This is a genomic window from Pelotomaculum isophthalicicum JI, assembly GCF_029478095.1.
GTDB lineage: Bacteria > Bacillota > Desulfotomaculia > Desulfotomaculales > Pelotomaculaceae > Pelotomaculum_D > Pelotomaculum_D isophthalicicum.
This window is the reverse complement of record NZ_JAKOAV010000018.1, coordinates 1-57,671: the sequence shown is the minus strand read 5'-3', so window position 1 is coordinate 57,671 and position 57,671 is coordinate 1. Positions and strand designations below refer to the sequence as shown.

The following is a 57,671-nucleotide window of genomic DNA, read 5'->3' as shown; positions in this document are numbered from 1 at the left end:
CGCTTGTGGGTAAGTTCAGCCGATTACCGAAGCGACCTGGCGGCTTCACCGAACATCTTGAAGCAAATAACCGAAGCTTACCGGAAAATGAGGAACACTTGCCGCTTCCTTCTGGGGAACTTGTATGACTTTGACCCGGCCAAGGATACGGTAAAATACGAACAGCTGCCGGAAATTGACCGCTGGGCGTTGTTGAAACTGCAAAAGCTGATCCGGCGGGTTATAGCCGGTTATCAGAATTACGAGTACCATGTGGTTCACCACGCTATCCACGGTTTCTGCGCTGTCGACATGAGCGCCCTTTACCTGGATATGATCAAGGACCGGTTATATACGGCGCCAGCCGGTTCGGCGGAGCGTCGCGCGGCTCAGACTGTTTTATATGAAATCTTAACTGTCCTGGTGCGCCTGCTTGTTCCGGTGCTGGCTTTCACTTCGGAGGAGATCTGGCGTTATGTGCCCGGTGACAAGGGTGGCGCTGTCAGTGTCCAGCTTACAGACATGCCGGAAGTTAAGGAAGAATATATGGACGACGATTTGGATCAGAAGTGGGAACGCCTCCTGGCGGTACGGGGCGAGGTGACAAAAGCACTGGAAGTGGCCAGGCGTGATAAAGTGATCGGGAACTCATTGGAAGCGTCCGTCAACCTGTATGCGGATGATGAGCTTTTTAGCTTCCTGGAGCCTGAGTTGCTTGAACTGCCTATTATTTTCATCGTTTCAGGGGTTGCCCTAAACCGCTTGAACGAAGCGCCGGAAAATGCCAAGCGTCCGGAAAACCTGCCTGAGTTGGCGATTTCCATCCAGCCGGCCGGCGGACAAAAATGCGAACGATGCTGGATGTACCACGAAGGCGTAGGGGAGGATGCTGACCATCCGACTATCTGCCCGCGGTGTGCGGAAGTTGTAAAGTCAAATGATTCAGTAGTCAGTAGTCTGTAGCCAGGAGTCAGAATGAGATAACAGTAATAAAAATAAGAAACCTTCCTCACCAAGAGGAAGGTTTCTATGTTAAGAACCCGCAGTGCCCATTTGCTTATTATCATGAATTTCTGATATTCATAATAATTTTGCTAACCGGCAGATAGAAATAGCATACTGCGATTATCAACTTTGATTAAAAGCAAAGCTTTTGAGATCTACCGGTTTGTTAAGGCCTTTAATACCAGGCGCTATGACCTGATCCTAAATCCTTTACAACTGGCCCGGCCATTACGGGTCCTTGTAAAAATATTTTTTCCCCAAAAACAGATATTATTATTAAAATTTATTGTTAATAATATCCATAGCTATTTGTGATAATATTATATGTATGGTGATGTTTATGTTTTTTGTTGTTATAATTTTGACTCTTTTACTGGACCAGGTTTCTAAAGCCATGGTACAGATGTTGATGTACCATGGGGAGTCGATCACGTTAGTACCGCATGTTTTTAATCTTACCTACATACTTAATCCGGGGGCCGCGTTTGGATTGCTGGCCTACCAGACATCATTATTTGTTGCGGTTACGGTCATCCTGACGGCGGGAGTGTTATTCGGGTATAAAAAGCTGCCCATGGAGCGGTACTTATTGCGTTATGGTTTGGGATTAATTGTAGGAGGCGCGTTGGGTAACCTGGTGGACCGTTTGAGGTATGGTTTCGTGGTGGATTTCCTGGACTTTCGTATGTGGCCGGTCTTTAATCTGGCAGATATGGCTATTGTCACGGGAGCCTGCCTCCTGGTTTGGGATTTGCTCAATGGCAACGATCAGAGACCAAAAAAGGAAAGAGGAATTTGATGCCGGGATTTAGTTGCTTCGAGGTGGACATGTCGGGTGACGGCAAGCGCCTGGATGTTTTCCTGGCCGGTGCCGCGGCAGAGTTAAGCCGTTCTTTTACCCAAAAGTTGATAACGGACGGCATGGTCATGGTCAACGGTGAAATAGCGGCGCGGGCGAGTTGCAAGGTGAAGACAGGCGACCTGGTATCATTGAATATTCCCCCTCCGGATGACCTGGAGGTAAACCCGGAACCCATACCACTGGACATATATTACGAGGACAGCGACATCATCGTGGTAAACAAGCCGCGCGGGATGGTGGTGCACCCGGCCGCGGGCAATTACACAGGCACGCTGGTAAACGCTCTTCTTTATCACTGCCGTGATTTATCGGGGATTAACGGCGTGATGCGGCCCGGCATCGTGCACCGGCTTGATAAAGACACCTCCGGACTAATTATGGCTGCAAAAAATGACGCCGCGCATAACAATCTGGCCGGGCAATTAAAGGACAGGCTGGTCAAACGCCGGTATCTGGCGTTGGCACATGGGCGGATCAACGAGGAGTCTGGTATGATTGATGCCCCAATCGGGCGCGACCCCAGGAACAGGCAGAAGATGGCCGTGCTTGACAGGAACTCAAAACAGGCGGTTACGCGTTATCGTGTGCTTGACCGCTTTGCCGGCTATACCTATCTCAGGCTCAAGCTGGAAACCGGGCGTACCCACCAGATCAGGGTGCACCTGGCTTATATCGGCCATCCGGTTGTGGGTGACCCCAAGTACGGTCCCGCCCGGCCTCATTTCGGCCTGGACGGGCAATTTCTCCACGCCGCGGTGCTTGGCTTTAAGCATCCGCGCACCGGGTCACACCTGGAATTTGAAGCGCCGTTGCCTGATGAACTGAAAGCGATCCTGGAGAAATTAATGATGGATAAAGGCAAAGATGTTGTTATCAGATAAACTTCGGCAGTTTTGACGATTTAGTTAAATACACTCTAAGTTAAAAGAGAATTTACATTCTTTCTCTTTGAATCATAGTATTGACACAAAAAGCCAATCATGTTATAAATAATATAAAATATTTGGACTAGTTGCAAAAGTTAGAAAAATTTAAAAAGGCCTTGTTGGAAAAGGTTAGGTTAGTACCTTTAAAAATAATTTAGACAAAAGGGTCGCGCTGACTCTATGCACGTTAATTTTAGGTTAATGCTAAGGCCGATGGATACTAAGACAAGGTTAAAAGAAGGTATGCTAAATAACTGTTTCATAAAGAGAAAAAACCGATAACATACTAGCATTGATCAATTCGTCAAAGAATTATTTAAAGACACATTGGTTTTTCCACCAGTATGTTTTTTGCATCTAAGTCCGTATTATAAGCAACAAGAAAAAATGGATTTGAAAGGAGGAGTAAAGTCGTATGTACAAAAAAGAAGTTATTGCCATGTTATTAGCCGGCGGACAGGGAAGTCGCTTGGGGTGTTTAACCCGTAATATTCCCAAACCAGCCTTATCATTTGGAGCAAAATACCGAATCATCGACTTTAGCTTAAGTAATTGTGTCAATTCCAATATTGATACGGTTGGAGTCTTGACCCAATACAAGCATTTCCTGCTCAATTCCTATATTGGTACCGGTTTAGCCTGGGACTTAGATAATAATTCGCACGGCGGGGTGCATATCCTTCCTCCGTTTGTGAGAGAATCCGGTGGAAGTTGGTATAAAGGAACTGCCAATGCAATCTACCAGAATATTGACTTTATTAATTTTTATAATCCGGAATATGTTCTGATCATCTCCGGAGATCATGTTTATAAAATGAACTATGAAGCCATGCTGACTTATCACAAAGAGCAAAATGCCGATGTAACCGTCTCGGTTTTGGAGGTGCCCAGCGAAGAGGTCTCGCGCTTTGGAATTGTCACGGCGGATAAACAGGGTCGAATCTTCAAGTTTACGGAGAAACCTAAAGAGTCCGATTCCAATCTGGCTTCGATGGGAATCTATATATTTAACTGGCCGGTGTTGAAAAGAGCCCTGATTGAAGATGAGGAGAATCCCGATTCGAACAATGATTTTGGGCAAAATGTTCTCCCAATGCTGCTAAATAAAGAGAAAAGGCTGTTTGCATACGGCTTCCAAGGCTATTGGAAAGATGTCGGAACCATTGAAAGTTACTATGATGCTAATATGGAATTACTGAAAGAAAAACCGAGTTTTGATATCTTTGAATCTGATATTAGAATTTTTTCCAACGATGAGATATTGCCACCGCACTATATTGGCCCAAAGGCCCGGGTTAACAATTGTCTGATCGGCAACGGTTGCAAAATTCTAGGAGAAATCAAAAATTCAATCGTTGCATCGGGGGTATATGTGGGCGAAAGATGTAGGGTGGAAGATTCCATCTTGCTCCCGAACTCTAAGATAATGAACGACTCTAGGGTTTATAAGGCGATCATTGGAGAACATACTAGTATTTCTGCCTTTAGCTTCATTAGCAGCATAAAAAAAGGAGTAAATACGAGACAAGCAGAAATTACGGTTGTTGAACGTAGCGGGATTATTACGGAAGACTTTCAAGCTTTGGCTTAAGAAAAAGAAATTCTATATTTTTGTTGCAACGTAGGCTAAAGAAATGGAGAAGAGCAGGTATGAGCAAAGCAATCGGAATTATCTTCTGTAATTATCATTTAAATGGCTTGGAGGGATTGACTGTTCTTACCGGAATCGAAGACAATCCGCCGACAAAGTACGCCCATATAGTATGATTAGTTATTCTTTGATAGCAAGTGATTGTAACATTCAGGGAAGTGTATCAGGAAGCATTATTTTTCATGGCGTTAAGGTCGAAGCCGGCTCAAGCATTACTAACTCTATCCTAATTGAGCATTGTGTGATCGGTAGAGGAGTTGTATTAGAAAACGTTGTTGTTGATAAGTATGCCATAATTCACCCTAGAAACGTAATTAAAGGGAAACAAGGACATCCTTTGTTTATCAATAAAAGCAGGGTGATTTAGTCAAAAGGAAGAAAAGAGAGCATGAAGGTTCTGGTGGAAATCCTCCATGAAACCCGCATACCCGGATATTCAAGGGATGCGGGTTATTTATCATAGACACAACTTTTTTATATTTGACGATCTAACAACTCAATAAACGGTATAATAAAGTTAATTTTGAAAATTTATCTTGATTAAGCAGGCGGATCAAGATTAGATTATTATCAGGGATTGTTTAAAATGATTAGTTAAAAAACAAATATTGGCAAATCCATATAAAGGATTCTATAATGAAAGTTAACAGATTGAAAACCATTACGCAACGGGATATATACTTATTCAACCAAGGAGAGCTGTTTCAGAGCTACTTGCATTTTGGAGCTCAGCCGGTGAGTTCACTAGATATAGAAGGAGTGAGTTTTGCCGTTTGGGCGCCCAATGCCCGCAAGGTGTCTGTGGTGGGGGATTTCAATGCCTGGCGGACAGCAGCCCATCCGATGGAAAATTACCTGGACAGTGGAATTTGGGTCAATTTTATCAAGAGTTTAAAAAGTGGCGAACGCTATAAGTATTGTATTGAAACCAAAGAGGGTCAAATAATTTATAAAGCGGATCCCTTTGCTGTCTACGCCGAACTCAGGCCGCATACCGCATCCAGAATTTTCCCCTTGGTAGGATATATCTGGCAGGATGAGGCCTGGCTTGTTTCCCGCCGGCATAAACAGCACAAAAAAGAACCGATGCTTATATACGAAGTGCATCTGGGTACCTGGCAAAAGCGGGAGAATAATGACTTTCTAAACTACCGGGAAATCGCAGACCGTTTGATCCCTTACGTTAAAGAGAAGGGGTTTACTCATCTGGAACTATTGCCTGTTGCTGAACACCCTTTTGACGGATCATGGGGATACCAGGTTACCGGTTTTTTTGCAGCTACAAGCCGTTACGGCAATCCACATGATTTAATGTATCTGATTGATTGTAGCCATCAGGCAGGAATCGGCGTTATCTTGGACTGGGTGCCGGGCCACTTTTGCCGGGATGCTCACGGTTTAGGTCAATTTGACGGCACTCCCTTATATGAGGCAGGGAGTCATGCCCAATGGGGTACTTACCGTTTTAATTTTAAAAAAACAGAGATTTGGAGCTTTTTGATTTCCAATGCGCTATTTTGGTTTGATATATACCATATCGACGGTCTGAGAGTGGATGGAGTCTCCAGTATGCTTTATTTGGACTTCGGCACGGAGAATGGTGACTGGCTTCCCAATGAATACGGTGGACGCGAGAATTTGGCGGCGGTTAAATTCCTTCGTAAGCTCAATGAACAGGTATACAAGTATTTTCCGGACGCCATCATGGTTGCCGAGGAGGCGTCAACCTGGCCGTTTGTAACCAGACCTCCCTACGATGGGGGTTTGGGCTTCAGCTATAAATGGAATATGGGCTGGATGAATGATACTTTGAAATATTTTAGCCTCGGCTTCGAGCAACGCCGGTACAATCACAACCTCTTGACTTTTTCCTTGCTTTATTCTTTTTCCGAAGACTTCATCCTGCCATTTTCACATGATGAGGTGGTGCATGGAAAGAAATCTCTAGTTGATAGGATGCCGGGCGACTACTGGCAGAAATTTGCCGGACTGCGGACGCTCTATTTATATCTTATTTGCCATCCAGGCAAGAAGCTTTTGTTTATGGGCGGGGAATTCGCTCAGTTTATCGAGTGGAAACAAGATGCCCAGCTGGATTGGTTTTTAAAAGATTACGATATGCATAAAATGTTCTCTGACTATGTTATGGAGGTGAACAAACTCTATCTCAGGGAGAAAAGTCTCTGGGAAGAAGATCACTGCTGGCAAGGGTTTGAGTGGATAGACGCCGATAACAGTGCCCAGTCCGTCTTCGTGTTTCAGAGAAGGACAGCCGGATCTAACGAGTTTGTTGTGGTTGCTATAAATCTTTTAACGCAAGCCTATCCGGTATTTCGCATCGGGGTGCCTGAGCCAGGCATTTATACAGTCGTTCTTAATACGGATGCCGCAAAATATGGGGGTTCGGGTTTCATGGAGCAAGAAACCTTGCCGGCAGAGGAAGTTCCCTGGCATAACTGCAATTATTCTGTAGTGTTACAGATGCCCCCCTTGGGAGGCTTAATTTTAAAACTTACGGAAGTTGGAAAAGCCGATACGATATCACTAACTGGTTGAGTAGTATATCAGTTTACCGGCCATAAGGAGGCGCAACATTGTTATTTGTAAACGCAGGTGAATTTAGAGAAGCATATATCCAAAAATTTTCAGCAGTTATCGGTAAAGGCATGGAGGAAGGCACCGCCTGGGATTTCTATAAGACCCTGGTGTATCTATTGAAGGATAGACTCAATGTTGGTTGGGCGAGGACTAATAAACAGTATAAATACGAACGTAAGCAGGTTTATTATTTCTCAATGGAGTTTCTGATTGGCAAACTCCTCGCCTATTACCTGATGAATCTGGGGCTTACGGAAATTGTGACAGAAGGGCTGGGGGAGCTGGGCATTAACCTGCAGGACCTGATTGATGAGGAGAGAGATGCCGGGCTGGGCAATGGCGGCTTGGGACGACTGGCGGCCTGTTTTCTTGATTCGATGGCATATTTGCAGATCCCTGGTCATGGTAATGGGATCCGCTATAAATACGGTTTGTTTGAACAGAAGATTGAGCAGGGCTTTCAGGTGGAGGTGCCTGATCATTGGCTTAAAAACGGGTATCCCTGGGAGATTCGCAAACCTGACAAAGCGGTTATCGTTAAGTTCAAGGGACACCTCAGAGTCGAGTATGACCGCGACCGTATGATTTTTCATCATGAAAATTATGAGCCTGTCCTGGCGGTGCCGTATGATATCCCAATCGTTGCTTACGGCAACAGTCCAAACGTCAATACGCTCCGGCTTTGGGGCGCGGAAGCAGTGAACGAGGAGTTTGATTTAGCTTCCTTTAACCAGGGGGAGTTTGCCAAAGCTCTCAGCAATAAATCGGAAATAGAGGCTATTTCCTATATTCTATATCCCCAGGACACCACTCTGGCCGGGCAGGAGCTGCGGCTTAAACAAGAATACTTTTTTGTGGCGGCCGGGCTGGGCGCTATCGTCAGACGCTACAAGAAGCAAGGGGGACCGATCGAATGCTTTAGTCAGAAAGTATCGGTGCATATCAATGATACTCACCCGGCTATGTGCGTTCCGGAACTCATGCGGCTTTTAATGGACGAGGAAGGTTTGGCCTGGGACGACGCCTGGAACATTACAGTTAATACCCTGTCCTATACGAATCATACCCTCTTGCCTGAAGCCCTGGAGAAGTGGCCTATTGATTTAATGAAATGCACCCTGCCGCGGATCTATCTGATAATTGAAGAAATCAACCGCAGGTTTGAGGAGATGCTCGTGTCCAAATACCCGGGCGAACAGAAACTAAAGGATAACACCATCATATTGCGGGACGGGTATGTGCATATGGCGAACCTGGCTGTGATCGGCTGTCATTCCGTGAACGGGGTGGCCAAACTGCACACTGAAATCGTTAAGAGCCAGGTTTTTCAGGGGTTTAATGTTATTTATCCGGATAAATTCAACAACAAAACGAACGGAGTCAGCCACAGGCGCTTTTTATTGCATGCCAATCCGTCCTTAGCCGGATTTATTACCGAGGCAATCGGTCCCAAATGGATTGAAGACCCGGGAGAATTGCATAAATTGCTTGAACTGCAGAATGACGCTGTTTTTTTACATTACTTAAGCAAAGCTAAGAAACAAAATAAAATTAATTTTGCCGGGGCTGTCAAGGCGAAATTCGGTTTGGAACTCGACCCGTCTTCTATTTTTGATATTCAGGTGAAAAGGTTCCACGCCTATAAACGCCAGTTATTAAATGTCCTAAAAATTATGGATCTGTACAATCGCCTGAAGGAACAGCCGCGGCTCGCCATGTTTCCCCAGACCTTTGTGTTTGCGGGAAAGGCGGCTCCCGGTTACTACTATGCCAAAACGGTGATCAAGCTCATTAATACCCTGGCGCAAAAGATTAACAACGATCCAGAGGTGAATCAGCTCATTAAAGTCGTTTTTCTGGAGAATTTCAATGTGACCTTAGCTGAAAAAATTTACCCTGTAGCCGATATTAGTGAACAAATATCCACCGCCAGCAAGGAGGCTTCCGGTACGGGGAATATGAAATTTATGATGAACGGCGCGATCACGCTCGGCACGCTGGATGGCGCTACCGTGGAAATCAGGGACGCGGTTGGAAAAGAAAACATTTTCATATTCGGCCTCAAGGCAGAACAAGTGATTGATTATCAGAACCGCGGCGCCTATAACTCCTGGGAGGAGTACCAGGCCAATCCAAGACTGAAAAGAGTGGTTGACCAGTTAATCAATAACTTTTTCAAGGATTGCGGCAATGAATTCAGAGTCCTTTATGATTCCTTGCTGACGCATAACGATGAGTTTTTTATCCTAAAGGATTTCAACTCTTATGTCGAGACTGCCGCGCAGATAACCGGGATCTATCTGGACGAGCAAATATGGCATAAAAAGGCTCTCGCCAACATTGCCCAATCAGGCATCTTCTCCAGCGACAGAGCAATCAGGGAATACGCCGGGGCGATCTGGCAGGTTTAAGTTGGGCCTACAGTACTAGCAGGCGGCAGGAGCGTACAAAGCAAGCAAAGGAGGGGTCAATAATGCGTCAGAGAGAATGCATAGCCATGCTTTTGGCGGGCGGTCAAGGCAGCAGGTTGGGATACCTGACAAGAAGAGTTGCCAAACCTGCGCTTTCCTTTGGGGGCAAGTACAGAGTTATTGACTTTAGTTTAAGTAACTGCGCCAATTCCAACATTGATACGGTAGGCGTCCTCACGCAGTATAAGCCCTATGCGCTCCATTCCTATATCGGGAGCGGGGGGGCCTGGGACCTGGATGACAAATTTGGCGGCGGCGTGCATATCTTGCCGCCGTTTGTGGGTGAAGGCGGCGGCAGCTGGTACAAGGGAACGGCCGATGCGATTTACCATAATATAGATTTTATCAATTTCTATAATCCCAAATATGTGCTTATTATTTCCGGCGATCACATCTACAAGATGAATTATGAGCTGTTAATCAGGCAGCACAAAAACACAGGCGCTGATGTTACCGTCTCTGCCATTGAGGTGGCCTGGGAGGAAGCGTCTCGTTTTGGCATTATCACGCCGGATGCCGCGGACAGGATCATCCGGTTTACTGAAAAACCGGCGCAGCCTGACAGCAATCTGGCTTCCATGGGCGTTTATGTGTTTACCTGGCCGGTCTTAAAAAAAGCCTTGCTCGAAGATCAGGAAAACCCGGTTTCAGCTAATGACTTCGGGAAAAATGTATTGCCGTTGCTTTTGGAACAGGGCAAGAAATTATTCGTTTACAGGTTTAAAGATTACTGGGTGGATGTTGGCACTGTGCAGAGCTATTACCAGGCGAGCATGGAATTGCTGCTGCCTGAGCCACCGCTGAATATCTTCAGCCCAGGTTTTAAAATCTTTTCCAATGAAGAAATCCTACCCCCCCACTACGTCGGTCCGGACGCCAGAATTAGCAATAGCTTAATCTGCAACGGCTGTACGGTGCTGGGTGAAGTCATGAATTCCATTCTTGCGCCCGGTGTATATATCGGTGAAGGTGTGTGTGTGGAGGATTCCATTATCCTGTGCAATACCAGGATCGGCAATAAATCGCGGATCCGAAAAGCGATTATCGGTGAAAACGTTGAGATCAAGGCAAATTGTTCCCTGGGGCTAAGTACAGGTGACGATCATACCAAGTCACTAATCACCTGCGTCGAGGATAATCTCACCATACATGACGGCGCTTTAATAAGAGCCGGGGAGAATATCTAGCACTGGTTACAGACAACAAGTTGAGAGAGGACGGGTTAGCATGAGCAGAACTATCGGCATTATTTCCGGCAACCGCCGTTCCGATTATCTGCAAGGTATAGATAGACAACGGCCGCTTGCCGCCGTTCCTTTTGGCGGCAGATACAGGCTTTTAGACTTTGCCCTGTCGAGTATGGTTAATTCAGGCCTGCGCACGGTTGGAATTATTACCCCCTCCAACTACCGGCCTATATTGGATGAGCTGGGTTCAGGCAAAGAATGGCAGCTCGATCGCAAATCGGGCGGGCTGTTCATTCTGCCGGGGGTTAACTGGGGGCTTGCCGTGTGGGATAAAGTATTTCTATTGAAAGACATCGCGAAAAACTTCGAATACCTGGAAAATGATCTTTCAGAATATGTGCTCCTTTGCGGTTGTAATCAAATATTTAATATTGATTTCAATGAAGCCATTGCTTTTCATGAACAGAATCATGCCGATGTGACCTTAATTTATAAAGCAATTAAAAAAGAAGAATGGCAGACGTTAAAGGGCACCATTCTGAAAATGTCACCGGAGGGTCAGGTTGGCGGTTTAATGACCGGTGAGGAAACAGCCGGGGCATATATGGAACTCCCGTTCTTTATTGATATGGTTGTGATCAACAGGACGCTGCTCATGGAAGTCATCCAAGGCTATGAAGCGGTTGAGGATGCCGACCTGCTGGAAGCTATCTTTGAGAATAAGAGAATGCTGAGCATTTTCGGATTTCCTTTTAAAGGTTATTTTGCAAGGATTGAATCTATAAACGATTTTTTTAAGAGCAATATGGATTTGCTCAATTATGATGTGCGCAATGAGTTGTTTTGGGGCGTCAACCGGGTGCATACCAAAAGCAGAGATAACCCGCCGACTCATTACTCAGACAGCGCTTTGATTAGGAATTCACTGGTCGCCAGCGGCTGCAATATTCAGGGGGCTCTGGAAAACTGCATTGTCTCCCGTAACGTCCAGGTTGCCGGAGATACCCACATCAAAAACAGCATTATTATGAGGAGATGTAATATCGACAAAAATGTAATTTTGGAAAATGTGATCCTGGACAACTATGTAGTCATCCATGAGGGGACCATTCTTAAAGGGCAGGGGAATACCCCGGTTGTAATCAATAAAAGAGCTGTGATTTAAAGGAAGTGATGGTGGATGAGAATCCTCTATGTGATTTCGGAAGCAGATCCTTTTATCAAAACAGGCGGCTTAGGGGAGGTGGGGGGTTCTTTTCCTCTCGCGCTTAATAAAAGTGGGATAGAGGTCAGGGTGATCATCCCTAAGTACAGTCAAATCACTCCGGAGTTAACGGAAAAGGCGGCATTCCTGACTAGTTTCGAGGTCCCGTTGGGCTGGCGCCGGCAGTATTGCGGGCTGCAGGAGCTGGTTTATCAGGATGTGCACTATTATTTAATCGACAACGAATATTATTTCAAGCGGTCTCATGTCTATGGGGAATACGACGACGCGGAAAGGTTTAGTTTTTTTTGCCGGGCAGTATTGGAAAGCATCTGCCGGTTCAGCGATTACAAGCCGGATATTATTCACTGCAATGACTGGCATACCGCGCTGATCCCGGTTATGTTAAAAGAATTTTATTTTTCGGATCCGCTGTTTTTCAATATGCGCACGCTCCTCACTATTCATAATCTAAAGTATCAGGGTATTTACCCCTGGCAGGTATATTTTGATGTGCTTGGCTTACCGGAGGGGGGCATGTGTTACCAACGGTTTTCTTTTAAAGATGTAATCAATTTTTTAAAAGCGGGCATTCTTTATGCCGATCGGATCACCACAGTCAGCCCGACCTATGCTGGTGAAATTCTGTACCCTTACTATGGCGAGCAGATGGAAAGCGTCTTAGCTGGTAAAAAAGACCTCCTGACCGGCATTTTAAACGGGATTGATTACGGGAAATACAATCCCCGAAAGGATTCCTATATCTACGCCCAGTACGGGTCTTACGCCCAAAAGTTAAATAATAAGCTCGGGCTGCAGGAAGACCTGGGCCTCCCGGTAAGGCCGGAGGCGCCGCTATTCGGGGTGATCTCCCGTCTGGTGCCGCAAAAAGGGTTCGACTTGCTCCTGCATGTTATGCCACAGATTATGGAAATGGATGTCCAACTGGTCATATTGGGCGACGGGGAAGCGCAATATGAAAATAGTTTTCAATATTACACCCGCCTTAATCCAGATAAAATTGCCTTCATGGATTATTATGATGAGGTCATGGCGCATAAAATCTATGCGGCGGCAGACATGGTGCTAATGCCTTCACGCTTTGAGCCTTGCGGTCTTACTCAGATGATTGCGATGCGCTACGGTGCCATTCCCATTGCGCGGGAAACAGGCGGGCTGAAAGACAGCGTTATCCCTTACAACCAGTTCACCGGCACGGGCAACGGTTTTAGTTTTGCCAACTACAACGCACATGAGCTGCTGGATACCATTCAAAGGGCGGTGGGGGTTTTTCATGAACAAAACGACCGCTGGGAGACACTGGTTAATAACGCGATGCACAGTGATTTCAGCTGGGAACGTTCGGCCAAACAATATACCGCTCTGTACGCGACTCTTCTGGAGCAGCTAAGTTAGGAGTTAATGACAATGGCTTTCGATAATCCTCAGGGCCTATGTTTTTATCATAATTCCCATTTGGCGGAATACCGAAGCCCCTTTGGCGCTGTTCCCTGCGGGCAGGCCATCAAGCTAAGGCTGTCCATCAGCGCGGGGGAGGGAGGCAGCGAGTCCCTGCGGGAGGGACAGGTCAATAATATTTCCGGCTGCAGGTGTTTGCTTCGGGTCTGGGAGCAGGCGACCCAGAAAAAGTTTCCAATGAATGTTAATTTAACGTTATCGGCCAACCCCGGCCAGGTTTTTTTTGAAACGGTTTACCTGGCGCCTCAAACACCGGGTCTAATCTGGTATGACTTTGTGATTACAGATGGATTAAATACCTATCAGTACGGAAATAATGCGGACCTGTCTGGGGGTGCCGGCCGGCTGTGGACGGGGGATTATTCTCCAGGTTATCAGATTACGGTATTTCAGCCCAAATATGAGGTGCCTAAGTGGTTTAAACAAGGTATAGTCTATCAAATTTTCATAGATCGTTTTTGCCGTTCGGGGGTCGGGAAATTACACACAGAAGCTAAGCCGGGTGCGCTCATGCATCTGTGTTGGGAAGACACTCCTTGCTATCTGAAAGACAGCGACGGCAAAGTTGAGCGGTGGAATTTTTTCGGCGGGAATCTGCAGGGCGTTATCTCTAAACTGGACTATCTCGAAGAATTGGGCGTCAGCGTGATTTATTTCAACCCCATCTTTGAAGCCGCCAGCAATCACCGTTATGACACGGCGGATTACTATAAAATTGATCCGCTCATCGGGACGCAAGAAGATTTTCAAAAGCTGATCACCGAGGCAAAGCGGCGAGGCATCAGAATTATTCTGGACGGCGTGTTCAGTCACACCGGCAGTGACAGCCGGTATTTTAATCGCTACGGCCATTATTCCGGTCTGGGCGCTTACCAGTCCAAGGATTCGCCGTACTATGACTGGTACCAGTTTGATGAATACCCGGATCGCTATGCCTGCTGGTGGGGCAATGATGTTTTGCCAGAGGTCAGAGAAATGACGCCCTCTTATCGTGATTTTATTTTTGGCGGGGAGCATAGCGTTGTTCGCTACTGGATGCGGCAGGGCGTCAAAGGCTGGCGCCTGGATGTGGCCGATGAATTACCGGATCAGTTTATTCGTGAACTGCGTGACGTCATGCATGCCGTGGACGATGACGCCGTACTGATTGGTGAAGTCTGGGAGGACGCTTCCAATAAGATTAGCTACGATCAGCAGCGGGAGTATTTCTACGGCGGGGCGTTGGATGCAGTCACCAATTATCCGTTTCGTAAAATTTTACTTGAATTTTTGCTGGGCAAAGTTGATTCCGAGGCTGTGCAACGCCATCTGCTGCAGCTTTATGAAAATTACCCCCGGCATAATTTTTACTCGGCACTCAATATTATTGGCAGCCATGACACCGCAAGAATACTTACCCTGCTGGGTGAGGCGCCGGCTGAAGAACACCTGGCGGAAAAAGCCAGAGAAAAGTACCGGCTGCCGGAGGAACAAAGGCGCCTGGCGGTTGCTAGACTTAAGCTGCTGTCTTTAATCCAGTTCACCTTTCCGGGGGTCCCGTGCATTTACTATGGAGATGAAGCAGGCTTGGAAGGCTATTCTGACCCTTATAACCGGGGGACATTCCCATGGGGGCGCGAGGATGAAGAACTGCTGGGATGGTATAAAAGGCTCTCCTGTCTGCGCCGTGAATATTCTGTCCTGAGTGAAGGCGGCCTGCAAACCCTTGTTCTGGAACCGGACTTGTATGGCTTCGTACGCACGCTGGGGAACGAGTCAATAACGGTAATAGTGAACCGGCATCGCACCAGCAACAAAACGGTTGCGCTGAATGAAAAGGTCCTGGGACTGGCGCCAGGGGAGCCTGTGCCGGGGATTGTTTTAGAACTCCTGACCGGCAGGTTATTGTCCCAGCCGGCAGGTATGCCGGCAACAACCATGAGCATGGAGATTCCGGCACTAGAGGCTGTCGTAATTTACTGTAAACAGGCTGCCCGAAACACCCTGTCAAACCAAACCCTGGTCCGGTCGGCGGGCATCCTATTGCACCCGGGCTGTTTACCCTCTAAATGGGGCATCGGGGATTTGGGGCAGGAGGCTTATGCCTTTGTGGATTTCTTGGCGCAGGCCGGTCAATCCCTCTGGCAGGTACTTCCACTGAATCCTGTAGATAATCATGGATCGCCCTATTTAAGTGAATCAGCTTTTGCCGGTTATCCACTGTTGATTAGCCTGGAACAGCTGAAGGACCTCGGCCTGTTAGCAGAGGCAGAGCTTGTTCATGTGACTGCTTCCATGGCCTCTAAAGAAGACCTGCTCAGAAAAGCCTTTGAGAATTTCAGCCGGCTGCAGGAGAAGCAGGACTACAATGAGTTTGTGGAGTCCGAGAAGTTCTGGCTTGAAGACTATTGCTTATACAAAGCGTTGAAAAAGAAGCATAAAGGCTTGCCCTGGCAAAAGTGGGAACGTGCCCTGGCTGCCAGGGAGAAAAAGGCCTTGACCGAAGCCGGGCAGGCGCTGGCAGTGGAAATTGGGTATCAACGGTTTCTGCAGTATGTTTTCCATCGTCAGTGGCAAAAATTAAAGAGCTACGCAAACCGGATCGGTATCCGCATTATTGGGGATATGCCGATTTATGTCGCCGCGGATAGCTGTGATACCTGGGCTTTTCGCCATTATTTCAAAATGGACAGAGACGGCGCCCAGTTGGCTCAGGCTGGCGTGCCGCCGGATTGCTTCAGCAGTACCGGACAACTCTGGGGTAATCCGCTTTATGATTGGTGCGCCTTGCGTGGAGATGATTATTCCTGGTGGAAGGAGCGGTTCCGGCGCGCTATAAAAAACTATGACACCATCCGCCTCGATCATTTCCGTGCCTTTGAATCTTTCTGGGAGGTTGGGCCTAACGATAAAACCGCGGTAAGCGGCAGGTGGCTCAAAGGCCCGGGCAAGCGGTTGTTTTCCGCACTGGAACAGGAGTTTACCCAGTTGCCGATTATCGCTGAGGACCTTGGCGTGATCACGCCGGAAGTAGAAAATCTGATGCATATATTCCAGTTTCCGGGGATGCAAGTGCTGCAATTTACCCGCGAGGAACCACTTGAGCGGGAAAAGCGCAAAAGCCCTTGTGTATATTATACGGGAACACATGACAACGATACCTTGCTAGGCTGGGTCAAATCCGAATTTGACTCAGCCGGTGTTCGGATGAACGGTACAAAGCTATCACAGATTTGTAAAGATCTGATTGAGACCGTCTATATGAGTGACGCGACGTGGGTAATTGTTCCCTTGCAGGATGTTTTGGGTCTCGACAGCGAAGCTAGAATCAACACACCGGGCACAGCCGGGGGGAATTGGCAATGGGTGATGCCGCCCGGCTGTCTGAGCAGCGAGCTGCAAACCTGGTTGGAGCGGCTTGCCAGGAAACACCGGCGGAACCATCTTGGCAACGACCAATAGGAAATCTTCTACAACGAAGATGATATTAATATTGGGCAACTATTTATCGGCAATACAACGGCAAATTACTAAAATAGATGACTATATAGAATTAAAACATTAATTGTTAATGTCTAATCAAGGAAGCAAAAAGAACGTCCCCTTGCTTCCCCCAAGACAAAAAGTAATATCAAGTCAAGATTTTACCAAACCGATGGTATTAAACGGTATGGTGTTTTTGTGCAATAATCCTGGTAGCCGGGAAGGTTTCGAATTAGAAGCTCCTCCTCGTTTTTTATCCTGAGGACCGTCCACGGTATAAAAAGAAGACCAGGTATGATAGCCCAATAGGAACCCAAAGCCAGGGGAGTTGATAAGACCATCATCAATAACCCGGTGTACATGGGATGACGTATTTTGGCGTAGGGGCCGGTTGCTATAACCTGCTGGTCTTCCTCAACCTTTATATTGGCTGAAGCATAGCTGTTTTCCTTAAAAACCCTAATTATCAAAACATAACCCAGGAAAAACATGAGATTAGCTGCAACCACCACCCAAACAGGTACGTTTGACCAGTGAAAGCGAAAATCAAAGCCAGGGATTATATAAGCGAGATAAAACAACTTAAAGAAAGCAGGTATTTCCCTCACCGTTTCCTGGTCTTTAGCCTGCCACCGACTGGCCAATAATTCGGGGTTTCTTTTGAAGAAATAGACGGTAATGAAAAGGGTGGGGATTAAAAATATCGTCCAATAAATCCAGGCCTGCCAGTATCTAAAGGAGCCGGCGGGAAGAAACAAAACCAGTCCAAGCACAATCATCATGATAGTAGGCATTATATACGCTTTTGACTTTGAGATAGCAGCATTCTCCATCATTCTCCTCCTTATAAGCCCCGGTAGTGGGGGACCTTATCCCAAACGTCAATCAGGTTGTTACATCACTTAATTTTTGTCCTCGTTTTACCACCCGGTTGTTTATCAGATTCGGGATAGAGGTACTGTTGGATAAGCTGATCAAACTTTTTCCGGGCGGGGCGGAGGCTGTCGACAATCATTTCATTACGCAAGTTGTAAAGGGGTTGGGTTAATTCGAATTGCTGGTCGAACTCATCCAACAAACCTATACTTTTGATAAATTTGGCCGTTTCCCGGGCGAGTTGTTCAATTTCAGGATCATCTTCAGACAGGGAGGCCAGCCTGGCACACCTTGCTCCATAGTCCAAAGCTATTTCATACTGCTCGGGGTGTTTTTTCCAGAACTCGGCCAGAATCCGAAAACTATCCTGGTAATGCTCGCTCCATTGGAAATCATCCAGGATGCCATATAATTTTTGGTGCTGGTTATAAATTTCCGGGCAGGTTTGCGCATATTTGTCAATTTGCTCCACGCCCTGGTTCAGCATTTTATCAATCTTCGCTATGCGCTCTTCAATGTTTTTCTTATCAAGCGTGAGCTCACTTCGCAGCAACTGCAACACTTTCTGCAGGGTTGCATTATTGTTAACATTACCCAGTATCTCTTTGATGCGTTTGAGATCCAGCCCCAAAGATTTTAAATGTTTGATTAAGCGCATACGATTCAGCTCTGCCGGTCCGTATAAACGATGTCCCGCGGTGGTGCGCTCCGGTTTAGGCAGCAAACCTATCTTGTAGTAATATCTGACGGTTTTTAGTGTGCTTCCGGTCAATTTAACGAAATCGCCGATCTTCATCCGATTCTCCATTGCCATACCACCTTTTAAGTAATTATAAGCCCGGCCCCAAGGGCCGGGTCAATATGATTTATTGGGGATCAAGGATTGCCCCTACATACTGTAATAACCCCGTGAGCTTTTTGAGATAAGCAAATTCAACAGATATATTGGTGAAAATTGCAGAATACTGTCGAAAAATATTTCCAGGGATACTGTAGGATTTTAGTACTTTGAAATGAAGTAATATAAATAGGTGTTGCCGGCAGGTGAATATCTTGGTAGCAGTGCTGCCACCAACGAAAAGGAGATGCTAATGTTTTGAAAGAGGAAAAAAATAATAGTAATGATAATGCTATATTGAAGCAAAAGTCGCCCAAATTAACTGTCCAAGATGTTGGCACGTTAACTCAGCAGACACACCATTCAAATATTATTCAACGAGTCATGCTTTCTCCTTCCTCGCTTTCCTCAGTAGATATATTACAACTTCAACGCACAATTGGTAATCAGGCTGTTGATAGTCTTTTGAAAGGAATAATTCAACACCGGTCAGCCTTTGAAGAAGATGCTAACATCAAGACGACCCGGCATGCCGCTCATTCGGCAGGCGAAGCTAACGGGGTTGTCCAAAGGTTCATCACTTTCCGAGAGATGGCGGGGTTCCACGCAAAAGACGCTGCTGAGATCCTCAAGGACTTCGTTGCCGGCAAACCGGGACCACACAACTATGGCATTCCAAAACCCGAGGTGCCTTGGTCGAAGCAGTTCCCTAATGTCTTTAGAGCTAGTGTTAAGCAGATTACTACTGTCTTATTGCCATGGGACTCTGAGAAGAAACACAAGGACTTCGGCGACTGGCCCGATCTGGCTCAATTTGCCGAGTCGAAACTTACAGGTGAGTCTGATTCAGATGTTGAGTTTGAGATAGAGGAGAAACAGGATCAAAAAGAGAGCGTCACCAGCACGGGCGTGCTGGATATCATCCGTGGAGCGCTAGGGTTGGCCAAGTCGCTGGAGAATAGCGTTTTTGGCCAGATGCTGGATAAAAATACGCCCTATTTCAAGAGGCTCGCGGCCCAGTTCCCGCATTATGTAAAGCAGCTTGATACAATTATCAACCTGCTGGAGAGCGGCGCTGTTTCCCCGCGATGGCTGACACTGCCGGTTGAGGGCAAGATCGAAGTGGCGCGCCGGATAGCTTTGGCGATGCGCACGCTGGGCGACTACATCCTCAACAAGTGGGCGGAAAAAAAGGTTATCGAGGACGAAACGGAACTGCCGGTTGTTGGCGGACTCTTTAAGGAAGGCGAGATTGCTATCATCCACGGCAGCTATCTGTTCGGGGCGAGCGACCGCCAGCCCGGCGATATTGACACGATTGCGAACCTTTTTGGCAAAAATGAAAAAGTGTCAGCGGACCTGCACCTTGGACCCAGGGATAAATCCGTGGAAAGCAGCGTATTTGCTACTGCCACCCGGACGCCAAAGGATGACAAGCTAAATGTAAGCCCGCTCATATCCACGCTTGACGAGATCGTGGGTGTCCCGCTCTGGGGAGATATCGATAACTTTGCAATGATGGAAGCTGGGGAAGTGTGGGATGAGATTGGAGAAGACGTTGGCAAGCTCATTGATAGTGCCGCAAGTGACGATGACCCGGGCAAGTTCTATCGTAAGGTCATTAATATTGCGACGGTTCTTAACTACCTTTCCGTCCGCATAATAAAGAAAGACGATAAGAAGCTCCTTCAGGCTATATGGGAAGCCAACGCGATGATCACAAGCGGCAGCAAGAAAAATGATAAGAAACTGGCGGAAGAGGCCGCCGGCCTTCTAGGGTACTGCAAAAAGCTTTACGAGGAAATCGCCGTGGTTGCTTCGAAATTATAGAAGCGTGACAAGGCGCCGCCTGCTGTTCCGCCTTGTCACGCTTTATAGGAAAAGGAGGGGGAAAATTGAAAAGAGCGCTATTAGTTATCGATACTTCAAAAAGATGCAAAGACATTCAGGAAGGGCTCCGAAGAATGGAAACTTCACCCGGCAGTCGCGGAGTTGCCGCGCGAACATTTTGTAGAAAAGAACTTGCCTGGCAGTTTCACCGGCACGGACTTGGAATCCTGGTTGAGAGAAAAGAATATAGATACCGTGGTAATTACCGGATATATGACTCAAATGTGTTGTGACACTACAGCCAGGCAAGCCATGCACCCGGGGTTTTCAGTGGAGTTTATTTCAGATGCGACCGGGACGCTTCAGATATCAAATGAAGCCGGGACTGTTACAGCTGAGGAGTTGCATAGGGCAATACTAGTTACTCAAGCCATGCGGTTTAGCAAGGTGCTAACGACTGAACAATGGATAAAGGATTTAGTTTAATTTATTTTGAAAATAAGGGGGACATGGCATCTGTCCCCCTTGTGTTATACAGTCTGATAGTTTTTCATGTTTCTTTGGCGGTCGTGCTTGTTAAGGACTCGCTTCCGTAACCGTAAATTCTTCGGGGTGACCTCCAACAGCTCGTCACTGCCGATATATTCCAGCGCTTCCTCCAGGCTGAACTGTCTTGGTTCGTCCAAACGCATGGCGGCCTCGGCGGTGCTGGACCGGACGTTGGTCAAGTGTTTTTTCTTACAAACGTTAACTTCAAGGTCTTGCTCGCGGGAGTGCTCTCCAACAATCATACCCTCATAAACCTTTATACCGGGAGTGATGAACAAGACGCCGCGATCCTGCGCGGAATGCAGCCCGTAAAGGCTGGCTTCGCCGGATTCAAAAGCGATCAGCACACCCTGGTAGCGCCCTCTGATGTCACCTTTATACGGCTCGTAGTCCAGGAAAATATGGCTCATCACACCATGGCCCCTGGTCTCGGAAAGCAACTGAGAGCGCAAGCCAATCAGCCCCCTGGCCGGTATTTTAAATTCCAGCCGGATTTGGTCCTGGCCCAGCGAGGTCATATTGACCATTTCCCCTTTTCTCGCCCCTACTATTTCCATGATCACGCCTGTTTTGTCCTCAGGAATGTCTATCATCAACAGCTCAATAGGTTCCATCAACTGGCCCGCGTCCCACCGGTAAATCACTTCCGGCTTGGAAACCTGCATTTCATAACCTTCCCGGCGCATGGTCTCAATTAAAATCGACAGGTGCAGCTCACCACGACCGCTCACCTGAAAAACATCCGGGCTTTCGGTTTCCTCCACCCTCAGACTGACGTTCTTCTCCATCTCTTTGAACAGCCGGGCCCTCAGATGGCGGGATGTCAGGTGCTTGCCGTCCTGTCCGGCGAAAGGGCTGTCGTTGACCATAAATGTCATCTTCAGAGTGGGTTCGTCCACGGTAATGGGCTCCAACTGCTCCGGATGCTCCAGGCAGGCCACGGTTTCACCGATCTTGATATCATCCAAACCGGAAAAGGCCACAATTTCGCCGCAGGGCGCCTCGCTGACATTCACCCGCTCCAGTCCTTCATACACATAGAGGTTTCCAATGCGGCCCTGACGCGATACGCCGTCGTGCCCAATAACACTTACCTGCTGACCGGCGGCAATCTTGCCGCGCTTGACACAACCAAGCCCCATGCGTCCTACAAAATTGTCATACTCCGTGTTATTGATCAATAACTGCAACGGGCCGTCAATGTCGCCGGGTGGAGGCGCGATATGTTTAACAATAGTATCGAGCAGAGGCCGCATGTTTTGCGCAGGGGCATCCAGGTCTGTTGTGGCGGTCCCTTCTTTGGCCGATGTGTAGACGATCGGAAAATCAAGCAATTCATCATTTGCCTCAAGGTCAATAAAAAGCTCCAGCACATCGTCCACTACCTCTGAAATACGGGAATCGGCCCGGTCCACCTTGTTTATAACCACAATAGGCTTCAGATTTAATTGCAATGCTTTGCGCAGGACAAACCTGGTCTGGGGCATGGTCCCCTCAAAGGCATCCACCAGCAAAAGGACGCCGTTTACCATTTTTAAGACCCGCTCAACCTCGCCGCCGAAATCTGAATGTCCCGGGGTATCCACTATGTTAATCTTGATGTCGCCGTACCGTACCGCAGTATTTTTAGCCAGGATGGTAATGCCGCGTTCCTTTTCCAGATCAAATGAATCCATTACTCTTTCAGCAACCTGCTGGTTTGCCCTGAAAATACCGCTCTGCCTGAGTAGGGCGTCAATCAAGGTAGTCTTTCCATGATCAACGTGGGCAATTATGGCAATATTTCTGAACATGCTGTTGGACAATAAAAAAACCCTCCTTCACCTTCCTTATTAATTGTACCACAAATAGTATGGTATAATAATATTGCAGTAAAAATTAGGGAGGCAATGATGAATTATATTGTTTTCGATCTAGAAATGAATAACAAATGGGGAACCAGAATACATGAAATTATTGAGATAGGTGCTGTAAAAATAAATTCAGATATGGAAGTAGTTAATAGTTTTCAAGCATTTATTAAACCGAAATTATATCCAACTATAAGCAAACTTATTAAGAAAAAAACAAGAATAAAGCAGGAATGGATTGATAATGCAAAAGATTTGCCTTATGTAGTAGAAGATTTCAGGAAATGGATTGGAGAAGAAGATTTCGTTCTATGTGGATGGGGTATTGATGATCTGATTACATTTGAAAGAAATTTTAAAATAAATAGTATGGATGACGCAGAATGTGATTTACTAAAAAACTACAATGATATTCAGAAACAGTTTATAAAAATCTACAACTTACCAAATCAGATATCTTTAAAGAATGCTCTTGAAATGTTAAATGCTAAACCTGAGTATGATATCTGGCATAGAGCGATATTCGACGCTATTAATACTTCCCAGGTATTTATTAAAATATTTGATAGAATGAAAAATAAGCCTGGATTAAGTCAAAATCTAGTTGTGAGTACAGAAAATGTTAATAATGTTATACATGCACAGTGACTACGACAATTTAAAGCAAGCGACGCTTCCCCTGTCAGTTGGCCGGATCTCCAACCTGGCGTCGATCCGTTCTTTGAGTTCAGGCACATGAGAAATAATTCCCACGAGACGGCCAGTTTTCTGTAAGTCGATTAAAGCCCGCAGGGCAAAGTCCAGGGATTCCGGGTCCAAAGTGCCGAAGCCTTCGTCCACCAGAATAGTGTCCAGGTGAATGCCGCCAGCGTAGGACTGCACCACATCGGCCAACCCAAGGGCGAGGGAGAGGGAAGCCAGGAAAGTTTCCCCGCCGGACAGGGTCGAAACACTGCGGGCCACGCCGGTGTATGTGTCAAAAACCTCAAGTTCCAGGCCGCCGGCCGTGTTTCTACGGGTCCGGTCCAGGGTGCGTTGGAGGTGGTAACGGCCGCGGCTCATTAACTTTAACCGCGCTGTAGCGGCGATCGTTACGTCGTCTAACAACGCTCCCAGAACGAACCGCTCAAAGGTCAAGCCATACCGGTTTTTGCCGTTTGCCACATCAGACAGGCGTCCCAGGATTGCGTAACGGTTTTCCAACTCCTTTAAAGCGCTATCGGCTGCATCAATCTTCTTCAGCCATTCGGCCTCCCGGCTTGTTTGCGACTGGAGTTGTGTCTCCAGGGCCAGTACCTGTTTCCACTCATTTTCCGCTTCCGCCAAGGATACCGTCAATTTATCCAGATCGGGCTCACTCAGGCCTTCCGCCGCCTGAACGGCGCGTTCCAGGCGATCCCCGGCGGCGCGCCGGTTTTCGTCATATTCTTTGATTTCTTGCTCCGCCGTTTGAATCCACACCTGTGTCTTTTTCGCGTTCTCATAGTCATTTAATGCTGCAAAGCCTGCCGCCTTCAATCTTTCCTGGAAGGCTTTCTCAGCGTCCGCAGCGCGTTTGTCCGCCGCCAGCCGCGCCGCGAAGGCTTCCGCCACGGCAGTCTCGGCCTTGGCCAGCGCCTGATTGGCTTCTTCCGCTATTTTTCTGGCCGAATCAAAGGCGGTCACGAGTTGCTCCCGCCTCTTCCTGGCTGCCGTCTGTGCCTGAAGCAAAGACGCGGGAGCGCGGAGGTCTTCAGGAATGGATGATTCCCTGTCCCGCACCACTGCCAGCCCGGATTCAAGCGCTATTTTAGCCTCTTGATAAGATTTGCCGGCTGATTCGAGCTGTTCACCGGCTAAAATTTCCTTTTGTTTTAGCTCATCCAGTTCTTTGCTGATGAACGTAGAAATTTTCATGGCCTGCAGCGCGTTTTGCCACAGTTCCCTGGCATTATCGGCGTATGCGCGGAGGACGGCCGGACTGACTCCGGCTTTTTCACCTAGTTCCTTTTCCAATTCCTCAATCTTTCCGGTTACGGCAGCCTGCCTGGCTATAATATTGCTCAGTTTATCCTTCACTTTGTCGCGTAAAGTTTCAAATGACGCGATAGCTTGCTGTTTTTCCTTGATCACTTTTTCCGAGGGCAGCGCCGCCTCACTGCGGGCGGGAGCCGGGTGATCAAGCGATCCGCAGACAGGGCAGGGCGTGCCTGTGGTTAATCTGCCGGCGAGTATGGCGGCCTGCCCGCTGTTCCAGTCCTCTTGCAGCCGAGCGAGTTCTTGTTTTGCCGACGTGAATTTATTTTCCGCGCGCGTCAGTTCTTTGCCGGCTGCGTCAATTTCTTTCATGATGTTTGAAAGGTCCTTACGCAGACCTGCGAGAGCAAGCCCTTTTTGGCTGATTTGTTCAGACACCCTGTAAGCTGTTTCCAGTGCGGCGGCTTGGGCGGCCTGATTGGAAGCCGTTAATAACGACTTGGATTTTCCTTCTATGGATGCCTTAATAGCGTTCAGAGATGACAGAGCCTGGCTTTGATTAGCTTCCGCCAGTTGCAGTTCTTGCCGGTTAACGATGACTTTTTTGCGGGCTTGGTCCAGGGCGGCAACTTTTCCGGACAGTTCTTCCAGCCAGGCTAATTCGCGGCCGGCTGCTTCACGTTCCGGTTCTTTATCCATTTCTTCTTTCAGTCTCTTCCCGGCGCTTTCTTTCGCAGTAAACAATTCCTCTTCGCTTTGGATCTTTTTCTGGTGAGACTTGGCTGCTTCAATTGCTTCCTCCCGCCGGGCCTTCATGGTTTTTTCCACGTCCGTCAGGCTTGCCGCCTGGCGGGCTTTGGCCAATACAGCCCTTCGGTCTTCAATTGCCTGCGCTCTTGCCTCCAGAGCCGCCACGGCGATTTCAGCCTGCTTTTTTTCGGTCAGCTTTTCCCGCGCCTGCCTGCCGGCGTTCAACCGCTCCCGGTTCGCGGCTGCTGTTTTTTGGCTTTCCTGAACCTTCTTCGCCGCTTCTCCCAACTGGACCAGGTGTAAATTGCGCCGCTCGTTCAGTTCTTCCCGCGAGTCGGCTTTGGCTTCCTGTAAAATCCACGTCTTTTGCTCGGAAGTTTCCTCAAAACTTTTCTGAAGCGCTTTCGCGGATTGTTTTAAGGATTCTTCTATGCGGCGGTAATGTTCAGTGCGGAAAAGAGTCTCCAAGATGACTTGGCGATCACTGGAATTCGCGGTCAGAAGCTTATGAAACTCTCTCTGGGGAAGCATAACCACCTGGCGAAACTGGCTGCTTTCAAACCCAAGCAGTTTTTCCACGGCTTCTGTAACTTTGCTCCAGCCGTCTTCCAAGACAGCGCCTTCTTCGGCGTCAGCAACGAGCCCGGTCCGTCTCCACAAGGTGGCTTCCGCGCGCATGGTCGTAGTTCCTTCACCGCGCTTTTTAGGCCGTTCTTGTTCCGGGTTGCGCTTGATCCGGTATATTTCAGCACCGACGGCGAAATCAAAAGTTATCGCGGTGATAACCGACAAGTCCGCGTAATCGCTGCGCATCTGTCTGCCTTCCCGCTCCGCGCCGCTGGTGTCTCCGTACAGGGCAAAACACATGGCGTCGAGAATTGTGGTTTTGCCGGAGCCGGTCGGCCCGTGAATCAGGAAGAAAGAACGGGAACCGAGTTCCGTAAAGTCCAGCACCTGAGTGCTCACATAAGGGCCGAAAGCGCTCATAATCAGCTTTAATGGTTTCATTAAAAACTCACCTTTGTTCTTTCGGGTAAAATAAGTCAACTGTTTCGGCAAACGTCCGGGCTTCCTCGCCGGTAAGGGGAACTCCGGCTACTTGTTCGAAGAATGAAGAAAAAAGGTCCATGTCGCTTATTTGCCGGTGGTCATCGCGCGGTCCGTGAATTTCACCGCCGTCAAGCAAGGGAGGGCGCTCTATATGCAAAACGTTGGGGTAGACTTCACGCAGCTTGCCGATCGCGTCAAGGATGGCGCCGGTATCTTTTAAAGTAACCATAATATAGTCTTCTTTGCTTTCGCCGTTCTTCGGACCAGCCAGTATATCTTTTATGTAACCTTCCAGACAACGCACGTCACGGCGGGGTGAAAGGGTGATTTTATCCAGAGTTATATTACCAGCCTCATCCATTTCCACGAAATTAATTGATTTTTGATGTGAGGATTCGGAAAAGGAATATTTCAATAAGGAGCCGGCGTAGCACATTCCGTCCCCCGTTTTCTGGGGCTTATGGAGGTGTCCCAAGGCGACGTAATTGAAGGATTGGAAACATGAGGCGTCAACCATGCCCGTTCCGCCGATGGTAAGCGGGCGCTCTGATTCGCTGCTTTCACCCCCGGCGACATAAGCGTGGGCTACGGCGACAGTCCTGGACCCGCGGGGAATCGACGCCGTACAATGTTTGAGCAAAGAAAGCATGGAACTGTTGTGGTCCGCCGCTTCCGGAACAGCCAGCGCTTCCCTAATAACAGAGGGCTCCGTGTAAGGAATCGCGCAGAAGTATACCGGTCCGTAGGCGTCTTGAAGAATGATTGGGGCAAGGTTGTCACCCGGCTGCCCACTGATAAAAAGTCCCTGGCGGGCCAGCAGACGGGTGCCGAATCCAAGCCGTTCAGGGCTGTCATGATTGCCGGCAATCAGCAGCACCGGTATTTTGCAGTCTAGAATAATGCGGGAAATCACCTCGTTTAACAGCTTAACCGCGTCTGTGGGCGGCACGGCGCGGTCGTAGACATCTCCAGCAATAACAATCACATCCGGTTTGACGTCTCCGGCAAGCTGAACAAACTGTTCCAGCACGTAAGCCTGATCATCTGTCAGGTGGATGCCGTGGAAAATACGTCCCAAATGCCAGTCGGCGGTGTGCAGTATTCTCAATTCAATTCCCCTCTATTCCCCTATGAGATAATCATCGCCGTATGCTGAATAACTATATGTAATTTCTATACTTCGGGCGTGATTACCTCCATTTGGGGAAATAGAATTTGATACTATGGATCCTAAATAAATGGCAGCTTCATTCCGAAGATGTTTCCTATGGGTGAGTGGAAGAACAGTAGTAAATGCAATAATGGAAAACGATAGAAATTGTACGGCTTTCTTTAGCAGTATATAATAATAGAAGAATAATTACATGACGACATAGCTATGCTTCAATAGTGATCACTATGAAAAATTAGCTTACAAACTGTGAATGTTTATTGTGGAGGTGAAAATCCTGGAAAATAAAAGTTGTTGTAGTCCTGATAATAAGGATTTGCTAAGTAAATTGATAGAAATAAACCCTGAAGATCGTGCGTTCAATCAGAAATCATCCTGTTGTTGCGGAGTCAATGATAGTTGTTCTTCAGGAGCAATTACGCAGTACGATCTAAAGGACAAATGGGTAGTTGGAGAAATCCAGACGAAGGTAGGCAAAGTACCGCAGGTCTCAACGCTATTATCTTTCAGTGATACGTTAGGTTCATGGAAGGCCAGATGGGGAGTCAACCGGATGAACTATAAAATCAATCCGGGACTCTATGCTGTTGGATCACCAGATGATAGTTCACCGGTCCTGGTAACCGCCAACTATAAGTTAACCTTTGATGTATTGAGGAAGGAGTTGAAAGACCTCAAGGTATGGATTCTGGTACTTGATACCAAGGGTATTAATGTCTGGTGTGCCGCGGGAAAAGGCACATTTGGCACAGAAGAGCTTGTAAGCCGTATTGCCAAAACAAAGCTATCACAGGTTGTCACGCATAAAACGCTGATATTGCCGCAATTAGGTGCGCCGGGGGTAAGTGCTCACGTTGTTTTAAGGCAAACTGGCTTTAAAGTAGTCTATGGATCGGTGAGAGCAAAGGATATAAAGGCATTCATCAACTCGGGAATGAAAGCAACCGGTGAAATGCGGACTGTAAAGTTTAGCGCTTATGACCGGCTGGTTTTGACGCCGATTGAATTAGTGGGCACTTTCAAGATATCCTTAATGATTTTTGGCGTACTATTTTTGTTAAACCTCATTGGCATAGGCCCTTTCGGACTCACTGATTTTTACGCTTACGTCGGCGCATTAATAACAGGTTGCGTTTTAACTCCTGTGCTGCTTCCATGGATTCCAGGCAGAGCTTTTGCATGGAAGGGATGGCTATTGGGTTTTCTCTGGACGGTTGGCGTAAATATGCTTAACGGATGGCCTGAATCACCTTCATACAGTTTAGTAAAGGCTTTGGGGTATTTATTGATCTTACCGTCAATATCTGCATATTGCGCAATGAATTTTACCGGCGCCTCTACGTATACTTCACTATCAGGTGTTTTGAAGGAAATGAAGCTGGCTGTTCCTGCAATTACTATCTCTTTAAGCGTTGGGATAATCCTGATTTTGGTTAACGGTTTTATAAAGCTTTAAGGAGGCAGTTATGAAAAATCGTTATTTAAAAAATGTTTCTACACTTAAGATGAATTCGGATAGATGTACTGGTTGTGGAATGTGTATTGAAGTCTGTCCGCATAAGGTGTTCGATTTGAAAAATGGAAGATCCGAAATTGTTGACAAGGATGCGTGTATGGAATGCGGCGCATGCGCAAAGAACTGTCCGTTTAATGCGATAGAAGTTAATCCGGGTGTTGGCTGTGCACAAGCGATTATTAAGGGGTGGCTGACAGGAACTGAACCCAGTTGTGACTGCTCAGGCGGCAGCAGTAACAGCGGGTGTTGCTGAGTGCCTTTGACCAAACACGTATGATCTGTTCCTCGGTTGGAGGTTCCGTATGCACATTGGTTTCCAATGTGACAAAGAGATAATGCCCTTTGCACGGGTTTTATTAATAAGTTCTTTCATACGAAATCTTCTGTATGTTGCCGACGTGCCTGCCCCTTCACCGAGCTCTCCGTGGCTTTGCGCATCAAGAAGATAATGTGCAATTGATTCGAGTGGTGGAACGTCAAGCCGGTAATCTCCGGTTCCGGCTGCTTCCCAACCCACTACCGCTCCATGCGATTCTTCGATTACTTGTAAAATACCCATGCCACTACCGCCACCGGCGAATACGATCGGAATAAAGAAGCGATCCTCCGGTATACGCGCTGCCAAGGTTAACTCATCGATCAATTGATCAAGCAAGGCGATGTACTTTTCCGGTTGTCCAAAATAATGAGTGGATCCTACAAGCAGTTGCATGGTAGGAATACTTGATAGATAAAGCGGCGCCTTTAGCCGCAAATCAAGAATAGTTCGGATTTTTTGAGAAACGAGATTCTTGCGATTGATCTCAGACCATAATTTTTCATCGTCAAGCGGTTTGCCGTTATTAAGCCAGAGAACAACGCGTTCCAATTCCTTGACAAGAAACGCGACCACAAGAATTCAGGAGGAATCTGGAAATAATTTTCTCCAACACTTTCGGCCGCGCGGCTTTCTTCGCGCCACAATTCACCCATTCCGACCGGAATAGTGTCGCAAGCGTAAATAAGCGGCGTTTCCCACGAATTACCACCCCAGATCGCTTTTTTACCCTGGACAACGAGTCTTTCGATGTTAGCAATGTTGTACGACTCTCTAAGTTTTCCAAGCTCCTCGACAGCCGATGACGTTTTACCCCGTGCAGCGGCGGCATATTGTGTTGGAACCATTCTTTTTGCTCCTTCTTGCGTTGATTACTTCAATGAATGCCTTGATGCGTGTTTTGATCTGTCCGTAATCGTTGCCCGAGTAGTCGCTTGACAGATCGAGCACCGGGATATCGATACTTTGAAAATGATTGAGAAACGGCTTTTTGGTGATTCCATAGCACGAACAGAATTTGAGATATACATGCAGCACCCCGTCGACCTGATATTCCTGAGCCAGTTGACCGGCAAAGTTTACGTTATCTTGAAGTGTTTTCATACGGGTACACGGTGCTTGATCTAAATACCCGTCAGCCAATGCCAAAAGTGGATCGCCTGTTTCCTTTACCGTATTATAGAACGGCTTTAACCCTGCGCAATGATCTTCCACCACCACGCGCGCGCCCATTTCGCCCTCAAGAATGTCAAGAAGACGACGGTCGCCGTCGGCGGCAATACTGCCGCTAATCATGAGACGCAGCGGACGGGAGCCGGCGCCGCTTACCGCGGAAAGAGCACGGTAGATTTTGTCGTGCGTGTCAATAAGCTTTTCGGGCGGAACGTAGTAAAACGCTCTTGCCGGTTCGACAAAATCCTTGCCCGAAATCGGCGGATTGTCGCGTTTGCGCAGTTCGGAAATGTTTTTGATAAGTTTACGGAGAATATTATAGCGCACGATCTGTTCACGAATATAGCTGTCGGAAATTTCGTGACCAATGAGTTCAAACAGGTCGCGCTTTAGTTCGAAAATCTCATCGCGAAAGAATAGCCGTGATGATTCCAGGTCGCGTAATTTCGGTAAATTGAGCAGCTTGACAGGAACAAATCCTTCAATCAGTTCGGTTACACGCTTCATAGATGCGCATGTGTGGAAGTTATAAAGCTTGTCGACAGCGCTATAGAACGGGTCACCTTGCGCAAAACCGCCGATACAGCTTTTGCTGAAATCGCAAAAAACGCTTTGGGTAAAGAGTTCGCCTGCAGCAACGGTTTCGGAATCGCCGGCTTTAAGGAGTCGCGCGTGACCCACACCTGCGGCGTTAAGCACTTCCAGCGGTGTATAGGCGCAGAAATAGCCGACCCTTTTTTCGTCCATCGGTTTTGTCAATAAAAGCGCGTTGCTCCTGTTCAATCAATTCATTAATATGCGTGGTGGCCGTGTGCTGTTTGTCAAAGGAAGCGCTGGAAACAGCCGTCCCGCGCGCCGCATGCTGCGTTGCATAAACTGCCGCCCCCAAAGCGCCAGCATAAATCATATCGAAGGTTGTTGGAATAAAAGAGTTTCCAATAAGCTCTTCGAGCGCATGACGCATGCCCGGGTTGTTGGATACGCCACCGGTGAATATCAGCTCCGGCTCAGTGCCGATGCGACCGAGGAGATTGCTTACACGACGGGCGGCTGAATAATGAATTCCCGCGGCAATATTAGCCACCGCTTCGCTGTCATTGACTCGCGCGCCTTTTGCCCTGAGCGAAATCACTTCTGATTCCGCAAAGACCACGCACTGACTGCTGATGATCGCAGGGCTCTTGGAAGTCAACGCGTACGTTCCCATTTGATCAAGTGTAATACCCAGAAGCACCGCGGCTTTTTCGAGGAATTGACCGGTTCCGGCGGCGCATTTATCGTTCATAGCAAATTCAACGACCATGCCGTTTGTTCTGTCAACTTTAATCGCCTTGGAGTCCTGACCGCCAATGTCAATAATCGTGCGGGCCTCGGGATACAAGGCGTGAGCTCCCATGGCGTGGCACGATATTTCGGTGACCACATCAAAAGGAATGTCATTAAAAGAAAGTGCAATCCGGCCGTAGCCGGTGCTTGTGATGAATCCTATTTCACTTCGTTGCACATTTGCAAGCACAAGTAATTTTTCGATAAGTTCATCGGCAGTTTCTTGCATGTAAAGACCGGTTGCAATAAGCGTCACGAATATATCTTTTCCCGTGAGCAGCACGCCTTTTGATGCGCGTGATCCAAGATCAAGCCCGATAACCGGTCGATCGTACGTAAACTTCCATGGCCGTCCGCCAATGAATTCGTCAAGGCGGTATTTCATGGGCATCCTTTCATATCCACAATGATGTATTTGGCAAGTGCCAAATGTCTGACTTTATAATGTGATTACCTGATCAACGCCGGCTCCGCCTAATGCGGCGTAAAGGTTGGGGAAGCATCCGATCGAAGCGCCCGGCACCAGTTTTTTATCAATGCCCCGCTCTATGGCGCACTGGTCGCAGGCCATCAGCAGCATCCCGGTTTTCTCGTGCAGGGTCTGCAGCCGTTCGCCCATTTTGCTGCCTTCCAGAAGGAAGAAAGCGTTGTCCATAAAGAAAAACATTCCTGCGACTTCAGCGCCGTGATGGCCTCCTTCCAACTGCGGAATGATCATGTTGTTCAGTATCTTTTGGGAATTGGTCGAGCTGAAAACATAAGCAACTTTCATTATAATTGCACCTCCATAATTTTTTGAATGTGTAAAGATCAAAACCTTACATACTGTTTGTTTTATTATTTAGGCAAGACATAACTTTCTTTCCATTTCGGCTGAATCCGACTCCTTGTTGATGGCAACCTTGAGGATATCCATCAGGCGTTCCTTGCTCCTAACATATTCCTTATCCTTCCGGTCCCGGGGACGGGGCAGTTCAACCCGCATGTCTTCCAGTATCTTTCCTTCCCGGGCGGACATCACAATAACCCGGTCACTCAGATATATGGCTTCATCAGCATCGTGCGTCACCATGACGACAGTGGTCTTATCCTTCAACCATAGAGACTCCAGCTCTTCCTGCAGAATTTGCCTCATCTGAAAGTCGACCGCTCCCAGCGGTTCGTCCATTAAAAGCACTTCCGGCCTGCCGGCCAGGGCCCGGATGAAGGCAACCCTTTGTTTCATCCCGCCGGAAAGCTGGTGCGGATACAGCTTTTCCTTTCCTTCGAGCTGGGCTATCGCCAGCAGTTCCTGCAAGCGCTGCTCCCGTTCCTTTACCGGTACTTTAGACATTTTCATGGGGTAGAGGATGTTGTCTTTTACCGTCATCCAGGGAAAGAGAGCGTAATTTTGAAAGACGAAACCTCTGTCCGGCCCCGGCTTGGCGACCTGGCGGCCGTTAAGCAGGATCATGCCGCCGGACGCGACCTGGAAGCCGGCGATAATTGTCAGGAGGGTGGTCTTCCCGCAGCCGGAAGGGCCGAGCAGGGTGACAAACTGGCCTTCACTCACAGAAAAACTCACATCTTTGAGAACTGTATGGTCGTTATGATCATTTATAAAAACCTTGGAAACGTTTTCAATTTTTAATTCCATTACTGAACAAACCTCCATTTGGTCAGAGACTTGTTGAACATCAGAATAACCCGGTCGATCATGTATCCGATCAGGGCGGCCATGATCATCAGGGCCACTAATTTACCAGTCTGCATTCTTGTCTGCGCTTCCACCATGGAGTAGCCGAAACCGGCACTCGTCGCGATGAATTCCGCTCATATAACCGACATCCAGCCCAGCCCGACGGCTATTCTGCCCCCGATCAGGATATCCGGCAAAGAAGCAGGAACGATAATGTGCGCGAATATGCTCCAGGGCCCGGCGCCCATACTGCGGGCCGCGTTGTAGTAATCACCGGATATCTTCTGCACCCCGGCAATGGTATTCATTATGATGGGGAAAGTCCCGGTGAAGGCAATTAGAAACACTGTGGGCCCGTCACCGAGACCGAACCAGACGATGGTCAGCGGCACCCAGGCCATTATCGGTATCTGCCTGAGGGAATCAATCAGCGGGTCGAGCATTTGCATGGCCGCCTTTGAGTAGCCCATGAGAAAGCCCAGCGGTATCCCGATAGCCATGGCGTAGAGGAAACCGGTCAAAACTCTCTTCAAAGTAAGCAGCAGGTTTTTAAGCACATCCGGATCATGCACGACGGAGGTTAAGGTAACCATAGTTTTCCAGGGAGACGGCATCAGGAATTCGCTGTGGTAGTGGTTGGCGGCCAACTGCCAGATGCCAAAAACAGCCGCGATCGTAATCAGGCGGTACAATATTTGTTTTTGACCGAGCGAGCCCATGACTTTCTCGCGCATCAACCGCGCGTTGCCGGAATTGTAAAAACCTGCCTTATCCCCAACCGGATCCATAACTCCACCTCCTCTCGTGTAAAATCAATATTTTTATATTTCCGGATCTCTTCCATAAGAACATCCGGGTTGTTAAGATCTTCAACCGAATCCTGATACAAGTGAAGGAATTCTTGATAGCGCGGGTCTTCCTTAAAACTCTTGTTCACCACCAGCACATAGGTGACATGGCCGCCGCTCCCGGCGGCAGGCGGCAGTTTGTCTCCAGGCATGGTAAAGCCCCTTAAAGCATCCACGACCACCCCGTCGACCGCGTTTTTCTCATAAGCAAAGGGAATGGCAGCCGGCAGCACCGGCACGGCGGCGCAATCGCTGCCGAAAAGTTCAGCCACTATCCGCGTCTGGTGGTTACGGTTCTGGGCAACCCCGATTTTTTGGGGGGTAAGCCCTGGTTTAAGCACCACAATGTCGGAATTGATCAGGCACGGGCTGACTACTTCAAACCGGCCGTCTTTTTCCAGCAGGCTTTCGGCCGCGTCGGGACACATGACGGCCAGGTCGTATTGATTGGTGCTCAGGGCCCACTGGGAGGTGCTGGAACAGCAATCCTTCACCGGGTACAGTTCAAAGTTGTTCCGCACCTCAACGCCCCCGTAGCCCTTTTCGTTCACCAGGTAATGAATGATCATGCCGCCTGTGTCGTCAGGCGCCCCGATTTTCACCTTCCCGCCGCGCTCTCCCCGCTGTGAAAAGGCTGAGCATGCCGCCGCCAGCAGCAGGGCGACAGCCACCGGAATGAAAAAGAATTTTTTCATATTGGTAATTAAGCTTTTTTACCTTCCAGTTGATAAGCCTTGGCTTTCCAGTCTTCATAGGTCATGCCTAGTGGGAATACCGGGTCTACCTTTTCCTTGATAAAGGTGTCGAAATTACCGGCGCCGCTTTCGTCAAGCAGCTTGGTCTGGATGAATTCGTCAACTCCAGGCGCTTTGTCGAGAGTTTTCACGCTCATCTCGTAATCAATCTCGTCCATAAAGTTTTTGGTGTCGACCTTCCAGGCAAGCGTTCTGCCTTCACCGACAGTTTTCTTGTAGATGGTCATCAGGCCTACTTCCACGGGCACGAAATAGTTGTTTGCAAATATTTCCGCCGATTGTACCGGATGGGTGTATACATATTCGATTGCCTTTGCATGCGCCAGGATCATCTTTTTAGCGAGTTCCGGGTGATCCTTGGCAAAGTTTTGGTTCATGGAATAAACACAGCAAGAACCCCATTCACCGTTGGGCAGTTTGCCGAGCGGCTGTACGATATGTCCGGACTGATCGTACTCAGCCATCGACCCCCATGGGTCGCAGCAGAGGTATCCAGCCAGTTGTCCGGCTTTCATGGCCATGAACTCGTCTTTATCAGCCATGTCAAAGTTCTCGTAGCTCTTTGAATCGGCCGGGATGCCGGCTTCATTAGCCATGCGGACCCAGCAGGAATCGTTCTTTTCAGCGTCAGTGCCAAGAGCCACTTTTTTACCCACCAGGCCCTTGGCATCAGGAATATTGTTTGAAGCAACCAGGTAGTAAGAGCCTCCCAGGTGGTTGTTGGCGGCTACAAAAATGGGGGAACCTTTCAAGTAAGCCCTCATCAAACCTTCCGTTCCGATATAGCCGACGTCCATCTGACCCGCCGCCATTGCTTCAGGCACCTTGCCGTTGCCCGTAACGTTGACCTTGAGCCCAAGTTCCTTAAAAATTCCCGCGTCCTTGGCAATGCAGGCGGCGGTCATATGATCGCAGTTGTAATAGCCCAGATTAACCACGTAGTCCTTATCTTTATCCGGCGCGGAAGTTGTCGTGGTGGTTGCCGGTTTTGAGCCGCCGCAGCCGGCCAGCAAGGCTGTTGCCAATGTTACAATAGCCAGCAAAATCATGGTTTTTATTAGTTTTTTTGTGTTTACTTTTACCACGGTTTATTTCTCCCCTTTTTTTATCTAATGCTATTTAAATTAAATTCGCTCAGCATGGTGTGGCACCTAGCAACAATCTTTCATCCCCTCCCCAAACAAATCTTCCAATTTGTCACCATCAACGCGAAAAATCGCAAATCCAACATTTGCTCCTTTAGCTCCCTGGACGATAAATTCCAGCGGCGGTTTTTGGTCAATATCCCTGAACTGGATTAGCTGATTTGAAGCCGGAGCCGGGACCTCGTTTGTGCACCTGTATTCGCCGGCAATGTCCAGGACCACCAGCATCAGGTTTTTCTCTTTGCTTTCCTGAAAAATAACCGCCAAATCTTCCGTCCCGTCGTTGTTCAGGTCCGCCCGGGCACATACGAGAACCTCTCTTCCCGGGTGGCTTGAAATAAAATATTGAAGCAATTTATCGTCCAGGTTAACCCTGATACCAGTGGTTTGGCCGTCTCCGGCAACCTGCTTGCCGCAGCCGCAGCAAGCACCGGCCAGCAGGCAGAAAAGCAAACATATAATCGCAAGCCGGGAAGTCATCAGGCTGACCTTTCCCTGGCCAGATAACGCGCGATACCCGGCCATAAAGAATAGAATCCAAGGCATAAAATAATCGCCGAACATAAATACTGCAAGGGCTCCGGCGCGGAAAAAATTAATTTATTGGCGAAACCTACGGTTTGACGCGTTTGGGTAAGGTCGAAAAACGGGATAAATCCCGGCAGCAGCCATTTGTTGGTAAGGTAACCGATCAGTAAAGAAACGCTTACCAGCGTTAGTGTATAAATTGCCGCCGCTCTTTTGCCGATCATTTTATAGATGCTGATCAATTCAGGCAGGTTTGTGGCAGCGCCTGTCATAAGAAAAGTTATGGCTATCCCCGGCGCCGCTCCGCTGGCCACCAGCGCCGCGACAAAGGGTATATGGCCCACCGCGCATACATACATGATCGCTCCCAGCACAGCGATGCCGGCAAGCGAGATCAGCCCCGGATTGCCCAAAAATTGTTGAATAAAAACCGGCGGGACCAGGGTGGTAATGACTCCGGCCAGCAGCATGCCTATTACCACATACTTGCTTACCTGCACCCCCAGGTCCGTAAATCCCCAATAAAGCCCCGACCGCAGTTTTTGCCCAAGGCCGGGCGCCTCACCGGGTTCGAGTTCCACTAACTCCCCGGGATTTTCTGTGCCGGGAGCGTGGATTTCCCGCCCCGCCAACAAGTTGCCTATGCTCCCTATTAACACCGGCGCCAAAAATCCGGTGATCAGGTAGACGGTGGCGATTTGGGGGCCTAAAAGACCGTAAGCCAAAATGACCGCGGCCGGATTGATAATGGGGGTCGCCGTCATAAAAGCCAGGGTCGGCCCCAGGTAAGCGCCGGAATAATACAGGCCGATCCCGAGCGGAATCACGCCGCAGCTGCAGACAGGAAGCAGCATGCCCGACAACGTGGCCTTGATTATGGAAGAGAAACGGCGGTTGCCCAGCACGCGCTGAAACCTGGCCGGGCTTAAAATATTGTGTAAAGCACCTGCCAGGATGAAACTGAGCACCAGCCAGAAGGAAGCCCCGTTCAGTATATCAATGGCGGCCAGAATGACCTTTTTTAAAATTTCTATAATGTCAATAATCAAGAATTATTACTCCTGACGGCGGCGTCGATAGCTTCTTCAATATTTTTTTTAGTAAGGTTGTCAATTTTTTGCCGGCCGTTGATAATCATGGTGCCTTTGAAGATCATTCCGTATTTCTTTAAGTAGCCGACATCTTTGCCCGCGTGGTAAATCTTTAGTTCAACGTCGTCCCCGTATTTTTCGACCGCATTTTTTATGTTCACCTCATGTTCTGCGCAACTGGCGCAGGTGTTGATGAATTCCACCTGGACTTTAGGCATGGCAATACCCCGCTTTCATTAAATGCTTATCTTGCTTTAAGAAGCTTTTCCCGCGCGATAATAGCGGCCCCAAAGGCCCCGGCGAGCTGGGATTCGGGAGAGACAACAATTTCCCTGCCCAGAGCCTTGGCCAGATACTCTTTCACCCCCTCGTTTTTAGCTACCCCGCCGGTAAAGGCGATCAATTCACCTTTGCCGATCCTTTCGGCCATGGCAACCACTCTATTGGCGACGGAACGGTGGATGCCGGCTATAATCCTGCCTCTTTCCACTCCTTCAGCCAGCAGGCTGATTACTTCAGATTCAGCAAAGACGGTGCACATGCTGCTGATTTGCACAGGCTCCATGCCGCGTGCCAATTCCGCCAGTTCACTTACGTCAACTCCCATGGCGGCGGCCATCACCTGCAAAAACCTGCCCGTTCCGGCGGCGCACTTGTCGTTCATGGAAAAGTCAGTGACGTTGCCGTAACCGTCCGTAAAGATCACCTTGCTGTCCTGGCCGCCGATGTCGATCACCAAGTCGGCGCCCGGCGCCAGATGGTGCGCGCCCCTGGCGTGGCAGGTAATTTCCGTCATGGCCTTGTCTGCGAAGTCAAGGGTTATCCGGCCGTAGCCGGTGGCGATAATATAATCAATGTCCGCCTGCGCCAGTCCGGCCTTGTCCAGAAGTTCGTCAAGAACCTCCCGGCCGGCCTGCCGCGGGCTGTAACCCGTGGGCCGGAGCGTACTCTGCCAGGCCGAACCGTTCATTAAGACCGCTTTGGTGGTTATGGAACCCACGTCAATACCTACAGTAATAATTTACGTCCACCTCTTATCCAATAGTTCAATAAAAGCGGTAACCCGCGTTTTCAACTGCTGCAAGTCGGAACTTGAATAGTCGGTTTCCAGGTGCAGGCACGGTATGTCAAAATTGTCCTTAACGTAGCCGCGGACTAATTCCGCCTCGACATTATAGGTGTGGCAGGCCTGCCAGGTAAGGTCAACAACGCCGTCGACGCGGTATTCGCCAATCATCCTGCCCAGCAAATCCAGACGCCCCTCATTCGGCGTCATGCAGGAGCAGGGGATTTTCAGTGACCTTTCGGCAATAGCTTCCAGCGGGTCCCGCCGCTCGTCTTCATCAACAAGCATGTCCAGGGTTTTGTAGCCGCTGCAGCTTTCAAAGCAAACCACGCTGCCCCCGTTTTCCTCCAGCAGTCTGATTAGCTTTTCCGAGCCGATGCCCACCGGGCAACCGGTCAGCAAAATGCGCGGCGTGTCCGGCTGGAAAGGCGAGCCTCCCTGCTCGATTACTTCTTTTACTTCGCCGATTAATTTGTTAACCAACGCTATTCCCTCTAATTTGTTTACATTAAACCCCTTCATAAAAGTGGCGGTTAACAGGTCAAGTCCCGAAAGGGGAGCCGGATCAAACTTGTTTAAATCGTGCAGTTCTTTAATGGCCAGCTGCTCGCTGTTGGACAGTTTTATAGCTTCCCGCAGGCTGTCATCGCTAATCGTCACGCCGAGGGTTTCCTCCAACCGCTCCTTCAGCAGCGACAATTCCTCTTTCCACCAGGGCAGCGCGCCGGGCCGGTCCGCCCCCTGAGGCAGGTGCATAACATGCATGGGCTTGTGTTGCCCCAGAAGCTCAAACATCTTTTTCTTGCCGTCGCAAGTCGTTTCACCGATAACAAAATCCGAAAAATAAAAATAGGGGCATTTGCCGGTGATGGCAAACCCAAAACTGGATTTAATCAAAGGGCATATGTTGCGGGGCAGCACTTTTTCCGCGTCCGCGATCGGCTCATCCTTGGTTCCGCAGAGGCTTACCGGTATGGCTCCGGCCGCCAGGACCAGTTCCTGGGGACAATAAGCGCAGTACATGCCGACAACTTTCCTGCCGCTTTGTTTGGCATTTTCCAAGACAACCATATTTTGACCGCGTAAATCATCAAAAATATTCATAGACTCCGGGCGCAAAACAGCCACCATCCAATCAAAAGATTAATTTATCATTATCTTACCATACAATTAATTTATAATTTAAATAGATTATTTTTATGATAAACTAGCTTCTAATAAATAAAATTAATCATAAAAAAATCCTCGCCGCTAAAAGGGCAAGGATTTTAGTGGATGTACTATCCAATTTTTTTCTTAGCATTTTTTTCTTTTGCAAAATCCTTTAATTCTTTGGCTGTTTCCGGTTTGTATTTTACGAATTCCACGAAATTTGCTATACATTCTAATGTATTGTCACTGATAGTATGCTCTATTTTTTCAGTTTCTTCCAATATGTCTTCCGTAACCCCCAGTAATTGCAGAAACTCTTCTATGATCATATGTCTTTTAAGCAGTGCTTTTCCAAACTCTTTACCTTTATTACTCAAAGTTATTATCCCATATTTTTCATAATCCACTAAACCAACCTCAGATAGTTTCTTCATCATTTTAGTAGTGGATGACGGCTGCACATTCAGGGCTGCCGCCAAGTTATGTGTTCTCGTGTAACCTGAATTGAAAGAGAGACGGTAGATCATTTCCAGATAATCTTCCATTGAAGCTGTTAGCATTTGCTCATCTTTTTTCATGTATTCGCGAAAGGTAAAAAACTCCTTATTGTCCATATGACACCAACTTTACTGTCAGGTATTTTAAAATATATGCACTTAACCCGTTCATATTCTCACCACATTATTAAATTTTTCATATCTTACACAGTAAACAAAATTAGATACGGCTAATTATTTAAGCTGGGGGAAAAAGGAGGCAGTTTAACTTTGCTAGAAGAGGCAGAAATTGAGAATGTATTTACAGATTATGAAATTGGTCGAATCAGGACCTATGATCGTTCACAATTGTTTAAACGTTTTAAGCAATTATTAAGATACCTTGGCCCGGCGTTTATTGTGAGTGTCGCATATATTGACCCCCGTAATACCTTAAATGGAACAGAATTAGTAAGGACTCGTAAACCTGTATTTTATCGTTATTTCCCTTTGCTCGAAGACTTCAATTCTGTCAATCAGCTTAATCAGCGTGGGTTTGGTGACATTATTAAAATTAGTAAATTCCTTTACCATATTCATAATATTGCCGGCATCTTTTTTTTGCGATGGTCCTCTGTGATTGTCATCTAACAGTTTCGACAGTCTGAAGTTCAGTTTTTCCCGTTCCGTATTATAGTCTTGCGTAAAATTAAGAAAATCCGATTCTGTTATTACTTCCTTAACCTTATCCTCGTATATGCATTTTATTATTTTATTTATTTCACTTAAACGTGATTCTATCTTTTTTACCTCATGGGTAACCGGGTCATCTTCCGATGTACTAATTAACTTTTGCGCTTTTTCATAAAGCTTTTGAAAGTCTATTGCATCAGAGGATATTTTTTTCAATTCATTAATAACGCTGTATTCAAGATCTTTTTCCGGTATGGAATGCCTGGCGCACTTTCTATAATTCTTATAACGGGTGCAAATAACGTAGAATTTTCCGGCGCTGGTTGCGGCAAAAGTCATCCGGCTCCCGCAGTCTCCGCAAAAAATCATGCCGGACAGTAAATGCGCCCCGCCTTTCGGCGCGTATTTTGTTGAATAGTCTCTTACGCTAATTATTTGCTGCGCCTGCTCAAATGTATCGCTGTCAATTATCGGCTCGTGAGTATTGTTAACCGTTATCCAAGCTTCCCTTGGAACTCTTTTCAATTTTTTGATCTTATGATTGATTTTTGTATATCTGTTTTGAGTAACGTTTCCGGCGTAAGTGGGGTTTGTAAGTATATATTTAACTGATTCAAACGACCACGCGTCAAAATCTCCGCCACGTCCTTTGTAGTTTGTGGTTTGCCTCTTGTACGCTCCAGGGGAGGGTATTCCTTCTTGGTTCAAGACCATTGAAATCCGGATCAACCCGGCTCCGTTGACAAGCATGTCATATATTTTCCTGACCACCCAGGCAGTTGCCGGGTCAACAACCAGTTTGTTTTTGTTTTCGGGGTCTTTCAAATACCCGTAGGGGGCGAACGGTCCGATAAATTCCCCGTTTTTTCTTTTAAGGTTTGCCGTGGTTCTGACCTTATTGGAAATATCTTTAGAGTAAAGGTCATTCATCACCGATTTAAAAGGGGTCATATCGTTGTTGCTGTTTTTTAAAAAGGTGTCGACCCCGTCATTAAGAGCTATATACCTAACATTTCTTTCGGGAAAATACCTCTCGACGTAATAACCCGTATCAATATAATCCCTGCCAAGCCTGGAAAGGTCTTTGGTGATTACAAGGTTAATTTTTTTGCTCTCTATAGCCTTAATCAGTAGTTGAAAACCCGGCCTGCTGAAGTTTGTCCCCGTGTACCCATCGTCGGCGAAAATATCAATCAAGTTCCAGCCTTGCTCCAGCACATGGCTTATAAGGAATTCCTTCTGGTTGGCGATGCTTTCAGACTCGGCGCATTTTTCATCTTCCCTTGACAGCCTAACATATATGCCGACATTAAAAACCTTATTCAGTTGCATTAATTTGTAGCTATCTTCAGGAGCATACATCGTATTAATTTCGCTCCTTTCTGTCATATCTCATGGACAAGCCGTTCTTAACGCATTAATGGGGCTGTTTGGCAATCGACTTTAATAATTCCTCCATAAGCTCTTGAAAAGTCTTACCGCCATCTTTATAGACTACATTGACTTTTATTTCTTTTTTCTTCTTATCTTTTTGCTTTGGATTGTCTTCCTTGGACAAACTAATCGCCACCCTTTAATACTGGGTGGTAATAATTATTCTTGTGCTAATTTGTCCAATTACTATATTGGAGGGGGATGTCAGAACTTGCCGATAGTGGTAAAATGTTTGCGTGTGAAAAATGCCATGTAGTACGGCTAATGAATTGTTGGCGTACTGGTAAGCAGGGTTTTAAGTCTGTTTGAAATAGTGCTAAATGTCTATAATGCGAACATGGGTTTTAGGCTATCTCGTTGTAGTAAAAGGTCGCTCTGAAAATACAATTTTAAAGTTATTTATTGGACTTAATAATTGAACTTGAAAAGGAGGGATTATTATGTTAGCTGATGTGCATATGCATTTAGCTCAGGACCCGGCTCTTTCATTGGAGAGGGCAAAGAATGCCGGAGTAGATATTGTGTTAGCAGCCGCTATGGATGTAACTACTTCGCGGATAAATGTTATTTTAGCCGAAAAGTTTAGCCAGGTTAAGGCGTGTGTCGGCATCCATCCCTGGCGATCAAATCTTTATAACCCGGAAGCAGAAAAGACTATTGCAGAATTGATTAAAGGGGGTAAAGTAACAGCAATCAGCGAGACGGGAATAGATACGGTTCGTTGCATGTCTGATGATTTCCGGACTGAATTGGCGCCTCTTCCTTTGGAAGTGCAAATAAAAGCTTTTCGTGCTCAGGTGCGTTTAGCAATAAATAACGATCTATTTTTAGTATTGCATGACCGTGGAGCTACCAGTGAAATTTTAAACGTATTTGATGATTTTGCTGAGCGGCCTCCAAGAGGCATTGTGCATGGCTTTAGTGGTACAATTGATGAAGCCCTCATGTATCGACAAAGGGGATTTCTAATTGCTATCAATAAACGTGACCTTCCAGCAATTAACTCCATCGTGGAAACCTTAACTCTTAATGAAATTGCGTTGGAAACAGACTCCAATGAGCCTGGGAACGTAGTGGATGTATGTGAGGCTGTAGCGTTACTTAAGAAAGTAACCAGGGGAGAAGTGGAAGAAGCGACTACAGCAAACCTTAAAAATTTAATAGACTTTGGTCTTTCATAGGGGTGGTTAGTAATTATGATTTCAGATAAAAACACAACAATACAAGATATTAAAGACTTGGTGGCTGCCTTTGTAAAAGAGCGTGAATGGGAGCAGTTCCACAGCCCCAAAAACTTATCTATGTCTATTGCCATCGAAGCCGCGGAATTAATGGAAATATTCCAGTGGTCGGACGGGTGCTTGGACGATAAAAAAATTGAGAAGGTCCGAGAGGAACTTGCTGATGTAGTAATTTACTGTTTGTGCATGGCAAATGTCACAGGCATAGATTTAGCCACAGCGATTAAAAGCAAGGTTGCTGCCAATGCCCTGAAATATCCGGTAGAAAAGTATAAAGGTAGATATAAATAAACCTTGTCAAAGCGATTATGGAACGATTTCAAAAATAGTACCTTGATTGAAATCAACCACTTTGATAGAGCCATAAACTCCTAATAATAGTCTGGATTGATCTAGATTCGTTCCCAAGCTAACATAGTAAGCTGATTGAGGCCCGAAGTTATAATCGGTTTCAATAACGCTAAAATCATTAAGTTCGCAATTTGTTCTTGCCCTGGAATAAGCTAAACTCCTCTGGCTCGAGGTTCAGACCCATTACGTCGGGCAAGATCGGTAAAAACAACACTCCCCATTAAACCGGGGATACTATTTCCCATATATGTTTGGACCCCTGTAAGCGCGGTTCCTGCAAACTTATCGGGCCGGGGATCTTCATGAAAATAACTGATTAAAGGCTTAAGACGTTGCGTTGAGGTTTTTACAACTTCGTCATAATAAGCAGCCACTTTCTCATTTAAATCCGGATTGGCAGGGCATTTCCTTAAAATCGAGGAAGGGAGAACACCTTCCCACGCTCTCCATCCAAAGTTAATAAATCTTTGCAGGTCGAGTTCGGATTTCTCTGAAGAATTTTGAACAAGCTGAGTGACCGGTATTGGTTTATAATTAACGAATGAAAAAATAGACTTAACTAAATCCTGTCCGACATTTCCCACATATTTAATATAATAATTATTAACCCTTTGATAAGAAATACCTGGCATATTACGGACCCCTTTGGCAATCACTGTAAGGGTTTCCTGAATAGATCCGGGAAGTTCATCAAAACGGGTAACCACAGGTGGATTATAGATAAAGGTGTTCCTAACCACATCAATTTCAATTATTTTGCCGGCGATTTCATGATCATCTTGGCTTAAATTAAACGGATCAAAGCCTGATCCGCCATCTCCCGTAGTTAAAACAAGTTTTCTTGTTTCGGGTGAAAAGTTTAAGCTATTTACACCATTATGATTTAAGAATGGTCTTCTTAAATTAAGTAATGTCCGAAGTTTTCGAGGTTGACCATTTGATTGTAAGACCCATTCTTCAACTGTATCAATATGATCATAGTTAATTTCTCTATTTGTCCACTTTAAGTTTAAAGTGCCGGGATCACACGGGTCAGGCCTAAAAGGACCGGGGAGAGCCCCTGGACCTTGTGTTCCTTCTACGGAATAATGAAGATAAAACAAACTATAATAATAAAATTCGGGATGAAACGCTAATCCTATTAATCCGCGTTCATCATATCCGCCGGCGGAAACACCTAGTTTTAGGATTTTCTCGCGAATATCTAAAAAAATCTTTATAACTCCATTTCTTATAAAAAAGATCTCCCCTACCTGGGTTGTAAAAAATAAACTTTCGTCTGAATCACCCGGAAGTATGGTTGTTTTCAAAACAGTGGGCAAATTTATATTAGTAACAATAGGACGCAACCCTACTTTAACTTTTGTCAAGCAGCTTTACACTCCTTTTTTATTGTTTTTTTTATAAATAGAGTATGATTAGATTGTTCTATATGTAACCTGTAGCTAATAACCTTAAGAGTCTAAAAGCTGATGGAATTGCCTGACCGGAAATTGACATATATAATAACCATATCATGTTAGGAAACGAAACAATAACGGGAACAATTTTTGCCGGGTCATGCCCGGTGGATTAATATTTGCCGGAGGGTATTCATATGGAAATAAGGGTTTATTACGAAGACACTGACGCGGGCGGGGTGGTTTATTACTCAAATTATCTGAAGTACTTCGAAAGGGGGAGGACCGAATACCTTCGTGACCGGGGATTTTCGGTAAAGGAAATGGCCTGTCAAGGTTTCGTTTTTCCAGTTGTGCATCTGGAGATTGATTACCGCGCCCCGGCTTTGCATGACGATTTGCTTAGAGTGGAAACAGCCGTGCTGGAAATTAAAAAATCCTCTCTTACCTTTGCCCATCAGGTGCTGCGGGTCAATGACGGAAAACTGCTCGTAGATGGTAAAGTGAAATTGGCATGTGTGGGACCGGGAATGAAACCAAAGCGGTTGCCTGAGGAGATTATACAGGCCCTTAAAGAATAAATGAGGCAAATAGTATGCTGGACTTGTTAAAGCCACATGGGACAGGCTGCTGAGGTCCATCTCAAGAAGGTGTTGGTCAACACCAGGAAAATATTCTAGAAAACTGCTTGATTTGTGGAAATAAACTTGACTACCTGGAATCTGGCAGAGAGTTTTCTTGCATATGTTGCGGGCAAAAAGAAATTGGCCACGTTTGCTGTCCAAACGGCCATTATGTCTGTGACGAGTGTCATGGAAAAAATTCTTTTGAAAAAATATTGAATTTGGCTCTCATGGCACAGGGTACTGATCCATTGGAAATTGCCGAAATAATGATGAAATCAGCGCACATACCCATGTTGGGCTGTGAACATGCATTGATTGCTGCGGGAGCTCTTTTAGCAGCAATTAAAAACAGCGGAGAAATTAAAATTACTGACATTCAAATTGCTGAAGCTCTGACTCGAACAAGAAAACAGGCTATAGGGGCCTATTGCGGCTTGACTGGTATTTGCGGCATAGCTCCTGCTATTGGAGCATGCTTCAGCGTTATTCTAGGCGCATCCTGTCCAAAAGATAAGGAAACTGCCACTACCATGATTGTTGTGTCCCAAGTTATCGAAGCCATAGCGAATCAAACCGGCCCATGTTGCTGCAAAAATTTTGTTCGAACAGCTTTGACTTTAAGCTGTAAACTCGTGAGAGAATATCTAAAAATAACCCTGCATTGCAACGGGAAGTTGATCTGTAGTGATAGCGACCGGCATCCGCACGGCTGCAGAAAAGAAAAATGCCGTTATTATTAAAGGTAGAAAATTTGCCGGTTATTATGGGGGATTTGTAATATGAAATTGAAGGCAATATTTATTGGTTTTATATTGATTGCTGCCGGGATCTTCTTATCAGGATGTACCGGTTCCAAAGACGGCAAAGCCCCTGCCGCTAATGCCGAGCAATCAATAGAGCAGACATCAACTAGAGAAAAAATAAACTCGGGTCTTTTGCTCGGTTTAGCAAAAACCGTAGACCAAAAGAATATATAAAGAATATATATGGAACTCAATTAGTCAACTATAGGACTCTTTGGATTTCACCAAAAGGAACAAGTCTAACTTATTTAGAAAAACCAGGCCTCATCCTGACACCCTATGGAAGTAATTTCTGGAAGATAGAGAGCAACGAGTACCATTTTGGCGCGATTGAAGAGGATAAGAAGAAATATTATAATAACGAACTCGATTATCACCATAATTTGGTTATGTTTGTCTCACATAACGCAGACACAAAAGCTAAACCGTTATATACTAATGAAACATTCAAGAGGCCTTTATCTGAAAAAGACGGCTATACTGATTGGGATATCAAGCATCAGCGGGTGTATGAAGAACTTTTATACGCCGGCAACAATTACGCTTGTATAAAAAGCAATTATTATTATGACACCGGGGGAACTATGCGTATTAGCGGATACGGCATTGATTTATACAAAATAGGAAACCTTCAGACATCAGAGGGACGCGGTCTAAATAAAAACAAACAAATTATGGACTTGCTGCCGGCCAACGCATCAGAGTTAATTGAGAGTTATGCCAAGAAATATAATAAGACAAACCAGGGTGAGGTTGGTTTTATCGAAGAAAAAGAAGTTATTGATAAAGATAATATCGGTTTGCAAAGGATTGGCGGAAAGTGGGAAGCTATAGCGCCGCTGAACGTTTCCCGGAGTCATTCCGGCAATGGTTCCAGCGGCACGAGGGTTAAAGAACCTATAAAATTGTCCCTTCCCTTGCCTGAATCTATAACCTCTTATGATTCATTATGTAAAGGATGGGAGGAAATAAAACAAAAATATCCGGACGCTAAAGACGCCGTGTCTTCTCCGGAAAAGGACTTGTTAGCAGTTTTAACGCCAAATAAATTAATGGTATTTTTGAACCCGGAAAAAGGCGTTGATATACCTGATCTATCAATTGACGTTGATGAAAGCGAAAGAATCATTTTAAACCAGTGGGCTACAGGTGAAAATGTGGAAAAATGGGATGCCGACATGAAAAAGTACTTAACGGAAGCGTAGGAGATAAAGACCACAATGAAGCTGTGAGTATTTATGTAATGGGAGGAGAATAAAAATGATTATCAGAAGAGAAACACCTGAAGAATTTTCCAAGATATATGATTTGGTTAAAATAGCTTTTCAAACAGCTAAAGTTTCGAATGGTAAAGAACAGGATTTCGTAAATCATCTGCGCGCTGGCGGCAATTATATTCCGGAATTGGCACTTGTTTCTGAAGAAAACGGTATACTGATTGGACATATAATGTTGACAAAGACTTATATCGTTAACAATAGCAATAAATATCAAGCCCTTCTCTTGGCGCCTATATCAGTAGCTTTAAAGCATCGAAATAAAGGAGTAGGCTCTCACTTGATCAGGGAGAGTTTCAAACTGGCAAAAGAGATGGGATACACGGCCGTGCTTCTTGTCGGTGATCCTGCTTATTACCATAGATTTGGCTTTAATGCCGCTATTAATTTTGGCATCAAAAATACACATAATATTCCTGATAAATACGTAATGGCATGTGAATTAGTTCCGGGCGCATTAAACGGAATTAGCGGAACAAATGATTTAGGATTATGATTTAGGATTAATAGTTGCTACAGCTTCCACTTGCCGGTAAAATAGACTTCTCAGGCGCTGTCATCTGTTTATAATCCATTTTTTTCTCCTTACTCCGATTTGGGATTTAACATAGCCATATTTTAGATTATTTCATCTTTGTGTAATTTCACAAAATTACAGCTCGGGGTTGCGCCACATTTCCTGCATGCCATGTCATAGGCGGAGTTTATGGTACCGCACGCGGGGCACGAGTAATGCTCAACCTGTTCTGCGTACCATTTTTCATACCCAACTTCCTTGATGCGTTCGTGGGATTTCCACAATTCGTTGCGGTGCGGCATCTTGGCCTGAAATTCTTTCAGCTCGTCACAGGGATATTCCGGGCATTCGCCACAAAAGTCGATTCCTTTTTCAATGACGCATTTGGTCATTTTGCAGTACTCTCTACAGAAAATGCCTCGTTTTTCCGACCGGCAGCCATGGCATTCCAATTCTTCCACCGGGATTTGGAAGCGCGTGGCCATAATCTTTAATCTTTCCGGATCTTCTTTGGTGCCGATATACAAGGCGCAGGCGGTACAAAACAGCCCGCAGACGGCGGCAAGCCGTTTGTCTGGAGTACTGAGACCCAATTGTCCTTTACTCATATCTCTTCCTCTCCTTTTTGTTAAAATATTTGGTTAATAGCGCGGATATCAAGTATTTATTCGATAGTCCTTGCTAATCGCTGATATAAGTATCTATAAATTCCTCTAACGTCTGTATGTTGTTTGCATGCATAAACGATGCAATTGGTATACCAACGTAACGAAAATGCCAGGGCTCATAGGAATAACCTGTGATTTCCTCACCGCCCTTAGGATAACGCAGGATAAACCCATAACTCCAGCAATTTGCCTTAAGCCAGGAGTAAGCGTTTGAATCACCCTCCAGATCAACTGCAAGTCCGGTTTGGTGTTCGCTGTAACCCGGCAGTGCCGCGGCTGACTTGGCTTCTTGTAAACCCAACTGGCTAACTCGCTCATTAAAAATTTGTTGTTGGCTTTCAACATCACGGTAGCCGGAGTTGATGCCGAGGTTAATCGATTGTTCATCAGCTGCTGTAAAGAGTGCCTGGAGAGGATAGTTCATTGATTTAGAAACTTGATATCCGTTATAGTTGTCCAAGGGATCTGGATGATAGTCATCCGGTAAGCGATGTGTTTTGTTAACTAATAGAACAGCTGGTTGTTCAGGTGGATGCGGCTTTATATTTCCTCGGGGGTAAATTAAGATTGATTTGCTTGCCTGGTCCCATTCAATTTTATAATTATACGCTTCAGCGATCCAGCGGGCCGGCAAAAAAACTCTATCGTTTATCATTACAGGAGCAACATCCATATCCACTACGTGACCATTATTAACTAGTTGCTTGCTGCCTACCTTCGCCGAAAGACGTTTATTATTTGAGTTTAGGGTTACGGTTTGGGTACTCATGTCCCATAATATATCCTTGTCGTCTATTCCACAGGCATAAGCAATATACCGGATAGGCACGAAAACACGGCTGCTTTTAACAATAGGAATTGTGTCCATACTTTGTTCTTGGTTATTTAATGTAAATTTATCGTTGCCCAGTTGGAATACGGCCTTATTTTCAGGTGAAGTATACGCTTGCGTATAGAAGGTTATTAGAAATAGGGTGAGAAGCGAAATTAAAATCTTTCTCATGATGGTTAATCTCCCTAAGCATACCAATATGTAATATGCGTTACCAATGAAAAGCCCACAGTTATGTGCATACAAATCATTGATATTTTTCTCTATCTGTGCCCGAAGTTCCTCCGTGAAAAAGGATAATCTCCATGGAGAATGTTGTCAATATAACCAATTAAGAATGGATAATTATTAATTGCCTATTCGTATAAATTTGTAATGTTTTGTAATGTAAGGAACAAAATACAAAAATATTTTTCTTAAGGCAACCTTATACTAATAATCAAGAATTGAGGTATTGTTGAAGAAGTTGCATGTGCTTCATCTGGGCCGGCGAAATAATGTTAGATACTATATTATTATATAGGCTTTCAAGGGGTTTCTTTATTCCCGGCTGATTGCATAACATCTCCCTTAACTGAGGTATACTTTTGATGAATTCTGCAGATTCCCGGGCCAAAGCTTCAACCTCCGGAGCATCTTCGGGCAACTGGGCCAGCTTGGCAAGTCGTACTCCATAATCCAAAGAAATTTGATATTGCTCAGGGTGCTCTTTAAAATACTCGGCTAATGCTCGAAAATTTCCCCGGTAATCCTCGCCCCACTGAAAATCATCCAGGATGCCATACAATTTCCGTTGCTGATCAAACAGAGCCGGGCAGGTTTGAATATATTTTTCTATTTGATCCGGTCCCAGTATCTCTGAGATCATTTGAAAAGAAGGGGAACCGAAACTATCCTCATTCATGAGTACTTTATCTTCATTTAGCAGTGTATCAATTTTCGCCACTCGTTCTTCAAGGCTTTTCTTCTCGCTTAGAAGCTCAGTTCGCAAGGACTGCAAGACTTCCCGCAAGGTTGTGGTGCTTTGTGAATCTCCCAATATTTCTTTAATGTGGTTCAGATCCAGCCCCAAGGATTTTAAGCGTTTGATTAACCGCATACGAGATAGCTCAGCCGGCCCGTATAAGCGGTAGCCCACCGGTGAACGCTCCGGTTCCTGCAGTAAACCGATTTTATGATAATAGATAACGGTTTTTAGCGTACTTCCAGTCAATTTGGCAAAATCGCTGATTTTTATTCGATACTCCATCGCCATCCCACCTTACCGCCAGTATAAACCCTGCCCTAAGGGTTGGGTCAAGTTAATCTTGCACTGTTTATTGTATAAAATTTTACTAGGATAGTAAGAAATATGAAGAAATAATAAGTTGTTTAATGTAAATTTATTGTTACCCAGCTGGAATATAGACTTATTTCCAGGCAAAGTGTATCCTTGTATATAGATAATGAAGATTTTGTTTTTATACTAATTCACGGAGCTAACGAATAGCGAATATGTTAAAGCGCTAAATAAGCATTATAAATTGAAAGGGGGTTAAGCATAAAGTCTCCACCGGATTTAAATTAACTAGAGAGATATAGATAAAGAAGGTATATAAAAATAGTGTAAGTGTATTAAGGGAGTGTTACGCATGTCTGTTAAAACAATTATCAGCGACTGCATGTTATGTGTCTGGGATTGCGGTATCAAAGCTCATCTTGAAGACGGGCGTCTGATCAAGGTAGAGGGTTTACCGGAACATCCCGTAAGCCGTGGCTACATTTGTCCGCGCGGGGAAGCCCTGCCTGATTACGTCTACTCATCTAACCGCTTGCGTACCCCGATGCTGCGTGAGAAAGGGTATTGGCAAAGGGTTAACTGGGATACAGCCCTGGATTATTGCGCGGAAAAATTAACCAGGGTTAAAGAGAAATACGACGCCAAATCGCTGGCAGTTTTTTGTGGGTCGGTAGGGGTGGAAAACATTGAGGTTGCTACCTTTGCCCGCCGTTTCAAAGGGGCTTTCGGCACACCAAATCTGTTGTCTGTGGAAAACATCTGCTACCGGGCCAGAATCTTAGCCCGGCAGCTGACTTTTGGCCGTTATCCCCTGGATGATCCAAAAGATTCCCGGTGTATCGTATTATGGGGTCACAATCCGGACGGTTCCAAAGGTATGTTAGGCGAACTGATCCGGGAGAAGTTAGCCAAAGAAGGGCTAAAACTTATTGTAATAAACCCAAAGCGGATCCCGCTGGCTGAGGAAACCTTTCATTTGCCAATCCGTCCGGGCACCGATATGGCGCTGGCCTTGGCCATGATCAATGTGATAATCAAAGAAGACCTTTATGATCATGATTTTGTTAAGGAGTATACAGTTGGTTTCGATGAACTGGTTAAACATGTTGAAAACTATACTCCTGAATGGGCTCAGGAAATTACGTGGCTACCGGCGTCTGATATCATAACAGCAGCCAGGATGTTTGCGCAGGTAAAACCAGGCTGCATTATTCAGGGGATAAACAGCCTTGACCAGCACCGTAACGGTCTGCAAAATTCGCGAATCTTATCCATCTTGCAAGCGATTACCGGCAATGTTTTTAAGCCGGGCAGTTGGGTAACGGTGCCTCGTATACCGCTGACCAATTTAAGCTTTAAGGATCAGGAAAAACCAATCGGAGCGGATGACTTCCCGGTATTTAGCTCGCTCTGGGGCCGGCAGGCGCCATTTGGCATCGCAACATTGTTTCCTGAGGCCGTTCTGGAGGGAAAACCCTATCCTGTTAGGGCCTGCATTGTTACGGCAGCAAATCCGGTAGTATCCTTCCCGGCAGCCGGTCTGTTTAAAAAGGCCTTTGCCGGCCTTGACTTTTTAGCTGTTATTGATCCGTTTTTTAGTGAAACGGCAGAGTTGGCCGACGTTGTCCTACCCGCCTGCACCTTCCTGGAGAAAGGCGGCCTGTCATATGTCTACGGGGTAGTATTTGGGGAGCCTTTCGCGATGCTCCATCATAAGGTTATCGAACCAATTAGTGACAGTTGGCCGGATTGGAAGATCTGGAGCGAATTGGCCAGACGCCTTGGTCTTGGAGAATACTTCCCCTGGCAGAGCGACGAAGAAGTGATGGACGCTTTTATTGAACCCGGGGATTTCAAGGATCAGCTAAAGGCCAGTCCTCTGGGAACGTATTACGGCGAAAAACAATATAACGTGCATGAAAAGAAAAAACTGGGCACGCCCAGCGGTATCATTGAACTTTACTCACAGACGTTAAAAGACTACGGCTACGATCCCATCCCGGTATACATGGAACCTTATCAAAGCCCGGTCAATACGCCGGAACTGTACCAAAAATATCCTCTTATCCTGATCAGCGGGGAGCGCAGGCAGGAATACACCCATACACAACAACGTCACGTGCCGGTCCTACGTAATAGCAACCGCGAACCGCTGGCCGAGATTCACCCGGCTACCGCCAGTCAGTATGGAGTGCTGGATTACAGTATGATCCGGGTTGAAACAAAAAGCGGCAGCATGAAGCTTCGCGCCTGTCTGACAGAAAAAATAGCGCCTGGCGTGGTTAGTGTTCCACACGGCTGGGCCGACGCCAATGTTAACTTATTGGTTGATATGGAAGCAATTGACCCGATAACTGCTTACCCTGATTTCAAGGCGGTGCTTTGCCGGATAGAATCCGTATAATATATAAGGATACCCCGGCATCATATCATTATCATCCAGGGATTTCCTAAGCGTCATTTTATGGCATTTAACATGTAGCATTTCTTTGCCACGTAATCTCACTGGATGAATTTATTGGTGAGAGGTTCATAATATTTGGATATTATGAGACTGGGTCTAGGGCGGGAAGTTCATAATCCTTAATAGATGGGTGCGGGAGTGGTATGTAAAGTTGGGAGAAAACTAATCTATGTTGATAGCGGGTTAACAATGTCTAATATTTTACGCACTAAAGTCTCAATAATTTTGATTTCCTGAATTAATATTATCGAGTAGTTTACCTTTTTGTTCCTGATGTTGAGTTTGATATATCCCTTTATTATTATAATACTATCAAATAACTCATAGCATATATTTAAGATTTCATCATTATCCACGACACTATCTCCAACCATATGAACGTATATTGCAAAAATTAAATTATATCCCCGGTATAACGTATTAAACTAAAATAGTAACTTTGTAATATATTCTTGCTTCAACACATATTATACAATTTCCTGCGGATTGCCTTGTAATAATTTCCAACATTATTCCGGATTATTCGACAGTTATCAACATTAACGAAACTTAAAGGAAAAGTAAAACGCTTAAAAAATATTTTATTTGTGAAATAATAAGTAATGTCAGGAAAATAAGTGTCTTTGTGGGGTGAAGTAATGGGGGATGTCGTATCAATCATTAGAAAAGAACTAGAACAGAATATTGATGAAAAAACAAAAAATAATTCTCAACGTTTTTTTAAAGAAGAGGTAAAAGTGTATGGGGTAAAAAGTTCAATTGTCGGGAAGATAGCGAAGAAACATTTTGATGAAATAAAACACAAAGATAAAGAAGAAATATTTTCTCTCTGTGAGCAGCTACTTGAAACAGGCTATTGTGAAGACGCGTTCATAGCATTTGATTGGTCTTACCGGATACATAAGAATTATATGCCTGATGATATTGAAATGTTTGAAAGATGGATTGAAAAATACGTGGATAATTGGGCAAAATGTGATACCTTGTGTAACCATTCCATTGGTTCATTTATTGAGCAGTTCCCGCAATATATAAAAAATCTCAAAAGTTGGGCGAGAGCAGATAACAGGTGGCTCAAACGTGCTTCGGCAGTTACCCTGATCTTACCGGCCAGGAAAGGGGATTTTTTAAGGGATATTTTTGAAATCTCCGATAGCCTTTTAAAGGATAAAGACGATTTAGTCCAAAAGGGTTATGGCTGGATGCTGAAGGAGGCTAGTAAGGTTCACCAAAATGAAGTGTTTAATTATGTGATGAAGAATAAAAAGGACATGCCTCGTACGGCTCTTAGGTATTCAATTGAGAAGATGCCAAAGGATTTAAAGGAGCAGGCAATGAAAAAGTAGAAGCCTCTATTAGGAGTTAAAGTTGTTTTATAAACAGGCATATAATACAATAAAAATAAATTTTAGGAGGGAGATTATGAAATTCTGCTGGTGTACTATTACGGTTAATAATATGGAGGAATCTTTGAAGTTTTATCAGGAAATAGTAGGACTCTCGATTGAAAAAAGATATATGGCAGGACCGGCAACTGAGATCGCTTTTTTGGGTTCCGGAGAAACAAAGGTTGAATTATTATATCATAATGATGTAAATCAGAATATAAATGTTGGACAGAATATTTCTCTTGGATTTGAAGTAAACTCTGTTGATGAAATGATCAAGTTTATCCAGGAAAAAGGCCTGAAAATAGAGAGCGGGCCTTTCCAACCGGCGCCTCATATTAAGTTTTTCTTTGTTAAAGATCCTAATGGGCTTAGCATACAATTCGTAGAAAACATACAATTATAGTTCAAAGATATCAAACAATAAACTATCGCCAAGCACTCTCGTTTTAACACGAGGGTGCTTTTTTTTCACAGCCATGAACTTTACCTTGAGCATTATTTTGAATTCCAAGTGTATATAGTGTCAAAGTTTGCACATGTTATTTGTATAAGGGTGGGGTCTCATAAATACCATTTTTATGTTCATAAGATGAACAAGTTCTTTAAGGGAAATTTGGGAAAGGAGTATATTAAAGTGAGCAATAATCAGCGTATTCATTTTGATAGCCATAAAAAGGTCGTGACACGTGAAAGAGATGGGTTCTCATTTACTCTATTCAAAATATTGGCCATGAGAACCAAAGGGAACAGCAAACGGAAGATAAGCCCTAGTAATTTCAGAAAAGCAAGTTGCATCAAGAATTAGTAAGTAGCTTTTTCGTTTTATTGTATCAAGAACCAGGGATAGAATAACCCCTTCATCTTCCTCCACAGTGTCCGGTGCTGTTACAAATACGGGTTCACCAGGGAAATTATTTTCCTTGTACCAGTGCTTAAGTGATTTACTCTTAATGTAAAACTTGACCAATTTATTAGGAAAACCATTTGATTCATGGTCGCTTATTCCATATATATAATTATAATTCCTTGTGTTACACCTTCGATAATTAATCCTAGGCATTTCAACAAAATCTTTGGATAAAATTTGGGTTGTGACTTTATTACTGGCCAAATCCAAGTAATATCGCCGCATTTGTGGAGTGGGGATCAAAGAATTACCCTGCCGTAATTTGTCCAGGCAAAGGGATTTAATAATAGATGAATCCTTATATGAAACAATATCCACAATGACATTTCCCATCTCTTCATAACCGTTGATATGATGAAAAGCAAAAAAAGGCTCGCATTTAAAATTGCCAACCATGTTACCACTATTTTTATCTATTACCAGGAAGGTTGTACCGTGTTCCGGCTTCCAGAATAAATTATCAATAAATGGGCTGCCGGTAAGTAATAATCTGAATGGATTAATGAAGAGCGGAAACTCCGTTAAGATTATAAAGTTTTCAGTCATACCAAAACTATGCATGTAGGCTGCTTGTTTTACAGGTATGGATGAAATAACCTGTCTTCTGGAGGAGCCCCGGTTTATTCCATAAATATTATAAGTGCTGGTTAAAGAAAAACGGGTTATATAATTAATTATTTGCTCCTTCCTATAATCAAATTGAGGGTGAACTGTTGTTAGATGCCCGGTAACCCCGTCCCTGTAGTGAAACCGCCCCAAAGTATTTAAACTATTAAGATCAAATTCAACACGATGTGGAGTTTCTGTCATGGCAATATAGCTTTCGCCTACTTTTGTAACATTAACACTTGCGTTATCTGTAAAATGTCCGGTGGCATATAAAAAATTCTGATAAAGTCACTAATGTTGCATTAAATAATCGAAGAATAGTCAATGCCTAAAATGGTTTAAAATGATTAAAATTACTCGAAAAATGACTAATTTCCATAAATATCATGGCATTTCATTAAAAAACTCCTTATAA

General features: G+C 45.7%; 50 protein-coding genes and 2 pseudogenes (1 of these 52 running past the window's edge). 26 read left to right on the top strand and 26 right to left on the bottom strand.

Annotation, left to right across the window (positions count from 1 at the left end):
• From ileS to malQ, 11 genes are all read left to right on the top strand, one after another.
• Positions 1-942, top strand: the final stretch of a protein-coding gene (gene ileS / locus L7E55_RS10445; protein ID WP_277444149.1) for an isoleucine--tRNA ligase. Its footprint begins 1,866 nt before the window's first position; only the last 942 of its 2,808 coding nucleotides appear in the window; its start codon lies off the left edge, out of view; it ends in the stop codon at positions 940-942.
• Between the two features lie 382 nt (positions 943-1,324).
• Positions 1,325-1,783: a signal peptidase II gene (gene lspA, locus L7E55_RS10440; RefSeq protein ID WP_338091210.1), complete on the top strand. Its 459-nt coding sequence runs from the start codon at positions 1,325-1,327 to the stop codon at positions 1,781-1,783.
• Entirely contained in the window at positions 1,783-2,727 is a 945-nt protein-coding gene (locus L7E55_RS10435; RefSeq protein WP_277444146.1) for an RluA family pseudouridine synthase, read from the top strand. The genes lspA and L7E55_RS10435 overlap by 1 nt, the downstream gene beginning before the upstream one ends.
• A gap of 460 nt (positions 2,728-3,187) precedes the next feature.
• Entirely contained in the window at positions 3,188-4,363 is a 1,176-nt protein-coding gene (locus L7E55_RS10430; RefSeq protein WP_277444144.1) for a glucose-1-phosphate adenylyltransferase, read from the top strand.
• Positions 4,364-4,535: 172 nt separating this feature from the next.
• Complete coding sequence (locus tag L7E55_RS17870; RefSeq protein ID WP_476748269.1) at positions 4,536-4,790, top strand: GlgC family sugar phosphate nucleotidyltransferase; 255 nt, start codon at positions 4,536-4,538, stop codon at positions 4,788-4,790.
• 269 nt (positions 4,791-5,059) lie between these two features.
• Positions 5,060-6,979: a 1,4-alpha-glucan branching protein GlgB gene (gene glgB / locus L7E55_RS10425; RefSeq protein ID WP_277444143.1), complete on the top strand. Its 1,920-nt coding sequence runs from the start codon at positions 5,060-5,062 to the stop codon at positions 6,977-6,979.
• Positions 6,980-7,017: 38 nt separating this feature from the next.
• Entirely contained in the window at positions 7,018-9,432 is a 2,415-nt protein-coding gene (locus tag L7E55_RS10420) for a glycogen/starch/alpha-glucan phosphorylase (protein WP_277444142.1), read from the top strand.
• Positions 9,433-9,494: 62 nt separating this feature from the next.
• The gene (locus tag L7E55_RS10415) at positions 9,495-10,679 is read left to right on the top strand and encodes a glucose-1-phosphate adenylyltransferase (RefSeq protein ID WP_277444140.1); all 1,185 of its coding nucleotides are present in this window, start codon (positions 9,495-9,497) and stop codon (positions 10,677-10,679) included.
• 40 nt (positions 10,680-10,719) lie between these two features.
• Complete coding sequence (gene glgD / locus L7E55_RS10410) at positions 10,720-11,844, top strand: glucose-1-phosphate adenylyltransferase subunit GlgD (protein WP_277444138.1); 1,125 nt, start codon at positions 10,720-10,722, stop codon at positions 11,842-11,844.
• A 15-nt stretch (positions 11,845-11,859) separates the two neighbouring features.
• Positions 11,860-13,299 carry a glycogen synthase GlgA gene (gene glgA / locus L7E55_RS10405; protein WP_277444135.1) on the top strand — a complete coding sequence of 480 codons (1,440 nt, stop codon included), beginning with the start codon at positions 11,860-11,862 and terminating at the stop codon, positions 13,297-13,299.
• 12 nt (positions 13,300-13,311) lie between these two features.
• Positions 13,312-16,803 (top strand): 4-alpha-glucanotransferase, encoded by a 3,492-nt coding sequence (malQ, locus tag L7E55_RS10400; RefSeq protein WP_277444134.1) that lies wholly within the window; start codon positions 13,312-13,314, stop codon positions 16,801-16,803.
• 182 nt (positions 16,804-16,985) lie between these two features.
• On the opposite strand, the gene L7E55_RS10395 is transcribed toward malQ, so the two are convergent.
• On the bottom strand, positions 16,986-17,660 hold the full coding sequence (locus L7E55_RS10395; protein WP_277444132.1) for a methyltransferase family protein: 675 nt from the start codon (positions 17,658-17,660) through the stop codon (positions 16,986-16,988).
• Between the two features lie 62 nt (positions 17,661-17,722).
• Positions 17,723-18,508 (bottom strand): MerR family transcriptional regulator, encoded by a 786-nt coding sequence (locus tag L7E55_RS10390; RefSeq protein WP_277444131.1) that lies wholly within the window; start codon positions 18,506-18,508, stop codon positions 17,723-17,725.
• A 288-nt stretch (positions 18,509-18,796) separates the two neighbouring features.
• On the opposite strand from L7E55_RS10390, the gene L7E55_RS10385 reads away from it, so the two are divergent.
• Positions 18,797-20,368, top strand: coding sequence for a hypothetical protein (locus tag L7E55_RS10385; protein WP_277444129.1), 1,572 nt, complete (start codon positions 18,797-18,799; stop codon positions 20,366-20,368).
• A 90-nt stretch (positions 20,369-20,458) separates the two neighbouring features.
• On the top strand, positions 20,459-20,854 hold the full coding sequence (locus L7E55_RS10380; RefSeq protein ID WP_277444187.1) for an isochorismatase family protein: 396 nt from the start codon (positions 20,459-20,461) through the stop codon (positions 20,852-20,854).
• 44 nt (positions 20,855-20,898) lie between these two features.
• Here the strand turns inward: L7E55_RS10380 and typA are convergent, their stop codons facing one another.
• Complete coding sequence (gene typA, locus L7E55_RS10375; RefSeq protein ID WP_277444185.1) at positions 20,899-22,710, bottom strand: translational GTPase TypA; 1,812 nt, start codon at positions 22,708-22,710, stop codon at positions 20,899-20,901.
• 96 nt (positions 22,711-22,806) lie between these two features.
• Between typA and L7E55_RS10370 the strand changes: the two genes are divergently transcribed.
• Complete coding sequence (locus L7E55_RS10370) at positions 22,807-23,415, top strand: 3'-5' exonuclease (RefSeq protein WP_277444128.1); 609 nt, start codon at positions 22,807-22,809, stop codon at positions 23,413-23,415.
• Here L7E55_RS10370 and L7E55_RS10365 read toward each other — a convergent pair whose 3' ends face one another.
• Together L7E55_RS10365 and L7E55_RS10360 are read right to left on the bottom strand one after the other, a co-directional pair.
• Positions 23,416-26,481, bottom strand: coding sequence for an AAA family ATPase (locus tag L7E55_RS10365; RefSeq protein ID WP_277444127.1), 3,066 nt, complete (start codon positions 26,479-26,481; stop codon positions 23,416-23,418).
• A gap of 7 nt (positions 26,482-26,488) precedes the next feature.
• Entirely contained in the window at positions 26,489-27,631 is a 1,143-nt protein-coding gene (locus L7E55_RS10360) for an exonuclease SbcCD subunit D (protein WP_277444126.1), read from the bottom strand.
• Positions 27,632-27,971: 340 nt separating this feature from the next.
• Here L7E55_RS10360 and hgcA point away from each other — a divergent pair, with 340 nt between their 5' ends.
• Positions 27,972-29,150: a mercury methylation corrinoid protein HgcA gene (gene hgcA / locus L7E55_RS10355; protein WP_338091211.1), complete on the top strand. Its 1,179-nt coding sequence runs from the start codon at positions 27,972-27,974 to the stop codon at positions 29,148-29,150.
• Positions 29,151-29,160: 10 nt separating this feature from the next.
• Positions 29,161-29,463, top strand: a complete 303-nt coding sequence (gene hgcB / locus L7E55_RS10350; protein ID WP_277444125.1) for a mercury methylation ferredoxin HgcB — start codon at positions 29,161-29,163, stop codon at positions 29,461-29,463.
• Here the strand turns inward: hgcB and L7E55_RS10345 are convergent.
• From L7E55_RS10345 to L7E55_RS10270, 16 genes are all read right to left on the bottom strand, one after another.
• Entirely contained in the window at positions 29,431-30,102 is a 672-nt protein-coding gene (locus L7E55_RS10345) for a 2-hydroxyacyl-CoA dehydratase family protein (RefSeq protein ID WP_277444123.1), read from the bottom strand. The two genes, hgcB and L7E55_RS10345, sit on opposite strands and share 33 nt — an antisense overlap.
• Positions 30,103-30,336: 234 nt before the next feature.
• Positions 30,337-31,458: a 2-hydroxyacyl-CoA dehydratase subunit D gene (locus tag L7E55_RS10340; protein ID WP_277444122.1), complete on the bottom strand. Its 1,122-nt coding sequence runs from the start codon at positions 31,456-31,458 to the stop codon at positions 30,337-30,339.
• Positions 31,391-32,410 carry an acyl-CoA dehydratase activase gene (locus L7E55_RS10335; protein WP_277444121.1) on the bottom strand — a complete coding sequence of 340 codons (1,020 nt, stop codon included), beginning with the start codon at positions 32,408-32,410 and terminating at the stop codon, positions 31,391-31,393. Before L7E55_RS10335 ends, L7E55_RS10340 begins: the two co-directional genes overlap by 68 nt.
• 54 nt (positions 32,411-32,464) lie before the next feature.
• Complete coding sequence (gene saoD / locus L7E55_RS10330) at positions 32,465-32,797, bottom strand: DsrE-related protein SaoD (protein ID WP_277444120.1); 333 nt, start codon at positions 32,795-32,797, stop codon at positions 32,465-32,467.
• Positions 32,798-32,866: 69 nt separating this feature from the next.
• Entirely contained in the window at positions 32,867-33,661 is a 795-nt protein-coding gene (gene saoA, locus L7E55_RS10325; RefSeq protein ID WP_277444119.1) for an ABC transporter ATP-binding protein SaoA, read from the bottom strand.
• Positions 33,661-34,491: an ABC transporter permease subunit SaoP gene (saoP, locus tag L7E55_RS10320; protein ID WP_277444118.1), complete on the bottom strand. Its 831-nt coding sequence runs from the start codon at positions 34,489-34,491 to the stop codon at positions 33,661-33,663. The genes saoA and saoP overlap by 1 nt, the downstream gene beginning before the upstream one ends.
• Entirely contained in the window at positions 34,437-35,246 is an 810-nt protein-coding gene (gene saoB, locus L7E55_RS10315; RefSeq protein WP_277444117.1) for an ABC transporter substrate-binding (seleno)protein SaoB, read from the bottom strand. Before saoB ends, saoP begins: the two co-directional genes overlap by 55 nt.
• Before the next feature lie 8 nt (positions 35,247-35,254).
• Positions 35,255-36,391, bottom strand: a complete 1,137-nt coding sequence (gene saoX, locus L7E55_RS10310; RefSeq protein ID WP_277444116.1) for an ABC transporter substrate-binding subunit SaoX — start codon at positions 36,389-36,391, stop codon at positions 35,255-35,257.
• A 66-nt stretch (positions 36,392-36,457) separates the two neighbouring features.
• Complete coding sequence (saoC, locus tag L7E55_RS10305) at positions 36,458-36,976, bottom strand: Cys-Cys-COOH (seleno)protein SaoC (RefSeq protein WP_277444115.1); 519 nt, start codon at positions 36,974-36,976, stop codon at positions 36,458-36,460.
• Entirely contained in the window at positions 36,931-38,028 is a 1,098-nt protein-coding gene (gene saoE, locus L7E55_RS10300; RefSeq protein ID WP_338091209.1) for an efflux transporter SaoE, read from the bottom strand. The genes saoC and saoE overlap by 46 nt, the downstream gene beginning before the upstream one ends.
• Positions 38,025-38,288, bottom strand: a complete 264-nt coding sequence (saoT, locus tag L7E55_RS10295; RefSeq protein WP_277444114.1) for a thioredoxin-like (seleno)protein SaoT — start codon at positions 38,286-38,288, stop codon at positions 38,025-38,027. The genes saoE and saoT overlap by 4 nt, the downstream gene beginning before the upstream one ends.
• A 26-nt stretch (positions 38,289-38,314) precedes the next feature.
• On the bottom strand, positions 38,315-39,091 hold the full coding sequence (locus tag L7E55_RS10290) for an acyl-CoA dehydratase activase (RefSeq protein ID WP_277444182.1): 777 nt from the start codon (positions 39,089-39,091) through the stop codon (positions 38,315-38,317).
• Positions 39,092-40,255, bottom strand: coding sequence for a double-cubane-cluster-containing anaerobic reductase (locus L7E55_RS10285; protein WP_277444112.1), 1,164 nt, complete (start codon positions 40,253-40,255; stop codon positions 39,092-39,094).
• A 161-nt stretch (positions 40,256-40,416) separates the two neighbouring features.
• On the bottom strand, positions 40,417-40,902 hold the full coding sequence (gene mntR / locus L7E55_RS10280; protein WP_277444111.1) for a transcriptional regulator MntR: 486 nt from the start codon (positions 40,900-40,902) through the stop codon (positions 40,417-40,419).
• Positions 40,903-41,232: 330 nt separating this feature from the next.
• Positions 41,233-42,819, bottom strand: coding sequence for a recombinase family protein (locus tag L7E55_RS10275; protein WP_277444109.1), 1,587 nt, complete (start codon positions 42,817-42,819; stop codon positions 41,233-41,235).
• Between the two features lie 55 nt (positions 42,820-42,874).
• Complete coding sequence (locus tag L7E55_RS10270) at positions 42,875-43,015, bottom strand: hypothetical protein (protein ID WP_277444108.1); 141 nt, start codon at positions 43,013-43,015, stop codon at positions 42,875-42,877.
• A gap of 316 nt (positions 43,016-43,331) precedes the next feature.
• Between L7E55_RS10270 and L7E55_RS10265 the strand changes: the two genes are divergently transcribed.
• Positions 43,332-44,072 carry a TatD family hydrolase gene (locus tag L7E55_RS10265; protein ID WP_277444107.1) on the top strand — a complete coding sequence of 247 codons (741 nt, stop codon included), beginning with the start codon at positions 43,332-43,334 and terminating at the stop codon, positions 44,070-44,072.
• 15 nt (positions 44,073-44,087) lie between these two features.
• The gene (locus L7E55_RS10260; RefSeq protein ID WP_277444106.1) at positions 44,088-44,423 is read left to right on the top strand and encodes a nucleotide pyrophosphohydrolase; all 336 of its coding nucleotides are present in this window, start codon (positions 44,088-44,090) and stop codon (positions 44,421-44,423) included.
• A gap of 212 nt (positions 44,424-44,635) precedes the next feature.
• Here the strand turns inward: L7E55_RS10260 and L7E55_RS10255 are convergent, their stop codons facing one another.
• Positions 44,636-45,853 (bottom strand): PQQ-dependent sugar dehydrogenase, encoded by a 1,218-nt coding sequence (locus L7E55_RS10255; RefSeq protein ID WP_338091208.1) that lies wholly within the window; start codon positions 45,851-45,853, stop codon positions 44,636-44,638.
• Positions 45,854-46,080: 227 nt separating this feature from the next.
• Between L7E55_RS10255 and ybgC the strand changes: the two genes are divergently transcribed.
• The 5 genes and pseudogenes from ybgC (at position 46,081) to L7E55_RS10230 (ending at position 49,085) form a co-directional block, all read left to right on the top strand.
• Complete coding sequence (gene ybgC / locus L7E55_RS10250) at positions 46,081-46,464, top strand: tol-pal system-associated acyl-CoA thioesterase (RefSeq protein ID WP_277444105.1); 384 nt, start codon at positions 46,081-46,083, stop codon at positions 46,462-46,464.
• 59 nt (positions 46,465-46,523) lie between these two features.
• A pseudogene (locus L7E55_RS10245) lies at positions 46,524-47,249 on the top strand (DUF5714 domain-containing protein); the annotation flags it as partial.
• Positions 47,250-47,288: 39 nt separating this feature from the next.
• Positions 47,289-47,486 carry a hypothetical protein gene (locus tag L7E55_RS10240; RefSeq protein WP_277444104.1) on the top strand — a complete coding sequence of 66 codons (198 nt, stop codon included), beginning with the start codon at positions 47,289-47,291 and terminating at the stop codon, positions 47,484-47,486.
• Between the two features lie 410 nt (positions 47,487-47,896).
• The gene (locus tag L7E55_RS10235; protein ID WP_277444103.1) at positions 47,897-48,517 is read left to right on the top strand and encodes a hypothetical protein; all 621 of its coding nucleotides are present in this window, start codon (positions 47,897-47,899) and stop codon (positions 48,515-48,517) included.
• A gap of 55 nt (positions 48,518-48,572) precedes the next feature.
• Positions 48,573-49,085, top strand: a complete 513-nt coding sequence (locus L7E55_RS10230) for a GNAT family N-acetyltransferase (protein ID WP_277444102.1) — start codon at positions 48,573-48,575, stop codon at positions 49,083-49,085.
• A 122-nt stretch (positions 49,086-49,207) separates the two neighbouring features.
• On the opposite strand, the gene L7E55_RS10225 is transcribed toward L7E55_RS10230, so the two are convergent.
• The 3 genes from L7E55_RS10225 to L7E55_RS10215 all read right to left on the bottom strand — a co-directional run bounded on the left by L7E55_RS10225 (position 49,208) and on the right by L7E55_RS10215 (position 51,855).
• Positions 49,208-49,714 (bottom strand): DUF3795 domain-containing protein, encoded by a 507-nt coding sequence (locus L7E55_RS10225; protein WP_277444101.1) that lies wholly within the window; start codon positions 49,712-49,714, stop codon positions 49,208-49,210.
• A 73-nt stretch (positions 49,715-49,787) separates the two neighbouring features.
• Positions 49,788-50,777 carry a stalk domain-containing protein gene (locus L7E55_RS10220; protein ID WP_277444100.1) on the bottom strand — a complete coding sequence of 330 codons (990 nt, stop codon included), beginning with the start codon at positions 50,775-50,777 and terminating at the stop codon, positions 49,788-49,790.
• 268 nt (positions 50,778-51,045) lie between these two features.
• Positions 51,046-51,855, bottom strand: coding sequence for a MerR family transcriptional regulator (locus L7E55_RS10215; RefSeq protein ID WP_277444099.1), 810 nt, complete (start codon positions 51,853-51,855; stop codon positions 51,046-51,048).
• Between the two features lie 382 nt (positions 51,856-52,237).
• Between L7E55_RS10215 and L7E55_RS10210 the strand changes: the two genes are divergently transcribed.
• The 3 genes from L7E55_RS10210 (at position 52,238) to L7E55_RS10200 (ending at position 56,143) form a co-directional block, all read left to right on the top strand.
• Positions 52,238-54,289 (top strand): molybdopterin-containing oxidoreductase family protein, encoded by a 2,052-nt coding sequence (locus tag L7E55_RS10210; protein ID WP_277444098.1) that lies wholly within the window; start codon positions 52,238-52,240, stop codon positions 54,287-54,289.
• A 698-nt stretch (positions 54,290-54,987) separates the two neighbouring features.
• Positions 54,988-55,695: a DNA alkylation repair protein gene (locus L7E55_RS10205; RefSeq protein WP_277444097.1), complete on the top strand. Its 708-nt coding sequence runs from the start codon at positions 54,988-54,990 to the stop codon at positions 55,693-55,695.
• 76 nt (positions 55,696-55,771) lie between these two features.
• Positions 55,772-56,143, top strand: coding sequence for a VOC family protein (locus L7E55_RS10200; RefSeq protein WP_277444180.1), 372 nt, complete (start codon positions 55,772-55,774; stop codon positions 56,141-56,143).
• A gap of 309 nt (positions 56,144-56,452) precedes the next feature.
• Here the strand turns inward: L7E55_RS10200 and L7E55_RS10195 are convergent.
• Positions 56,453-57,505: pseudogene (locus L7E55_RS10195) on the bottom strand (carotenoid oxygenase family protein); the annotation flags it as partial.
• Positions 57,506-57,671 lie beyond the last annotated feature (166 nt).

Coding starts and splice junctions, on each gene's coding strand:
- lspA (WP_338091210.1), top strand. CDS start 1,325: ATGTTTTTTGTTGTTATAATTTTGACTCTTTTACTGGACCAGGTTTCT.
- L7E55_RS10435 (WP_277444146.1), top strand. CDS start 1,783: ATGCCGGGATTTAGTTGCTTCGAGGTGGACATGTCGGGTGACGGCAAG.
- L7E55_RS10430 (WP_277444144.1), top strand. CDS start 3,188: ATGTACAAAAAAGAAGTTATTGCCATGTTATTAGCCGGCGGACAGGGA.
- L7E55_RS17870 (WP_476748269.1), top strand. CDS start 4,536: ATGATTAGTTATTCTTTGATAGCAAGTGATTGTAACATTCAGGGAAGT.
- glgB (WP_277444143.1), top strand. CDS start 5,060: ATGAAAGTTAACAGATTGAAAACCATTACGCAACGGGATATATACTTA.
- L7E55_RS10415 (WP_277444140.1), top strand. CDS start 9,495: ATGCGTCAGAGAGAATGCATAGCCATGCTTTTGGCGGGCGGTCAAGGC.
- glgD (WP_277444138.1), top strand. CDS start 10,720: ATGAGCAGAACTATCGGCATTATTTCCGGCAACCGCCGTTCCGATTAT.
- glgA (WP_277444135.1), top strand. CDS start 11,860: ATGAGAATCCTCTATGTGATTTCGGAAGCAGATCCTTTTATCAAAACA.
- malQ (WP_277444134.1), top strand. CDS start 13,312: ATGGCTTTCGATAATCCTCAGGGCCTATGTTTTTATCATAATTCCCAT.
- L7E55_RS10395 (WP_277444132.1), bottom strand. CDS start 17,660: ATGATGGAGAATGCTGCTATCTCAAAGTCAAAAGCGTATATAATGCCT.
- L7E55_RS10390 (WP_277444131.1), bottom strand. CDS start 18,508: ATGGAGAATCGGATGAAGATCGGCGATTTCGTTAAATTGACCGGAAGC.
- typA (WP_277444185.1), bottom strand. CDS start 22,710: ATGTTCAGAAATATTGCCATAATTGCCCACGTTGATCATGGAAAGACT.
- L7E55_RS10370 (WP_277444128.1), top strand. CDS start 22,807: ATGATGAATTATATTGTTTTCGATCTAGAAATGAATAACAAATGGGGA.
- L7E55_RS10365 (WP_277444127.1), bottom strand. CDS start 26,481: ATGAAACCATTAAAGCTGATTATGAGCGCTTTCGGCCCTTATGTGAGC.
- hgcB (WP_277444125.1), top strand. CDS start 29,161: ATGAAAAATCGTTATTTAAAAAATGTTTCTACACTTAAGATGAATTCG.
- L7E55_RS10335 (WP_277444121.1), bottom strand. CDS start 32,410: ATGAAATACCGCCTTGACGAATTCATTGGCGGACGGCCATGGAAGTTT.
- saoD (WP_277444120.1), bottom strand. CDS start 32,797: ATGAAAGTTGCTTATGTTTTCAGCTCGACCAATTCCCAAAAGATACTG.
- saoA (WP_277444119.1), bottom strand. CDS start 33,661: ATGGAATTAAAAATTGAAAACGTTTCCAAGGTTTTTATAAATGATCAT.
- saoB (WP_277444117.1), bottom strand. CDS start 35,246: ATGAAAAAATTCTTTTTCATTCCGGTGGCTGTCGCCCTGCTGCTGGCG.
- saoC (WP_277444115.1), bottom strand. CDS start 36,976: ATGGCCGGGTATCGCGCGTTATCTGGCCAGGGAAAGGTCAGCCTGATG.
- saoT (WP_277444114.1), bottom strand. CDS start 38,288: ATGCCTAAAGTCCAGGTGGAATTCATCAACACCTGCGCCAGTTGCGCA.
- mntR (WP_277444111.1), bottom strand. CDS start 40,902: ATGGACAATAAGGAGTTTTTTACCTTTCGCGAATACATGAAAAAAGAT.
- L7E55_RS10275 (WP_277444109.1), bottom strand. CDS start 42,819: ATGTATGCTCCTGAAGATAGCTACAAATTAATGCAACTGAATAAGGTT.
- L7E55_RS10265 (WP_277444107.1), top strand. CDS start 43,332: ATGTTAGCTGATGTGCATATGCATTTAGCTCAGGACCCGGCTCTTTCA.
- L7E55_RS10260 (WP_277444106.1), top strand. CDS start 44,088: ATGATTTCAGATAAAAACACAACAATACAAGATATTAAAGACTTGGTG.
- ybgC (WP_277444105.1), top strand. CDS start 46,081: ATGGAAATAAGGGTTTATTACGAAGACACTGACGCGGGCGGGGTGGTT.
- L7E55_RS10240 (WP_277444104.1), top strand. CDS start 47,289: ATGAAATTGAAGGCAATATTTATTGGTTTTATATTGATTGCTGCCGGG.
- L7E55_RS10235 (WP_277444103.1), top strand. CDS start 47,897: ATGCGTATTAGCGGATACGGCATTGATTTATACAAAATAGGAAACCTT.
- L7E55_RS10230 (WP_277444102.1), top strand. CDS start 48,573: ATGATTATCAGAAGAGAAACACCTGAAGAATTTTCCAAGATATATGAT.
- L7E55_RS10225 (WP_277444101.1), bottom strand. CDS start 49,714: ATGAGTAAAGGACAATTGGGTCTCAGTACTCCAGACAAACGGCTTGCC.
- L7E55_RS10220 (WP_277444100.1), bottom strand. CDS start 50,777: ATGAGAAAGATTTTAATTTCGCTTCTCACCCTATTTCTAATAACCTTC.
- L7E55_RS10215 (WP_277444099.1), bottom strand. CDS start 51,855: ATGGAGTATCGAATAAAAATCAGCGATTTTGCCAAATTGACTGGAAGT.
- L7E55_RS10210 (WP_277444098.1), top strand. CDS start 52,238: ATGTCTGTTAAAACAATTATCAGCGACTGCATGTTATGTGTCTGGGAT.
- L7E55_RS10205 (WP_277444097.1), top strand. CDS start 54,988: ATGGGGGATGTCGTATCAATCATTAGAAAAGAACTAGAACAGAATATT.
- L7E55_RS10200 (WP_277444180.1), top strand. CDS start 55,772: ATGAAATTCTGCTGGTGTACTATTACGGTTAATAATATGGAGGAATCT.